Annotated in this window: 55 protein-coding genes, 3 tRNA genes, 1 other RNA gene and 1 pseudogene (1 of these 60 cut by a window edge); 24 read left to right on the forward strand and 36 right to left on the reverse strand. The window is 69.0% G+C overall.

Features of this window, described 5'->3' with window-relative positions; all coding sequences use genetic code 11:
* A protein-coding gene (locus tag ACWEFJ_RS16905) for a protein kinase domain-containing protein (RefSeq protein ID WP_449714275.1) crosses the window boundary here: on the forward strand, positions 1–306 show its 3' portion. The gene continues 1,191 nt to the left of window position 1, outside the view; the window shows 306 of its 1,497 coding nt (coding positions 1,192–1,497); the start codon falls outside the window, past its left edge; it ends in the stop codon at positions 304–306.
* A 41-nt stretch (positions 307–347) separates the two neighbouring features.
* Here the strand turns inward: ACWEFJ_RS16905 and ACWEFJ_RS16910 are convergent, their stop codons facing one another.
* The 3 genes from ACWEFJ_RS16910 to ACWEFJ_RS16920 are packed head-to-tail and all read right to left on the reverse strand — an operon-like array spanning position 348 to position 2,354.
* Positions 348–650: a hypothetical protein gene (locus tag ACWEFJ_RS16910; protein ID WP_449714276.1), complete on the reverse strand. Its 303-nt coding sequence runs from the start codon at positions 648–650 to the stop codon at positions 348–350.
* Positions 647–1,114: an NUDIX domain-containing protein gene (locus tag ACWEFJ_RS16915; RefSeq protein ID WP_449714277.1), complete on the reverse strand. Its 468-nt coding sequence runs from the start codon at positions 1,112–1,114 to the stop codon at positions 647–649. The genes ACWEFJ_RS16910 and ACWEFJ_RS16915 overlap by 4 nt, the downstream gene beginning before the upstream one ends.
* Positions 1,115–1,148: 34 nt before the next feature.
* Positions 1,149–2,354, reverse strand: a complete 1,206-nt coding sequence (locus ACWEFJ_RS16920) for a helix-turn-helix domain-containing protein (protein ID WP_449714278.1) — start codon at positions 2,352–2,354, stop codon at positions 1,149–1,151.
* Between the two features lie 142 nt (positions 2,355–2,496).
* On the opposite strand from ACWEFJ_RS16920, the gene ACWEFJ_RS16925 reads away from it, so the two are divergent.
* The 4 genes from ACWEFJ_RS16925 to ACWEFJ_RS16940 are packed head-to-tail and all read left to right on the forward strand — an operon-like array spanning position 2,497 to position 4,859.
* A complete protein-coding gene (locus ACWEFJ_RS16925; RefSeq protein WP_449714279.1) occupies positions 2,497–3,348 on the forward strand; it encodes a helix-turn-helix domain-containing protein in 852 nt (283 codons plus the stop codon).
* A complete protein-coding gene (locus tag ACWEFJ_RS16930) occupies positions 3,348–3,623 on the forward strand; it encodes a zinc finger protein (protein WP_449714280.1) in 276 nt (91 codons plus the stop codon). The genes ACWEFJ_RS16925 and ACWEFJ_RS16930 overlap by 1 nt, the downstream gene beginning before the upstream one ends.
* Positions 3,624–3,630: 7 nt before the next feature.
* Positions 3,631–3,876 carry a transcriptional regulator gene (locus tag ACWEFJ_RS16935; protein WP_449714281.1) on the forward strand — a complete coding sequence of 82 codons (246 nt, stop codon included), beginning with the start codon at positions 3,631–3,633 and terminating at the stop codon, positions 3,874–3,876.
* Positions 3,873–4,859, forward strand: coding sequence for a hypothetical protein (locus tag ACWEFJ_RS16940; protein WP_449714282.1), 987 nt, complete (start codon positions 3,873–3,875; stop codon positions 4,857–4,859). The genes ACWEFJ_RS16935 and ACWEFJ_RS16940 overlap by 4 nt, the downstream gene beginning before the upstream one ends.
* Positions 4,860–4,900: 41 nt before the next feature.
* Here the strand turns inward: ACWEFJ_RS16940 and ACWEFJ_RS16945 are convergent, their stop codons facing one another.
* The 3 genes from ACWEFJ_RS16945 to ACWEFJ_RS16955 form a co-directional block, all read right to left on the reverse strand.
* Positions 4,901–6,232, reverse strand: a complete 1,332-nt coding sequence (locus ACWEFJ_RS16945) for a hypothetical protein (RefSeq protein ID WP_449714283.1) — start codon at positions 6,230–6,232, stop codon at positions 4,901–4,903.
* A 170-nt stretch (positions 6,233–6,402) separates the two neighbouring features.
* Positions 6,403–6,741, reverse strand: a complete 339-nt coding sequence (locus tag ACWEFJ_RS16950) for a helix-turn-helix domain-containing protein (protein WP_449714284.1) — start codon at positions 6,739–6,741, stop codon at positions 6,403–6,405.
* A gap of 5 nt (positions 6,742–6,746) precedes the next feature.
* The gene (locus ACWEFJ_RS16955) at positions 6,747–7,880 is read right to left on the reverse strand and encodes a tyrosine-type recombinase/integrase (protein ID WP_449714285.1); all 1,134 of its coding nucleotides are present in this window, start codon (positions 7,878–7,880) and stop codon (positions 6,747–6,749) included.
* Positions 7,881–8,657: 777 nt separating this feature from the next.
* Between ACWEFJ_RS16955 and ACWEFJ_RS16960 the strand changes: the two genes are divergently transcribed.
* From ACWEFJ_RS16960 to ACWEFJ_RS16980, 5 genes are all read left to right on the forward strand, one after another.
* Entirely contained in the window at positions 8,658–9,014 is a 357-nt protein-coding gene (locus ACWEFJ_RS16960; protein WP_449714316.1) for a helix-turn-helix domain-containing protein, read from the forward strand.
* Between the two features lie 11 nt (positions 9,015–9,025).
* Positions 9,026–10,303, forward strand: a complete 1,278-nt coding sequence (locus ACWEFJ_RS16965; protein WP_449714286.1) for a tyrosine-type recombinase/integrase — start codon at positions 9,026–9,028, stop codon at positions 10,301–10,303.
* A gap of 652 nt (positions 10,304–10,955) precedes the next feature.
* Positions 10,956–12,134 (forward strand): hypothetical protein, encoded by a 1,179-nt coding sequence (locus ACWEFJ_RS16970; RefSeq protein WP_449714287.1) that lies wholly within the window; start codon positions 10,956–10,958, stop codon positions 12,132–12,134.
* Positions 12,135–12,253: 119 nt separating this feature from the next.
* Positions 12,254–14,374, forward strand: a complete 2,121-nt coding sequence (locus ACWEFJ_RS16975) for an AIPR family protein (RefSeq protein ID WP_449714288.1) — start codon at positions 12,254–12,256, stop codon at positions 14,372–14,374.
* Between the two features lie 526 nt (positions 14,375–14,900).
* Positions 14,901–15,389, forward strand: a complete 489-nt coding sequence (locus tag ACWEFJ_RS16980) for an Imm1 family immunity protein (RefSeq protein ID WP_449714289.1) — start codon at positions 14,901–14,903, stop codon at positions 15,387–15,389.
* 200 nt (positions 15,390–15,589) lie between these two features.
* Here ACWEFJ_RS16980 and ACWEFJ_RS16985 read toward each other — a convergent pair whose 3' ends face one another.
* The 8 genes from ACWEFJ_RS16985 to ACWEFJ_RS17020 all read right to left on the reverse strand — a co-directional run bounded on the left by ACWEFJ_RS16985 (position 15,590) and on the right by ACWEFJ_RS17020 (position 22,038).
* Complete coding sequence (locus ACWEFJ_RS16985) at positions 15,590–15,931, reverse strand: hypothetical protein (protein ID WP_449714290.1); 342 nt, start codon at positions 15,929–15,931, stop codon at positions 15,590–15,592.
* Positions 15,918–16,364, reverse strand: a complete 447-nt coding sequence (locus ACWEFJ_RS16990) for a hypothetical protein (RefSeq protein ID WP_449714291.1) — start codon at positions 16,362–16,364, stop codon at positions 15,918–15,920. Before ACWEFJ_RS16990 ends, ACWEFJ_RS16985 begins: the two co-directional genes overlap by 14 nt.
* A 55-nt stretch (positions 16,365–16,419) precedes the next feature.
* Positions 16,420–17,241, reverse strand: a complete 822-nt coding sequence (locus tag ACWEFJ_RS16995; protein ID WP_449714292.1) for a DNA-3-methyladenine glycosylase family protein — start codon at positions 17,239–17,241, stop codon at positions 16,420–16,422.
* Between the two features lie 474 nt (positions 17,242–17,715).
* Positions 17,716–17,788 (reverse strand) — tRNA-Ala (locus ACWEFJ_RS17000).
* Positions 17,789–17,915: 127 nt separating this feature from the next.
* Complete coding sequence (locus tag ACWEFJ_RS17005; RefSeq protein WP_449714293.1) at positions 17,916–18,671, reverse strand: DsbA family protein; 756 nt, start codon at positions 18,669–18,671, stop codon at positions 17,916–17,918.
* A gap of 65 nt (positions 18,672–18,736) precedes the next feature.
* Complete coding sequence (locus tag ACWEFJ_RS17010; RefSeq protein ID WP_449714294.1) at positions 18,737–20,059, reverse strand: MFS transporter; 1,323 nt, start codon at positions 20,057–20,059, stop codon at positions 18,737–18,739.
* Between the two features lie 61 nt (positions 20,060–20,120).
* A complete protein-coding gene (locus ACWEFJ_RS17015) occupies positions 20,121–20,933 on the reverse strand; it encodes a GNAT family N-acetyltransferase (RefSeq protein ID WP_378094194.1) in 813 nt (270 codons plus the stop codon).
* A 4-nt stretch (positions 20,934–20,937) separates the two neighbouring features.
* Entirely contained in the window at positions 20,938–22,038 is a 1,101-nt protein-coding gene (locus ACWEFJ_RS17020) for a glycosyltransferase (RefSeq protein WP_449714295.1), read from the reverse strand.
* Between ACWEFJ_RS17020 and hrpB the strand changes: the two genes are divergently transcribed.
* Positions 22,037–24,385, forward strand: coding sequence for an ATP-dependent helicase HrpB (gene hrpB / locus ACWEFJ_RS17025; RefSeq protein WP_449714296.1), 2,349 nt, complete (start codon positions 22,037–22,039; stop codon positions 24,383–24,385). The genes ACWEFJ_RS17020 and hrpB overlap by 2 nt on opposite strands.
* Positions 24,386–24,948: 563 nt before the next feature.
* Here the strand turns inward: hrpB and ACWEFJ_RS17030 are convergent.
* Positions 24,949–25,671, reverse strand: a complete 723-nt coding sequence (locus ACWEFJ_RS17030) for a 5-formyltetrahydrofolate cyclo-ligase (RefSeq protein WP_449714297.1) — start codon at positions 25,669–25,671, stop codon at positions 24,949–24,951.
* A gap of 10 nt (positions 25,672–25,681) precedes the next feature.
* Positions 25,682–26,842, reverse strand: coding sequence for a helix-turn-helix transcriptional regulator (locus ACWEFJ_RS17035; protein WP_449714298.1), 1,161 nt, complete (start codon positions 26,840–26,842; stop codon positions 25,682–25,684).
* 603 nt (positions 26,843–27,445) lie between these two features.
* Between ACWEFJ_RS17035 and ACWEFJ_RS17040 the strand changes: the two genes are divergently transcribed.
* The gene (locus ACWEFJ_RS17040; RefSeq protein ID WP_449714299.1) at positions 27,446–28,024 is read left to right on the forward strand and encodes a bifunctional DNA primase/polymerase; all 579 of its coding nucleotides are present in this window, start codon (positions 27,446–27,448) and stop codon (positions 28,022–28,024) included.
* Positions 28,021–28,362, forward strand: coding sequence for a hypothetical protein (locus ACWEFJ_RS17045; RefSeq protein ID WP_449714300.1), 342 nt, complete (start codon positions 28,021–28,023; stop codon positions 28,360–28,362). Before ACWEFJ_RS17040 ends, ACWEFJ_RS17045 begins: the two co-directional genes overlap by 4 nt.
* An 83-nt stretch (positions 28,363–28,445) precedes the next feature.
* Here the strand turns inward: ACWEFJ_RS17045 and ACWEFJ_RS17050 are convergent, their stop codons facing one another.
* The 3 genes from ACWEFJ_RS17050 to ssrA all read right to left on the reverse strand — a co-directional run bounded on the left by ACWEFJ_RS17050 (position 28,446) and on the right by ssrA (position 29,500).
* Positions 28,446–28,790 carry a hypothetical protein gene (locus ACWEFJ_RS17050; RefSeq protein WP_449714301.1) on the reverse strand — a complete coding sequence of 115 codons (345 nt, stop codon included), beginning with the start codon at positions 28,788–28,790 and terminating at the stop codon, positions 28,446–28,448.
* Positions 28,791–28,817: 27 nt separating this feature from the next.
* Positions 28,818–28,970, reverse strand: a complete 153-nt coding sequence (locus ACWEFJ_RS17055) for a hypothetical protein (RefSeq protein WP_449714302.1) — start codon at positions 28,968–28,970, stop codon at positions 28,818–28,820.
* 157 nt (positions 28,971–29,127) lie between these two features.
* Positions 29,128–29,500, reverse strand: a transfer-messenger RNA (tmRNA) gene (gene ssrA, locus ACWEFJ_RS17060).
* Between the two features lie 168 nt (positions 29,501–29,668).
* On the opposite strand from ssrA, the gene ACWEFJ_RS17065 reads away from it, so the two are divergent.
* Both ACWEFJ_RS17065 and ACWEFJ_RS17070 read left to right on the forward strand, forming a co-directional pair.
* On the forward strand, positions 29,669–30,916 hold the full coding sequence (locus ACWEFJ_RS17065; protein ID WP_449714303.1) for a sensor histidine kinase: 1,248 nt from the start codon (positions 29,669–29,671) through the stop codon (positions 30,914–30,916).
* A complete protein-coding gene (locus ACWEFJ_RS17070) occupies positions 30,904–31,548 on the forward strand; it encodes a response regulator transcription factor (RefSeq protein WP_378094175.1) in 645 nt (214 codons plus the stop codon). Before ACWEFJ_RS17065 ends, ACWEFJ_RS17070 begins: the two co-directional genes overlap by 13 nt.
* Here ACWEFJ_RS17070 and ACWEFJ_RS17075 read toward each other — a convergent pair.
* The 6 genes from ACWEFJ_RS17075 to ACWEFJ_RS17100 form a co-directional block, all read right to left on the reverse strand.
* Positions 31,535–32,407: an amidohydrolase family protein gene (locus ACWEFJ_RS17075; protein WP_449714304.1), complete on the reverse strand. Its 873-nt coding sequence runs from the start codon at positions 32,405–32,407 to the stop codon at positions 31,535–31,537. The genes ACWEFJ_RS17070 and ACWEFJ_RS17075 overlap by 14 nt on opposite strands.
* On the reverse strand, positions 32,404–32,880 hold the full coding sequence (smpB, locus tag ACWEFJ_RS17080) for an SsrA-binding protein SmpB (protein ID WP_378094171.1): 477 nt from the start codon (positions 32,878–32,880) through the stop codon (positions 32,404–32,406). The genes ACWEFJ_RS17075 and smpB overlap by 4 nt, the downstream gene beginning before the upstream one ends.
* A gap of 45 nt (positions 32,881–32,925) precedes the next feature.
* On the reverse strand, positions 32,926–33,828 hold the full coding sequence (gene ftsX, locus ACWEFJ_RS17085) for a permease-like cell division protein FtsX (protein WP_378094169.1): 903 nt from the start codon (positions 33,826–33,828) through the stop codon (positions 32,926–32,928).
* A 46-nt stretch (positions 33,829–33,874) separates the two neighbouring features.
* Entirely contained in the window at positions 33,875–34,564 is a 690-nt protein-coding gene (ftsE, locus tag ACWEFJ_RS17090) for a cell division ATP-binding protein FtsE (RefSeq protein ID WP_378094167.1), read from the reverse strand.
* Positions 34,565–34,631: 67 nt separating this feature from the next.
* Positions 34,632–35,732, reverse strand: a complete 1,101-nt coding sequence (gene prfB / locus ACWEFJ_RS17095; RefSeq protein ID WP_378094164.1) for a peptide chain release factor 2 — start codon at positions 35,730–35,732, stop codon at positions 34,632–34,634.
* 51 nt (positions 35,733–35,783) lie between these two features.
* A complete protein-coding gene (locus tag ACWEFJ_RS17100; RefSeq protein ID WP_378094162.1) occupies positions 35,784–36,284 on the reverse strand; it encodes a PadR family transcriptional regulator in 501 nt (166 codons plus the stop codon).
* Positions 36,285–36,679: 395 nt separating this feature from the next.
* Here ACWEFJ_RS17100 and ACWEFJ_RS17105 point away from each other — a divergent pair, with 395 nt between their 5' ends.
* On the forward strand, positions 36,680–36,877 hold the full coding sequence (locus ACWEFJ_RS17105; protein WP_378094160.1) for a hypothetical protein: 198 nt from the start codon (positions 36,680–36,682) through the stop codon (positions 36,875–36,877).
* 55 nt (positions 36,878–36,932) lie between these two features.
* Here ACWEFJ_RS17105 and ACWEFJ_RS17110 read toward each other — a convergent pair.
* The 3 genes from ACWEFJ_RS17110 to ACWEFJ_RS17120 all read right to left on the reverse strand — a co-directional run bounded on the left by ACWEFJ_RS17110 (position 36,933) and on the right by ACWEFJ_RS17120 (position 40,315).
* Positions 36,933–37,009: transfer RNA gene (locus ACWEFJ_RS17110), tRNA-Met, on the reverse strand.
* Between the two features lie 147 nt (positions 37,010–37,156).
* Positions 37,157–37,233, reverse strand: a tRNA-Met gene (locus ACWEFJ_RS17115).
* A 94-nt stretch (positions 37,234–37,327) separates the two neighbouring features.
* Positions 37,328–40,315 carry a UPF0182 family protein gene (locus tag ACWEFJ_RS17120; RefSeq protein WP_378094839.1) on the reverse strand — a complete coding sequence of 996 codons (2,988 nt, stop codon included), beginning with the start codon at positions 40,313–40,315 and terminating at the stop codon, positions 37,328–37,330.
* Positions 40,316–40,445: 130 nt separating this feature from the next.
* On the opposite strand from ACWEFJ_RS17120, the gene ACWEFJ_RS17125 reads away from it, so the two are divergent.
* Positions 40,446–40,988 (forward strand): PPA1309 family protein, encoded by a 543-nt coding sequence (locus tag ACWEFJ_RS17125; protein ID WP_378094837.1) that lies wholly within the window; start codon positions 40,446–40,448, stop codon positions 40,986–40,988.
* Here the strand turns inward: ACWEFJ_RS17125 and ACWEFJ_RS17130 are convergent.
* Complete coding sequence (locus tag ACWEFJ_RS17130) at positions 40,985–42,070, reverse strand: YlbL family protein (RefSeq protein ID WP_378094835.1); 1,086 nt, start codon at positions 42,068–42,070, stop codon at positions 40,985–40,987. The two genes, ACWEFJ_RS17125 and ACWEFJ_RS17130, sit on opposite strands and share 4 nt — an antisense overlap.
* Before the next feature lie 81 nt (positions 42,071–42,151).
* Here ACWEFJ_RS17130 and ACWEFJ_RS17135 point away from each other — a divergent pair, with 81 nt between their 5' ends.
* A complete protein-coding gene (locus ACWEFJ_RS17135) occupies positions 42,152–43,474 on the forward strand; it encodes a zinc-dependent metalloprotease (RefSeq protein ID WP_449714305.1) in 1,323 nt (440 codons plus the stop codon).
* Between the two features lie 15 nt (positions 43,475–43,489).
* Here ACWEFJ_RS17135 and ACWEFJ_RS17140 read toward each other — a convergent pair whose 3' ends face one another.
* Positions 43,490–44,017 (reverse strand): M48 metallopeptidase family protein, encoded by a 528-nt coding sequence (locus ACWEFJ_RS17140; RefSeq protein ID WP_378094831.1) that lies wholly within the window; start codon positions 44,015–44,017, stop codon positions 43,490–43,492.
* 203 nt (positions 44,018–44,220) lie between these two features.
* Between ACWEFJ_RS17140 and ACWEFJ_RS17145 the strand changes: the two genes are divergently transcribed.
* The 4 genes from ACWEFJ_RS17145 (at position 44,221) to ACWEFJ_RS17160 (ending at position 47,549) form a co-directional block, all read left to right on the forward strand.
* Positions 44,221–44,376, forward strand: a complete 156-nt coding sequence (locus ACWEFJ_RS17145; RefSeq protein WP_015098458.1) for a DUF5679 domain-containing protein — start codon at positions 44,221–44,223, stop codon at positions 44,374–44,376.
* Between the two features lie 129 nt (positions 44,377–44,505).
* On the forward strand, positions 44,506–45,516 hold the full coding sequence (locus ACWEFJ_RS17150) for a ThiF family adenylyltransferase (protein WP_449714306.1): 1,011 nt from the start codon (positions 44,506–44,508) through the stop codon (positions 45,514–45,516).
* 86 nt (positions 45,517–45,602) lie between these two features.
* Positions 45,603–46,913: an ABC1 kinase family protein gene (locus ACWEFJ_RS17155; protein ID WP_449714307.1), complete on the forward strand. Its 1,311-nt coding sequence runs from the start codon at positions 45,603–45,605 to the stop codon at positions 46,911–46,913.
* Between the two features lie 81 nt (positions 46,914–46,994).
* Positions 46,995–47,549 carry a hypothetical protein gene (locus ACWEFJ_RS17160; RefSeq protein WP_449714308.1) on the forward strand — a complete coding sequence of 185 codons (555 nt, stop codon included), beginning with the start codon at positions 46,995–46,997 and terminating at the stop codon, positions 47,547–47,549.
* A gap of 440 nt (positions 47,550–47,989) precedes the next feature.
* Here ACWEFJ_RS17160 and ACWEFJ_RS17165 read toward each other — a convergent pair.
* From ACWEFJ_RS17165 to ACWEFJ_RS17185, 5 genes and pseudogenes are all read right to left on the reverse strand, one after another.
* Positions 47,990–48,266, reverse strand: a pseudogene (locus tag ACWEFJ_RS17165) (DEAD/DEAH box helicase); the annotation flags it as partial.
* 136 nt (positions 48,267–48,402) lie between these two features.
* On the reverse strand, positions 48,403–48,540 hold the full coding sequence (locus tag ACWEFJ_RS17170) for a hypothetical protein (RefSeq protein ID WP_378094824.1): 138 nt from the start codon (positions 48,538–48,540) through the stop codon (positions 48,403–48,405).
* A gap of 38 nt (positions 48,541–48,578) precedes the next feature.
* Complete coding sequence (locus ACWEFJ_RS17175) at positions 48,579–49,496, reverse strand: class I SAM-dependent methyltransferase (RefSeq protein ID WP_449714309.1); 918 nt, start codon at positions 49,494–49,496, stop codon at positions 48,579–48,581.
* A gap of 764 nt (positions 49,497–50,260) precedes the next feature.
* On the reverse strand, positions 50,261–50,659 hold the full coding sequence (locus ACWEFJ_RS17180) for a WhiB family transcriptional regulator (RefSeq protein WP_449714310.1): 399 nt from the start codon (positions 50,657–50,659) through the stop codon (positions 50,261–50,263).
* A 964-nt stretch (positions 50,660–51,623) separates the two neighbouring features.
* On the reverse strand, positions 51,624–53,687 hold the full coding sequence (locus tag ACWEFJ_RS17185; RefSeq protein WP_449714311.1) for an ATP-dependent DNA helicase UvrD2: 2,064 nt from the start codon (positions 53,685–53,687) through the stop codon (positions 51,624–51,626).
* Between the two features lie 63 nt (positions 53,688–53,750).
* Here ACWEFJ_RS17185 and ACWEFJ_RS17190 point away from each other — a divergent pair, with 63 nt between their 5' ends.
* A complete protein-coding gene (locus ACWEFJ_RS17190; RefSeq protein WP_378094817.1) occupies positions 53,751–54,491 on the forward strand; it encodes a DUF4191 domain-containing protein in 741 nt (246 codons plus the stop codon).
* A gap of 90 nt (positions 54,492–54,581) precedes the next feature.
* Here ACWEFJ_RS17190 and ACWEFJ_RS17195 read toward each other — a convergent pair whose 3' ends face one another.
* Positions 54,582–55,055 (reverse strand): RDD family protein, encoded by a 474-nt coding sequence (locus ACWEFJ_RS17195; RefSeq protein ID WP_449714312.1) that lies wholly within the window; start codon positions 55,053–55,055, stop codon positions 54,582–54,584.
* Positions 55,056–55,249: 194 nt separating this feature from the next.
* On the opposite strand from ACWEFJ_RS17195, the gene glnA reads away from it, so the two are divergent.
* Entirely contained in the window at positions 55,250–56,674 is a 1,425-nt protein-coding gene (glnA, locus tag ACWEFJ_RS17200; protein WP_378094814.1) for a type I glutamate--ammonia ligase, read from the forward strand.
* Positions 56,675–56,799: the final 125 nt, after the last annotated feature.

A 56,799-nucleotide genomic window follows, 5' to 3' on the forward strand; every position in this document is an offset into this window, starting at 1 on the left:
GAACGGGCCGCCGACGACGCGGACATCCTGTACTGGCGGCTGCAGATCGCGGTCTGCCACGCCGCGCTCGGTGACGCGTCCGAGGCCCTCATACATCTGGCACCGGTGCTGGAGGTGCGGCAACGGCAACTCGGCCCCACGCACGACGAGGTCGTCGAACTGCGTCGGGAGGCGGCCAGGTTGCAGGCATCGGCAGGAGACGCACGGGGTGCCGCGGCACGGGTTCGCGCACTCCTCGAAGACCTTGGATCTTCACATCCGCGGAGAAACGAACTACGCGCGATGCTGGGGCGGCTCACGGGTTGACTCGGCTGCTTGACGATCCACACCGTTTCACCGATGAACCTTCACCGTCCTGCGGCGCCGTGCTTCCACTCCTCCAGCACCAGCCAGAACTCTCGCGGCCAGGAGATGGACAGCGGATCGAAGGAGTAGCCCTTCTCCGCCGTGTGTCGCCACAGGGTTTCAGCGCGTTCGGCTTCGTCCGTCAGGAGGCGGGCCGTTGCCAGGTGGTGTCGAGCGGCGACGTAGTCCCGCTCTTCCATCGCGTTCGTGAAGGCCGGCCAGATTAATTGTGATTGAGCGCGCTCCGGTGATGACGATGCCCGGATCACATGAGAGCGGCTTTTCGGGATGCCGCTGACGGTCATCGACCAGGTGGTTGCCCGTACTCCAAATAGACCGAATCTCCATGAACATATGCACGATGAGCTTGGGTTAGCCTGCGGACAAGCCGGGGAATGACGTAGTCGTCGATCTTGCTCATCGGAGCCCATTCCCAGCGATCCAATTCTGAGTCATCCAGGATGATCCGCTGTTCGTCGTCGCCGAGCGTTCCGCAGTCGAACAGCCAGAGCACCTTGTCACCTTCGCCATCGTTGGGCGCCCAGTCCACGACGAGTAGGCGTTGCGGCTCGCGGTCGAGGTCGAGTTCCTCCCGTAGTTCTCGTCGGCAGGCCGCTGCTGGCGACTCTCCGATGTCTACGTAGCCACCAGGGATGTCCCAGCCGTTGCTGTAGGTCTTGTGCACCAGCAGGATTCGGTCCTGGTCGTCGACGAACAAAGCTCCGGCGGCCATGCGGGGCGTTGCGAAGCGGTCGGCGTCTGTAGCCATGCGTTGAGCCTACGGAGGTCGTCGGACGGCTGCGCTACTCCAGGTTCAGGCGTTGGGCCAGGCTGGCAAGGGTGTGGCAGGGCTTGGTGCGTTGTCGGCGCATCCACGTCAGCACCAGTTGGCGGCTGAGGTAGTGGTGTTGGACCTGTTCGCGTGCGCGCTGTTCGGCGTCGAGCATGACCGTGAGCGCTTCCTCGGTCTTGTTCCATGCGCTCAGTGCGCGGGCTACTTCCAAGGAGTGTCGTACTTGGCGCTCGACGGGAAGGCCCGACGTGTCGACCGTGGGGCCGAGGTCTACAGCTATCTGGACGTCTCCGAGTTCCATCGCTGTGGCGACTTGATGGATCTTGACGTTTGTCGGGCCGAAGGCGGTCCACATGTGGTTAGCGTCGGTGCCCAGGCGTTGTGCCGTGTCGTTCGCTTCGCGCAGGAAGTCCTGGGTGCACGTGCGGTTATTGGCGCGCGCTGCCGCCATCGCCCCGGCGAGGAACAAGCTGCCGTAGATCGAGAGCATGGTGCGGTTAGCACGAGGCAGCCCGGGGTGGAGCACCGCAGCTGCTGCTTCGGTGAGCTGCATGGCTGGTGCGTAGCGGCCGGTTGAGAGCAGGGCGTGTACGACTGAGCGGAACAGTGAGCCGAGGATGACGAGGTCGCCTGTCTGCTGGGCGGCCGCAAGGCCGCGTTCGGCGGCGATCCAGGCGAGGTCCGCTTCTCCGAGCTTGGTGAGCAGTGACGTCGCGGCCTGGTAGCTGAGGGCCAGGAGTCGTTGAGCTTGGACGCCGTGGGTCTGCACCGCTTGGACGGCGTCGGCGAGCAGGAGTGGGACTCGATTAGCGACGAACCCGTACTTGGAGGCTTGGTAGGCGTTGAAGACCGCTTCCACTTCGCGACGCAGGCCATCGAGGTCGATAGGGCCAGCGTCACCGTTGGTCGTCGCCAGTAGTGGACTGAGTTGCCGGTAGTCCATGAGCGTGGCTCGGAGTGCGCAGACGCTCGCCATGCCGCCCTCAGGACTCCAGTCGAGCAGTGTCGGTTCGCCGATCAGGTCGCCGACCGAGATGCCCAGAGCGTCCGCGAGGCTGCGTATGACAGAGAGGCGGTCGAGGTCGATCCGGTTGTTCTCCACCTTGCTCAACCAGTCGGTGGTGCGGCCAACCCTCCCAGCCAGTACTTCCTGCGACACGCCTCGGCGGCGGCGGTACCAGGCGACGCGCTCCCCGATGGTCAGGCCGTTCGTCATTCCGCGCACCGCTTCATCCTCTCGGGTGATCGTCGATTTGACCCGGAAGATTTTTCCGGGGTGTGTTCCCCGATTTGATTGACGCTACCGACATTGCCCGCATTGGCATATTGCCGGGCGGTCAGTGGTGTCGCAAGCAGGCGTGGAGGCCATCGTCGAGGAGAAGCAGCCGGTGAGGTTGAGTTCGGCTCGTACTCGGGAGCTGGGAGAGGAGTTGCGCCGGGTGCGGCATCGGGCGCGGATGTCGTCGGCGTTGCTGGCTGAGGCGTTGGGCTGGTCGTTGGGCAAGTTGAGCAAGCTGGAGACCGGTAGCCGCGGTACGAGTGCGTGGGAGATCGGCACGCTGTTGGGGCGCTGCGGTGCGGACAAGGCGACGCGGGAGCGGGTCATGGCCGTCGCCAACGAGCCTGACACCGGGAGCTTCTTGCGGCTGCACGGTGGCGCTCCAGACTCGCTGTTGGCGCTGTCCCTGCACGAGCAGCTGGCGTTGAGCGTCGCTGTCTACGAGCCGTTGACCATCCCTAGCTTGGCACAGACGGAGGAGTACGCCTGTGCGCTGAGCGGCAAGGAGGTGGTGGAGGCACGTCTCTCGCGTCAGGAGGTGTTGCGACGACTGGGCGGACCGGATGCGGTCCTCTACATCCACGAGGCGGCGATCCGGCTAGTGGTTGGTGGCCCGGAGGTCATGCGCGACCAGATGCTTCGCCTGACGATGATGTGCGGCTGGGAGCGTATGAGTGTTCGTCTCGTGCCGTTCTCGGCTGTGGCAGGTGCTGCCCTGCGAGGGGCGGCTGGGCTGTTGACCTTCGCCGAGCCGGTCAAGCCGGTGGCTTACGCCGAGACCGAGGCGGCCACCGTCTTCCATGACGATCCGCTCGTCATCGGCGCCTACGAGGCCAAGATGCGGCGGTTGAAGCGGTTGGCCTTGAGCGTTGAGCAGTCACGAGCGGTCTTCGCGCGGTGGGCTGACGTCTACGACCGGAACGCACGCTGATGGCACTGCGTCCGTTCCGTTGGCTTCCCCATGACGGTCGACGCCACGCCGTCGACGCGGCCTTGGTGGCTCGCGACCAGGCCGCCACGCTGTGCGGCGAGGAGCTGGTCATTCCGGCTGCCCCGCCGACGAAGAGCGAGTGGTGTTGGCCTACCTGTCCGGACTGCGATGCGGCGTGGCGAGCTGCTGAGGGCATCTTGCCGTTCCCTCGTCAGGGAGGCGCTGCCTCCGGTCGCCGACGTGCCCGTTCAGTGGCGCTCCAGGATCAGGTGTAGATCGTCGATGCCGCACACCATCAAGCTTCGTGCGTTCGAGTTCGTGCAGGCTGCGCGTTCGGCACGCTTGCACTCCGACTACGCCCTGGCGCGGGCGATGGGCGTCAACCGCTCCACCGTGACCCGTGTGCTCAAAGGCGAACTCCAGCCGGGCCCGGCGTTCATCGGTGGTGCCTTGACCGCGCTGCGTGGGCAGTTCGAAGACCTTTTCGAGATCGTCCACGTCGTTCGGCCGACCAAGGGCCGGTCGTGATCGCCGACCCTGCCGAGTTGCCCGACCTGCGGCTGCGGATGCGTGAGTGGGTGATGACCTCGGAGTGCGGTCACGAGGTTGCCCGCCGCCTCAACGCGGGCAAGAGCGCGATCACGCCTCGGCTGTTCGGTCCGCCGGAGATCCAGCGAGCGAGCGCTGTTATCGGCGCACTGCTCATGGCTCGTTGTGAGGCGCGCCGTCTGAGTGAAGCGCAGCTTTACTGGGTCGATCGCGACATGACTGCGCTGACGCTTGCTGCCGCGGACCATCCGCCTCGAGAGCCGGTTATCGCGCGTCGGTTGCCTGCCGAGGCGGGTCTGATGGTGTTCAGCGAGTCGATCGATGTTGATGGCGGTGAGCAGGTGGTGGCCGTGTCTTGGTCCCACTGGATGCCACAGCACCTTGATCTCGACGACGGGTCTGGCTTGATCGTGTGGAGTCTGAACACGCCCGGTGGTGCGGTGCCGCTGCACCCGGAGTTCGATGGTGTCTGGCTGACCTACTGGACACCGCAGCTCGTCCCGCTCGCGGAGTCGGTGTTGCCGTTCGGACAGCCGTTGGTACCTCCGCGGTCAGTGGTTGGTAAGAGGTGGGCGTACGTCGTCTACACCGCCTGGCAGCTCATGACGCAGCGCGGTAGCGCTCGGCTCAGCGAACTTGAGGAACTTCCTCGTTCCCGGCATGGGCGCAAACGGGATCAACGTGCAGGTGTCGAGGATGCAGGTACTGTCCGGTTGGTTCGTGTCCATGCCCGCCACCGGGACGCTGCTTCAGGCGAACGCGAGGTGCCACGGTGGAGTAGCCGGTGGCCGGTCCGCGCTTACCGGCGCAACACCTGCCTCAACTCCAGGCTTCACGCCGACGGTGGCTGCGAGCACGAGGAGCAGATCGTGCCCGCCCACATCAAGGGGCCGGTCGACAAGCCGCTCAATGCCAGCACGAGAGTCCACATCTGGGACGCCCCGCCACCCTCCGAGCCTTGATCAGGTCTCCGTACGGTCACTTTCCTGGTGAGCTCATGTTTTCAACTGTCATGGATTCCCGCGTTGCGAGAGCCGTTTCGGGCGTGGTGGGAGCTGGCGTAGCGGCTCCATGTGATGCCTTGTTCGGCTGCTATTCGAGCGGTGGTGTCGGGGTGGATTCCGAGCATGGAGGCGACCACAGGGCTCGGTGTGGTGTGCAGGAGTTCCCGCAAGGCGGTGGTTCGACCGAGCTGGATCGGTATTCCGAGTGTGGAGAAGCGGTTGTTGAGCGTTCTTGGGTGGATAGGCTGCTCGGGGCGTTTGCCTGGGAAGAGCCAGTCGGTGTTGGCGTTCGGGCCCCGGTAGGTGTTGCGGTGTTCGAGGAGTTGGCGGGTCAGGTCGTCCAGTGGTGGTGGCAGCGGGGCGGGTGGGTCGCCGAGCCTGATGAAGACGTCGGGGCCGATGATCGTGATGTCGGTGCGCCGCAGGCGGGTGATCCGGCTGAGAGGCTGGGCGTAGAGCAGTGCCAGCAGCGCGATGAGGCGTTCGCGCAGTGGCCAGTCGTCGGCGGTGACCAACGTGTTGATCAGTGCGTGCTGCTGTCGGCGTGGCTGGATGGTGGCTGCGGGCAGTGGTGTTCTGGTGAGGCGTCGTCGGGGCGTGACCGCTGTCTGACCCGCCCAGCGCAGGAACGCCGTAGCGGGCTTTCGGGTCTGGGGGTTGGCCGCGAGCCAGCTGTCCAGGTCGGATTGCGGGCAGGTGGTCAGGGTGTGGCCGCTGCTGTCGAGCCAGGCCAGCAGCGCGGCGGCTTGGCGGACGCGTTCGCGGGAGACGCGGATGGTGGCCGGGGTCAACGGTGCCTGCTCGGCCTTGTTGCGCAGACGCCGCAGCTCGTTCCAGGTGGCGAAGCGCTGTACCAGAGCTCGGTGTTCGGCGTCGGCGATGCTGGCGAGCTGGGTGGTGAGCCAGCGTTGGAAGAGCATGAGCTGTTTGTCGATCGGCGCCAGGATGCCGCAGGTGATCAGCAGCTCGCGCAGGTAGGTGGCTTTGCGCCAGGCCGGGTGGGCGGCCAGGGCGTCGTGGCTGATCGCGATAGTGCCGCTGGCCAGTGCGGTGAGCAGCTCGGTGGTGCCGGGTTTGGCCAGCCAGGTCAGGCCGTTGTGCGGGTTGTCGTTGAGCCGCAGCTTCTCCAGCAGCGGCAGCAGTTCCGCGCGAGGCCGGCCGGTGCCGTCGTCGAGCACCGTGGTGAGGCGGTCGGTGAGGGTGCAGCGTTCGCAGAGCTTGTCGCCGACCAGCAGTCCTTCATGACCGCAGCGACGGCAGAAGAACGAGCGCGCGATGCCCGCGCAGTCGCGGCAGATCGCAAGGCCGGTGCCGTCGCGTCCGGGCAGCAACCGGTGGTCGCCGCACTTCGGGCAGCAGCCCCGGTCACGGGTCGCGCGTTTGATGCACGGGCGGCACACCGGTCCCTCCCAACGGACAGCGGGCCGGGAGAAGCGGTCGCAGCGCACGCACTTGCTGTCGGCGAGCCGTGTGTCGCCCCACTGCATTCGCGTTCGAGAGGTCACTGCGGACGGATGCGAGCGCGAGTGGGCCGCAGCGCCCCGGCTCCGGCGGCCGGCGGTGTGGCCGTTCCCGCCGATCCGGTGGCGGTGCGACGGGTGACGTTGGCGGCGTCGGTGTGGATCAGCTCGGCGGGGCTGCACTCGAAGATGTCGCACAACGCGGCCAGCACTGTGAGCGAGAGCCGCTCCGGGGTGCCGGTGACCAGCCGGTGGACCTGCGAGACCGACAACTCGACCCCACGATCGCGCAGCAGCGGGACGAGTTCGGTGGTGGAGAACATGCCGTGATCGGCCATCAGGTCCCGCAGCCGCCAGTCGTAGCCGACTCGCCGTTTCATCGCGTTCATCGCGCGCTCCCGCCGTCGGTGGTCGGTGTCAGTGCCGAGGCAAGGGTGTCGTCGAGGCTGCGGCGCAGGGTGCGGGTGCGGAAGTCCGACGAGACGCAGGTGTAGATGGAGGTGGTGGACGCGTGTTCGTGACCGACCTGCTGCTGGACGAAGAACGGGTCCCAGCCGGCCTCGATCAGGTGCGTGACGTAGGAGCGGCGCAGCGAGTGGAAGTCCAGGCCGGGCTCCAGGCCGAGTGCGTCGCGGTAGGTGGCGAAGCGGGCGTTGAGCGCAGCGACGCTGATGCGCGCCGACTGCTCCGAGGGCCACAACGCAGGACTGTTCGCGTGTGCCATGCGCGGCCGAATCTCGGTGATCCACTCGTCCAGCACCTCCGCCGACCAGTCCCACACGGTCAGCACGCTGCGCCGCTTGGGCGGACTGCCGGGCTTGGCCTTGCCGAACCGCACGTGCAGCACCCCGTACTCGCCGAACTCCCGGGCATGCGGATTGGTCGCGAGGTCGGCGGTGTCCAGCATCCGCGTCTCCGTGCGCCGCAGGCCGAAGGCGTAGGCGACCTTGAACAGGGTGGCGTCGCGGAACGCCGCCAGCCAGCCCTTGCGGCCGGAGTCCCGCACCCGCGGCACCGCGTCGTCGGCGTAGTCGAAGAACGCCCGGATCTCGTCCAGGGTGAACGCCCGTTTGGCCGGCTCGGACTCGTTGTCCTGCACGTGCACCGCGGTGTTCCACTCATGGCACACCTGCACCGGATGCGTGCCGAACCGCCGCTCGCATTCACCGGCCCACCCGTATGCGGGATCGGTCAGGTAGTGGCAGAACAGCCGCAGAGCCTGCTGATAGGTCCGCAAGCTCGACCGGCTCACGCCTTTGAGCCCGCGCAGGTCGGCGCACCATTCGTCGACCATCGCCGCGCTCCACTGCCACGGGAAGGCGTTGACGTGCTCGACGAAACCACGCACCCGCTTGCCCCGGTTCGCGATCGTCGACGCGGCCAGGTTCCGCGCGGACTGCTGACGCTCCCACCCGGTCAGCATCGCCTCGAAAACCTGTTCCTCGGGCCGCAGGAACACCAGCCCGTCGACCAGCTGCAGCGCCGTTGCGCCCGCCGTCGGTTGCTCTCCCTCGCCCACCAGCCGCCTTCCGCCGCTCGCACCAGATGCGACATCTTCGCATCAGATGCGATAATCGGCGCAAACACGCAGATAGATGGCAGTCACGTCGATCATCGGCGTGCGTGTCGACCAGAAGCCGTCAGCCTTGGCGGCAGCTTGCCCCACACCTCTTACCGCCCAGGTAGAGCACCTTCTGCGGCGACGATCGCCACGACCGTTCCCACACCGACTTGGGATCGCATCAGATGCGATCCTGCGCACATCCGTTGGGGGCTCATATGGGGAATCACATTGGGGATCAACTTGGGGTTCCTGTTAGAACGCCACCCCCTACGGCGGATGTAAGCGCAGGTCAAAGGGCCTGTAAGGGGTTCCGCTGGTATCCCAGACTCGCTTGGGCGCAAGCACATGAGCAACATCGGGGCTGGCGGCAGCGCGGGAAGTCAGAGGATGCGTCTCCCCCAGGGGTGACCTCGGAGTTCAGAGCGAGTCCAGGGCCTCATCGGTGTGGCCCTGGAGCACTCGATAGCTCGTGTATTGGTCCCACCGGATGTTGTGTTGGCCGCTGACGGTGTCGCTGCGGCGTGTTCCGGCCGTCACTGGGTATCGCTGCCAGGCGGACGTGCTACAGGCGACACGCACGTAGCCGGAGGCTCGGGTGATCGAAACATGACCCGCGCCGGCCCGAGGCGCCGTTACCGAACATCTCCTGCCTCACCGAACCCCTGAGCAGCGGTTATAGGGTGCGGTAGTAGCTGGGGTAATCGGTTGGTGCCTCCGTCGCCCGGCCTGGGCATGTCGCCCGTCCAGTGGAAGCCTTCAAAGGATTCGGTCGGCACGTGTCCCCTGGCGGCCCTTATTTCGGAGTTCTGGAGTGTCCACCGCACTCGTCCGCCTCCGGAGGGCTCCGTGTCCCGTCCTGATCTCGATAACTCCCGCCTGCTGCACACTCCCGCTGAAGCGGCGGCGCTGCTGGCCGTCCGCGAGTCGTGGCTTCGCCGCAAAGCCGGACGCCGGGAGATCCCGTGCACCTTCCTTGGCAAGCACCTGCGCTTCTCCCCTGACGACCTGGCCTCGATCGCCCACGCCGGTGCTCGCCCGGCACGCTCCACGCGACCGCCAGCCAGGCGCCACAGGTCCTTTCGGGACTGACAAAAGTTCTTGTGCCGCAACGCTTGCATTGCTCGGCTACTGGAGCGTTCATCCTCCTGTCACGCCGTGACCATCACACCGCCGACGACGAAAGGGCAGCACACATGGCTTGGGTGGAACAGTCGGGAAGCAACCACTGGCGCGTCCGGTTCCGCCGCGACGACAGCACAATCGGATCCATCCCCGGCTTCAGAAGCGAGAAAACCGCTCAGGACCACGCCGACGACCTCGAATCGGACCAACGCCGCGGCACCTGGCTCGACCCCACCGGCGGACGCACGACTCTGGAGGAGTGGCTCACCGACTGGTGGGACGCCCTCGACGTCGACACCCGCACCGAGGACAACTACCGCAGCATCGTCCGCAACCACATCCTGCCGCGCTGGGGCGACACCGCCCTGGCCGACATTACCAATCTCATGGTCCAGGCCTGGGCCAAGCAGCTGCGCGCCGGACACCTGTCACCGGTCACCGTCGCCGGGTTCGTCAAGCTGTTCTCCCAGATCCTCACCGACGCCGCCGAGGACAAGCTCATCATCGCCAACCCCATCCGACCCCGACGACGCGGACGCCGCAACCACGTCGCCCGCATCCCCGAGAAGGTTTGGGCCCAACCCGCCGAGGTGCTGCGGGTGGCGGACCAGGTCGCCGCGTTCTACGGACCGGTCGGAGCCGTGCTCGTGGTCACCGCGGGTTGGACCGGCGCCCGCTGGGGCGAACTGACCGGCCTGCAACGCCACAACCTGCACCTGTTCGACGACGACACCGGCTTCCTCATCATCGACCCGCAGAACGGCGCCCTGCACGAATCCGCCGGCGGCAGGCTCTGGCTCGGCCCGCCCAAGACCGACACCTCAGCCCGCACCATCACCCTCAACCCCTCACTCGTCCGACTCCTGCGGGCACACCTCGACCACCACGTTCACCCGCACGTCTTCACCACCCCCGAGGGCGCGCTCCAACGCCGCAGCAACTTCAGCAAACGCGCCATGCGCCCCGCCGCCGACGGCAACCTCGACCAGCCCCGCGCCGTGCTGCGTCTTCAGCCGGTCAAGCTCGGCTTGACCTTCCACGGCCTGCGCCATAGCCACAAGACGTGGATGATCGCCGACACCATCCCCGAGATCGCCCAGTCACTCCGACTCGGCCACATCCTCGAAAACCCGGTCCAGCGCACCTACTCCCACGTCGCCCCCGAAGTCACCACCCGCCTGCTCCAATGCCTCCAAGACCGCTGGGACAAGGCCGTCGTCGACGTCGGTGACAGCACCTGGCGCAGGATGGCGTAGCCAATGTGGGGGTGTCTGCAGCAACCACCTCGACATGCACACCCTTCACGACCTTGACGGGCCCTGGGCTGCATCGGTATGGGCGTCCTCGTGCCCGCCGACTCGGTGAGCATGGTGAACGAGCGCCCTGTTAAACCACTTGGCGACGAGGTCGTCAAAGCTCGACGAGTTACCTGTGTCATCTGCGGGAGCGGCGGCACGCGAAATCGTCGCGGCTCTGTGTGGTCCCGCTGGGCTCCCCTGCCGCGCGGCATGCGCTCGCCGACGACCCCCGTCGAAGCTGTGGACATGGCTGGACGTCGCGCTGTGATGGACCACGCAACCGACGTTGCAAGAGTGAGTAGACACCCTACAGCGAGCAAGGCTCATCGGTGATTCTGTCGAACATACCAGGGATGAACTCGACCAAGCTCTCAAGATGATCGACGCTCTACTTACGGTAGGTGTGCGACTTGCTGCGACTGGTGCCAGGCATGTCATCGGTGTCCGCACGGCCGACCTCGGACCGACCTCCCAACGAACGTCGAACTCCGGTCAGTTACCGTGACATGGTGACGGAGAACTGAAGCACTAGCGTCCGTACATCGCAAGAGAGAGGAAGGCCTTGTCAACAATAACAGTTTTCGAGGTCGCTGGCCAGATCCAACAGGCCATGCAGCAAAAAGCCTTTCAACAAGATGGCACTATCCCCTTAGATGCGCACCCATACCGCACATTGAAGCGAAGCAAGCAAAGCTTAGCCGTTTTCGTCGAAAAAGCCGCCGACTCAATCACAATAGTTGCGTTCGGACGAGTCGTGCCCGGCGATTTATCTGGCACATCGAACAGGAATCTAGAGTTTGATTCCTGCCGCATGGTGACACCCGGCGTTTCCGCGTCACCGAACACCAGATTGCACTCCATCCTAACCAGAGCACTAGAAAATCGCGCAACGCTGACCCCCGGTCAGGGCGACGAGTTAGCATCTCTGATTTCTCAATTCAGCAAGCATGCTGCAAATAAAATAAAATCTCTGAGAAAACAGATGGAACTTAAAACAGTTACAGGCAACGCCGGGTTCCTGTTGGCCTGCGAGCAAGATGCTGTAGCACTATCGCTAAAAGCAGCCAATTTACATACCCAGTTGTCAAAGCTGTCAACTTGGTCGAGCGACTCACCAGGCATGCCGTTCATCACAGGCCTAAAGGAGGCTCATAATCCTGTAGAATTTTGGTCATGCCCCGATCATCAGGTGTTGCGGTTACAGCAAGATGAAACTCCACCCTTCGGCTGGATGCGCTTGACGCGAGATAAACGCGGCTCCGGACAAGGTGTCACATTGGTCAACATTAGACCCATTGGCGACTATGAACCGGCCGGCGCGGATCTCATCTATCTCCATCCGAAGTTCGGTGCTCTCGCGTTGCTTCACTACAGCCCGAATAGAAATTTCCCTGATTATGTGGATAAAATAGATAGTATGTATGCGGACAAGGGAAGCCTCGGAGATTTACGCCTTGCGCCCAGGCCAGGGTTCATCAAATTTACGGAGAACAGAAAATTCGAGGCTACAAGGGAACGGCTGCTGAGCGGTACCATCCACGTTGCAGAGCATCTCCGAAACGTGGGCCGACAGCACGACGGCAGATTTCAGTCTCAAAGGCACCTAAGCAACAGCACATTCGCAGCACTGCTGGGTAGCGGATGGCTCGGAGCACGCGAGGCGAGTTATGAGAAAGCCCGCGAAGTCGTCAAAATGACACTTGGAGCAAATCGTGCAGCGGTTATTGCCGTGCATAGCGAATGGGAATTCATAGAGCAACAGTCACGCTCGGATCAAACGCTTTTCTGACGACATTAGGCCGACAGGAATAACTTTGATCCCTAAGGCGATCACCACTGGCACTGCATACAGCTAAGCAAGCTCGCTGCCATTATAGTCAACTGATCTTTGAATAGGGAACCGGACGTATGACTGATGATAGAGAAGCGCGACGTCACGCGCGTCAAGTTCGAGCAGCACTGGAGCGCGACTACGTTAGCCACATTTACGCGGGCGATCTTCAGCAGTATGGCACGGCGGACGCGGAGCAACGACTGCTTTCACGGGCGCTGACCGCACTGGCCGTGCGGATCGTTACTGGAGTAGACCCAGTCAAGGCCGGCGATTTCGTCATCGACGGCATAGCCGATCAAGGTATTGATGCAATAGCACTGCGCAAGGAACCGCCGCATGTCTACCTCGTGCAAGCGAAGTGGAGCGACACGGGTACGGCGAAGATCGGTCGAGAGGCCGCGAGGGAACTGGTCAGCGGCCTAGACTATCTCGATCGCGAACGGTTCAGTGATTTCAACGCACGCGGTGAGGCCCTCGGGGAGGCAGCGTCTTTTTTAATGGTCGAGGAGAATGCGCCTATTACCCTTGTCATAGCACTGATGGGCACAGCAACCCCCGGTCCGAATCCAATACGGGTACTCAACGATGCAGTGGCACGTTTCAATCAAAACGGACCCCGACTGGACTATCGATTCTTACATGCTCAGGATTTTATCCAACAGATTCGCCAAGACCGTGAACCCGAGCCGATAAATCTAGATGTAACGCTGAGCCCGTGGCATCAACATGACGGATTGCATACTTCCTTTCAAGGCTCAGTACGGGTCGAGGATGTCGCGGCGTGGTCAACTCAGTATGGCGCCGGCCTGTTCCGTTCAAATATCCGCGATCCACTCGGTTCGACTCGTACGAATAGCGGGATCGTACAGTCTCTAATCACTGAGCCGGGTAACTTTTGGTACCGAAACAACGGCATCACTGTACTATGTGAAAGCATCAAAGCCCGGCCTGGCTCGATGCAATTTCCACATAACCTGCCGATGCAGTTGACCGCCTTGAACGCAAGCGTTGTCAATGGCGCTCAAACTGTCACCGCGATCGCCGAAGCGATGCGTACTCACCCAGAAATCGCCGCACAGGCGAAGGTTGGTGTCCGGGTCATAGCAACTAACGGGGCCGCTGGGTTCGCCGAAGATGTCACCAAAGCAACCAACCTGCAGAACAGTGTGGAGGCTCGTGACTTTATTGCGCTTGACCCCGTTCAGAGCGAGATCCGCGAAGACTTCGCCGTTGACCTGAATAAGCAGTACACGATCAAGCGCGGTGCCCCTGATCCGTCGCCTGAATCAGGCTGCTCGATTGTGGAAGCCGCTGCCGCACTTGCCTGCCTGCATCCGGTCGCCGATTATTCTGCGCGCCTCGCCCGCTCACTCGATCCACTTTGGGAACGCGGCGAACGCGGCGCATACGAGGTGCTTTTCAACCCACGCCCTTCTGCCTTACAGATCTGGAGAGCTGTCATTACGGTGCGGGCTGTACGCGAAAACCTACACGCGACGCGCTCGGAGCGAGAGGGCAGAGCCGCCGTTGTGGCACAACACGGTGAATATTTGATTGCCCATCTAGTATTGAAACACTTAGGCGTGTCGCAGATCGATGAGTACGGATACCCATGGGAGGCCGAGATACTGCCACGCGTCACGAATGCAGTTGCCGCACTCGTACCATGGCTCATTCACCACACTGACGCCGAATACGGTGCCGATACACAGATACGCACTATCCTCGCGAATCCCGAACAGACACGACGTCTAAGTTTCCTCGCCTTAAGCTCTGCGGAAACGGGAGAGAATCCCCCACCTCTGCCGGCTGAGTACACGCGAGCTAAGCCTGAGCGCAAGCCACGCCGCCCGAACACCGTTCCCTACCTAGTTGACGCGCACGCGATCGCTGAGGGAACTCCGCTGGTTTACAACAGCCCCGTCACCACTGAGAATTTGGCGCTCGCCGGATGGCTCGCCGAGGACGAACGCCGCAGCCGGGCGACTTGGGTTAACAGTCGTACGAAGCCGATCCTTTGGGAAGCTGATCAGCAGCAATATTCCCCTTCTGGTCTGATTCGGAAGATGTGGCAGCTCGCCGATTGGAAGAGACAACCCGTCGCGAATCAGGGAACCACACGGTGGCTAGTTAACGGTAGCGAGAGCTTGTGGGCGCTGGCTCTACGCCTACAGGATGAGGCTCCCCCCGAGTAGCGGAAATTCAGCCAACAGGAACATAGATTATATTGGGAGCACGTTCTCATGCCTTTGCTCGAAGGTCTGTCTTATACAGAAAAGCGCCAAACCGAGAGCGTGAAAGTTATTTAGGTTCGCACACCAGGCGGGCTGCACTCCTAACTGTCAGAAATATAAATCACAACGAGGAGACAGGTCAGGCGGACGCGACATTCATACGAGAATTTTCCATTTCTTCAGGCGGATGATGACCCACACGGCGGTCCACCTGAAGTAGTTGTCCTGCGGTTCTGCATCTACGGCCGGAGAAACCTAGGCTGAACAACAGCTAAAGTATATTACCTGCCAGATCTATGTGGTCCATGATGACAACACTGAGGTTGCTTTGAGTAGTCAAGTCGACGGCACGCGTCAGCAGGTCGTCGACTATCTACGCAGTTACGGCTTTTCATAGCCATCATAGGATATATCACGGTGTGAGTACGCCGGTGACGACGTGACGTGGTGACAGGGCAGTGAAGTGGATACATGGAAGGAACCCGCCGTGACGCCGCTCGACATCTCTTACTTCAGCGACGACAACCGCGCCGACGAGCCGGTCACCGTCGACTCCGAAGCCGCCCTCGACGACGTCCTGACCGACATCCTGGCCAACCCGCAGCCGCATCCGACCGTGGTGTATGCCCAGAACCGGCCAACGGTCGGTCCGGCCGAGTTGCCTGACCACCAACTGAAGTTCGACTTCGACACCCAGCACCACGTCGCCGCCGTTCACCTGTTCGGGCCGACAGACTTCCTGCCGGACGAGGCAATGAGTGGCGCGGAAGACACCGCAGCATGGATTGCCCTACCTCGGCAGACCGACACTCGGGTTCCTAACGGAGTGACGCTCTACATCGACAAGGACACGCGTACCGCGTTTCCCAAAGAAGCCGCTCTTCCGCTGAACCTGCTCCGCGAACTCCTGCACGAGTTCATGCGAACCGGCAAACGCCCTACATGCGTCGACTGGCAGCAGACCGACATCTTCTAGGGTACTGACCGGCGTAGTTCCTCGCCAAGCTCACGGTTGTGGAGCGACGGACGAACATTCCAACACGACCGAACCGACCGGTGCCTGACTCGCCCATGCGATCCGCCGCCGACGCGCCCAAGCCTGCCTCGGATGAACCGGCGGTCGTGGGGCTTCACTAGAGATGACACGTCGACTCTTGGTGCCGTTGCGCGTGCTGGTCAGAGCGACCCTGCTTTGGACGTTCGGATCCGCACCCAGGCGGCGGGGGCGGAGGTGAACCGGACGTCGGTGCCCTTCCCCATCACCGTGACCGACACCCGGTCCCCCACCGGCACCTGCGCCACCCTGCCCGGCAGTCGGTAGCTCCAGCCGCGCACCTCCACGTCGGCGACCGCGGCGAACCTGAGGTCGAACCGCACCCAGTCGTGCTCAGGCGGCGCCTCCCAGCTCCGACGGGTGGCTTCGTCCAGCGGTCCTTCGAAGGACGCGGTGATCGCCTGGTCGCGTTCGTCCCAGTGCAGGGCGTAGAGCTCGAACGCCGACAGGTCAGATGTGCTCATGGAAGGTGTCGATCTCCGGTCCGGGGACCGCCGTGTACAGCCGCTGGTCCAGCCTGCTCGTGAACTTGTGCGGCCCGTCGTCCACCGCATCCGGGGACGAGTTGTGGGCGCTGATCTTGCCGAAGCGAAACTGCTCGGCGCACGTCAGCGTCAGGCGCAGCGACTCGCCTGTCACGGATACGGCCAGCCTCGCCCTCGGCCGTTGCGTGAACTCGACCGACACGGTGGCCGGGAGCACCGCGCCGCCGGAGAGCCGGACGTCGTCGACCGCCAGGAACCCCAGGTGTGCCTGCACGTAGCGGTATCCGGGCACGTCCGAGACGACCGGCAGGTCGACGCGCAGCGTGCAGCCCGGGCCGCGGCGCTCGAACCGGATCGACCGCAACACCAGGCCGGTGAAGTCCGGGCCCTGCGGGTAGAACCGGGCCAGCAACTTCTGGTCATTGGGCAGGAGTCGTTCTGCGCCGGTGATCAGTGCTGCGGATGGGTCAGACGGCGACGGCTCCTGAGGTGTTGGCATGACGTACTCCCCATGCGAGTGTGAGCAGCGTCCAGGCTGACAGGTCCTCACCCGCCAACCGTGCCCAGAGGCGGGCGAACTCCGGTTCGGTTTCGGGCCAGGTCCTCCTGGTCGAAAGGCGCCCCGCCCAGGTGCGCACCGCCAGATCGGCGTACGGGTACAGCGCGTAGTCGTTGGTGAGATCGGCGACGGTCGCCCCCGCAGTCCATGGGCCGATGCGCGGCACGCTCTGCAGCTCGTCCCGTAGGATGGCCGGGTCGAGTTCGCCCCACTTCGGGCCGAACTCCAGCACTGCCTCGGCGGCGGCTTTCAGGGGACGGCGCTTGAAGGCCATCCCCAAGGCGGTGAACTCGTCGTCCGGGAGTGCCAGGACGGCTTCCGGTGTCGGAAACAGCCACGCTGGCCCGTGAGGCGTGAGGACTTCCTCTCCGTGCGTCTGGCAGAACGCCCGGTAGAGCTTGCGCGCCTGACCCGCTCGAATCACCTGCCGGATGATCGACGTCGCCAGGGCGTCCCACAGGTCCGGGTTGCGCCAACGTCCTACCGTGCCGGCCGCGCGCAGCACGTCCACCACCTCATCGGTGCCGGTCAGCCCATCCGGGTCGACGACATCGAGCACGGGAGCGCCCCCCTCGTCCCGCACCCGGTGTGCCTTCGTCCGGTTGCCACCAGTCTCTGTAGGTGTGCAGGTCAGCACCCAGGTGGAGCTGCCGGAACGGACGGCGCGATAGGCGGTTTCGCCTACCGACAGCCAGGAGGGATGGTCGGTCATCACCGAGGACACGATCACAGCGAGCTCCCTGGGGCGGGTTGGCAACCGCCCATGATGCCGATACCACTCCGTCGTCTCGGGAGATCGGCCAGCGTGGCGGATTCACGAACGAGTTGTCGGAGAGTCCGCCGCCTAGGCTCAGCCACATCGTCATGCGCAGCGACCACCACCGTCCCCCGCGACCAACAGAAAGACCAACCGCGGGTTCGGGCACTAGACCCCCGCTGACGGCCGCACCGACCATCCTGGGGTCATGGCACCGGCGCCGAAAACTGACGACGGCTACGGCCACCGAAAAGTCCCCGGGCAGATCCACCCAGCTGGGTTAGTGAGAGCTGGAGCACACAGCTGACAACATTTCGTCCAGAGCGACCGCCTGCTCCAGATTTGCTCCAGCTCGGCCACCGCAGTCCACAATGGACGGAAAAGCAAGATCGCCCGCCACCTGCATTACCGCAGGTCAGCGGGCGAATCAGACGAACCATTTACTTGTGGAGCTGAGGGGACTCGAACCCCTGACCCTCACACTGCCAGTGTGATGCGCTACCAGCTGCGCCACAGCCCCTTGCCTGCACGTTTCCCGGCGGTTGGGGCCGCCGTTCTCGTGTGGCAATACCGTACAACACCGCCCCCGCCCCGACGAAATCGGGGGGTACCCCCAACGCGTTTGCCCTGGTGGGCGCGGTGTCGGGCTACTTCAGCAGGGTGGTCAGCCAGTCGCGGTCGTCCCAGTCGACGACCTGGCCGTCCTTCATCACCGTCGGCGTGCCAGCGAAGTTCCCGGTCGCCTTCACGGCGTCCAGCCCGGCCTGCGCGTCCTGCTCGTGGGCACCGCCGTCCACGCACTGCTGGAACGCGTCACCGGTGATCCCGAGGTCCGCGCCGAGCTTCGCCAGCTCCGCCTTGGTGTACCCCGGCCCGCCCTCCTCAGGCTGCCGCAGGAACAGCGTCTCGTGGTACTCCCAGAACTTGCCGGCGTCGGCCGCGCACAGGGCCGCGTTGGCCGAGTCGCGGGAGTACCCCTCGGGGTCCGAGTAGCGGTTCAGGAACGGCAGGACGTGGTAGCGCACGCGGAGCTTGCCGGCTTCGATCTCCTGCTTGATCTGCTCGCCGTAGGTCTTCTTGAAGTTGCCGCACGCGGGGCACAGGAAGTCCTCGTAGAGGTCCAGGGTGACCTTCGCGTCGTCCCGGCCGACCACGACCGCGCCGCCGTCGCGCTCGATCGGCGCGGACACGCCGGTGACCGGCGGCAGGTCGGCCAACGACGGCTTGGCGTCGGAACGGCTCCAGAGCACGCCGCCGACCACCACGGCGGCCAGCACGACGACGACCACGACGCCGATGACGATCCGGTTGCGGTCGTTCGACGTGCCACGCGCCGTCGCGACCGACTTGGCCGCCAACTGCTGCTGCTTCTTCTTCCGAGCGTTGCGCTCCGCGCCACCCACCGCACTGCCCTCCCGGTCACACCCGCCCGCAGGCTACCGAGCGATGCTGAGCGGAACCTGAGTGGTCAGGCGTCCGGTTGGCGGGGCCGGCCCGCCAGGCGCTCGCCGACGGGCACCTCCGGCCCCTCGTCCAGCCGGCCGGACTCGCCGGCCACGTCCGCCGCCACGTGGGTCTCGTCGGCCTTGGGCAGCGTCTCGGGCGCGAACAGCCAGAACACCAGCGCCAGCGCGGCCATCGCGCCGGTCACGGCGAACGCCGCGCCGTAGGAGAACCGGTCCGCCAGCACGCCGGCCAGCAGCGGTCCGACGATGGCGCCGCAGTCGGCGACCATCTGGAACGCCGCCAGCACCGGCCCGCCCTTGGCCTTCGCCCCGATCACGTCGGCCACGACGGCGTTCTGCGGCGGGTTGAGCAGTCCCGCTCCGACGCCCGCGACGAGGGACGCGACCATGAACATGGGCACGTTCCCGCTGTACCCGAGCCACACCGTGCCGATCGCGGACACCGCGAGCCCCGCGATGGCCACCGGCTTGCGGCCGATGCTGTCGGCCAGCTTGCCCGAGATCATGAGCACCGCGGCGTTGCCCGCGGCGAACACCGACAGCGAGATGCCCGCGACGGCGGGCGTGCTGCGCAGCGCCTCCACCACGAACAGCGGCACCAGCGAGATCCGCACGCCGAACACCGCCCAGCCGTTGGCGAACCCCGAGGCCAGCGCCGCCCGGTAGGCCGACCGCCGCACGGCCGTGCGCACGGACATCGTGACCTGCTCGGTCGAGTTGTCCAGCGCGGCGAGCGTGGACCGGCGCAGGAACCACCAGACCACGAGCGCGGCCACCACCAGCGCCGCCGCGTAGGTCACGAACGGCACCTGGATGGAGATCTCGACCAGCAGCGCGCCGACGATCGGGCCGCCGATGTTGCCCAGCAGGAACCCGGTGGCCCACAGCCCGGACGCCCGGCCGCGCATCGGGGCGGGCGTGATGCGGATCAGCAGGCCGACGGCGGCGACGGTGAACATGGTCGACCCGACGCCCGCGAACGCCCGGAACACGATGAGCTGCCAGTACGCGGTGGCGAAGCCGCACGCGCCGGTGCCGACCGCGACGATGAGGATGCCGACGATGTAGACCCAGGTCTCGCCGAACCGGTTGACGAGCCGGCCGCTCATCGGCGCGAACAGCAGCCTGACCAGCGCGAACGAGCTGACCACGGCGGACACGGCGAACGTGCCGACGTCGAAGCTCTTGGCGTACGCGGGCAGGACCGGCGCGACGATCCCGAACCCGAGGGCGATGATGAAGCTCGCCACGACGAGGACCCACACCTCGCCGGGTAGCCGGGGCTTGGCCGTCTTCTCCGAGCCTCGCCCGTCGGTCCCCAGCACCGCACGCCCCTTCCGCTCACCGTTAGCTGTGCTAAGGATATGCGGTGCGGCAACTAAATACTCAATCGAGCAGTTCGTCGACCCTGCGCGCGTACGCGGTCACGGGGTAGCAGACGTCGAACCCGCACGCCTCCACGAACCGCTCCCCCGCGCCGCCCTCGGCCACGTGCCCGGCCACCAGCAACGCCCCTGCCTCCCGCAACGCCGCCACCGCATCCCGCACCAAAGCCCGACCCAGCCCCCGCCGACGACGCGCCGGCCGCACGACCGCGTGCTCCACCAGCCCCACCCGGCGCTCGGTGAACCCGGACGCGAATCCCCCGATCCGGTCACCGTCGTCCACCACGACGAACACGCACCGCGGGTCGTCCAGGCGCTGACCGAGGTGCCGCAGCAGCCGCGGCCCGTCCACGCCCAGGTCGTCGGCCAGCAGCTCGGCGATGCCCGGCAGGTCGGTGTCCCGCGCCGGCCGCACCAGCGACGACCGCGCCACCTCGCCCCGGTGCACGACGGCCAACGCCTCCTCCACCGCGTGCCACCCGGTGTCGTCGGCGATGCCCTCGATCTCGGCCACCGTGGTCGGCGACGCGTACAGCACCGCCTCGGCCCGCCCCACGTCGGCGAACGTCTGCTCCAACCGCATGAGCGTGCCCGCGACCTCGGCCGACGACCCGTACACCGCGCACGCGTGGTTGCCGCCGGGCAGCGGGTTGTCGCGGTTCACCACGACCTGCGCCACCCCGACCCGGCCGACCTTGCCGTACCGGACGGCGCCGGCGGCCAGCCGGGCGGCCTCCACCAGCCCGGCCAGCTCACGGGCCCGGTACGGGTCGAGCAGGTCGGGGTCGTCGGGATCACGCAGCGGGTCGACCACGACCTCAGCCTCGCACGTCCCGGCCCTTCCACGTCGTCGTGCCGCGCAACGCCCGCCACGCCGACTCCAGCGACAGCGCTCCGAACGTGACGTAGGCCGCGGGCGCGAGCACGGCCGCGGCCCGCGGCTGCCGGGCCCGCTCCAGGAACGCGTACTCGGCCGCCGACTGAGCCAGCCACGCCAGCAGCCCCGGCTTCGACCCGCGCAACGCCGCCACCACCGGCACGGCCCCGTACGCGATGTGCGCGAGCCCGGTGGACGCGAGCGACAGGAACGCGCTCGCGGGCCCTTTCGCGTACAGCGACGTGCCGGCGACCATGCTCTTGCGCATCGACGCCCACGTGGCGCCGAACGTGTCCAACCCTGACGTGGTCAGCGAGTCCGCGCCGTCCACGTACCGCGTGCGACCGCCGGAGTCGCGGACCAGGGTGGCGAAGCCCACGTCGTCCGCGCGCGACCCGGCGATCGCCGCCCAACCGCCCGCCCGTTCGCACGCCGCCCGGCGGACCAGGATGCAGTGGCCGACCGCCAACGCCATGCCGCGCCGCCCGTCGACCGTGGTCGTCTCGAACAGCAGCTGGTTCACCGGCGCCAGCAGCAGCCACCACCCGGCGCTCGGCCGGGTGCCCCGCCCGGACGTCGACACGAGGTCGAGGTCGTCCCGCCGCGCGCCCGCGACGAGCCTGCCGACCAGGTCGGGCGCGGCCTCGGTGTCGGCGTCCACGAACAGCAGCCAGTCGGTGTCGGCGTCCGCCGTGCCGACGTGCAGCGCGTGCACCTTGCCCGCCCAGCCGGACGGCGGCCCCGGGCTCGTGATTAGCCGCACGCGCGGGTCCTGGTCGGCGTGCCGCCGCACGACCTCGGCGGTGCGGTCGGTCGACGCGTCGTCCACGACCACGATCCGCAGGTCCCCGTAGTCCTGCTTCCGCAGGCCGGCCAGGCACCGGTCGATCGTGCGCTCCTCGTTGCGCGCGGGCACCACCACGGTGACCGAGCCGCCGTCGACCGGGCGCGTGGGCAGCCGTTCGACCTCCCGCCACACCTTGATCGTCACGGCCGCGCGGGCCAGGGCCACCGCCGCGCCGAGCACACCCCATTTCCCCATGCGCCCAGGTTGGCACACTGGCGGCGTGGAGTTGCCGAACCTGCCGATCCGACCGCTGCTCGGCGAGATCACGGGCACGTTGACCGCGCACGGCTCGGCGGTGCTGGTGGCGCCACCCGGCACGGGCAAGACCACGCTGGTGCCGCTGGCGCTGGAGGGCCGCGTGGTGGTGGCCGAGCCGCGCCGGCTGGCCGCCCGTGCCGCCGCCGCCCGGATGGCGAGCCTGCTGGGCGAGCCGGTGGGGCGGACCGTGGGCTACTCGGTGCGCGGCGACCGCAGGACCTCGAAGGACACCCGGGTCGAGGTCGTCACGTCCGGCCTGCTGGTGCGGCGGTTGCAGCACGACCCGGAGCTGGCGGGCGTCGGCACGGTGCTGCTGGACGAGTGCCACGAGCGGCACCTGGACGCGGACCTGCTGCTGGCGCTGCTCCTCGACGCCCGCGCCGGGCTGCGGCCGGACCTGCGGCTGCTGGCGACCTCCGCGACCGTGGCGGCCGACCGCCTGGCGCACCTGCTGGGCGACGCGCCGGTGATCCGGGTGGAGGCGCGGACGTTCCCGGTGGACGTCGAGCACGTCGCGCCGGCCCGCGGCGAGCGCGTGGAGGCCACCGTCGCCCGCGCCGTGCGCCGGGCCTTGTCCGAAGTGGACGGCGACGTGCTGGCGTTCCTGCCCGGCGTGGCGGAGATCCGCCGGTGCGCGGCGCTGATCGGCGACGACGTGGACGTGCTGCCGCTGCACGGCCGCCTCGCCACGTCCGCGCAGGACGACGCCCTGCGGCCCGGCTCCCGGCGTCGGGTGGTGTTGGCGACCGCGATCGCCGAGTCGAGCCTGACCGTGCCGGGCGTGCGGGCCGTGGTGGACTCGGGGCTGGCGCGCGTGCCGCGGGTGGACCACCGGCGCGGGCTGTCGGGGCTGGCCACGGTCCGGGTCAGCGCGGCGGTCGCCGACCAGCGCGCGGGACGGGCCGGCCGGGAGGCGCCGGGGCGCGTCTACCGGTGCTGGCCCGCGCACGAGCACAGCACGCTGCCGCGCTACCCGGAGCCGGAGATCCGCACCGCCGACCTGACCCGGCTCGCGTTGGAGCTGGCCTGCTGGGGCGTGCCGGACGGTGAAGGGCTGGGGTGGTGGGACGCGCCGCCGCGGGGCGCGCTCGACGCCGGCCGCTCGGTGCTGCGCGCCCTCGGCGCGTTGGACGGGCACGGCGCCACGGAGCGGGGCCGCCGGATGGCCGACCTCGGCCTGCACCCCCGCCTGGCGCGGGCGCTGCTGGACGGCGCGGCGGCCGTGGGCGCGCGCACGGCCGCCGAGGTGGTGGCCCTGCTGGACGACGACCGCGCGAACCCCGGGATCGAGCTGTCCACCCGGGACGCCGACCCGCGCGAGGTCCGCCGGCTGGCCGCGATGGTCGAGGGCGACGGTCGCGGCGACCCGGCGCTGGTGGTCGCCCTCGCCTACCCCGAACGGCTGGCGCGACGGCGTGCGGCCGGGTCGCCGGTGTACCTGATGGCCGGCGGCACGGCGGTGGAGCTGCCGCCGGGCAGCGGGCTGGCCGACGCCGAGTGGCTCGCGGTGGCGGTCGCCGACCGCGAGGCGGGCCGGGCCCACGGTCGCGTCCGGCTGGCCGCGCGGGCCGACGAGGAGCTGGCGGTCACGGCGGCGTCGTCGCTGCTGTCCGTCGAGGACGACGTGCGGTGGGACGGCGACGTGGTGGCGAACCGGCTGCGCAAGCTGGGCGCGATCACGTTGTCCGCCAAGCCGCTGCACGACCGCGACGCGATCCGCCGGGCGCTGCTGGCCGGGCTGCGCGCGGAAGGCGTGAGCCTGCTGCGGTGGGACGCGGACGGGCTGCGCACCCGCGAGCGGATGGCGTTCCTGCACCGGGTGCTCGGCGACCCGTGGCCCGCGGTGGACGACGAGGCGCTGCTCGCCGTGGTCGACGTGGGCGACTCCCGGCGGCGGGCCGACCTGGCGCGCATCAGCGGCGAGGAGGTCGTGCGGCGGCTGCTGCCGTGGCCCGCGGCCGTCCGGTTCGACGACCTCGCGCCGGACCGGCTGAAGGTCCCTTCGGGTTCACGCATCCGGGTGGACTACTCGGGACCGGAGCCGGTGCTGCCGGTGAAGGTGCAGGAGGTGTTCGGCTGGACCGAGACGCCGCGCCTGGCCGACGGCCGGGTGCCGGTCGTGCTGCACCTGCTGTCCCCCGCGGGCCGGCCGACCGCCGTGACCGGCGACCTCGCGTCCTTCTGGCGGACCGGATACCCGCGGGTCCGGTCCGAGCTGCGCGGGCGCTACCCCAAGCACCGCTGGCCGGAGGACCCGCTGACCGCCCCGCCGGCCCGCCGTTGAACGACGACGGCCCCTCCCCGGGGTGGGGAGGGGTCGTCTCGGTGGTGGAGCTTCTCCGCCGATATTCAAACCGCCCACCAGAATATGTTTGCTTCTCGCCTAACGTGGGAGCACCGAAGATGACGCCGCGCGGTGCAAGGATATATTCGCCGACACCGCTATCGAACAGATCCGACTGCGAGTGCACAGTTATACAGTCATAAGCGGTAATACTGCCGACCATTTGACCGACGCGCCCGTACAGAGTTAGCGGTTCATGCTTTTCAGGGGAGTCGATTACTTCGAAGACCGAGTTCTGCTCATCTTGATTCACTGCAACGTAACTCGGCCCCGGGCGCAAGTCTTCGAATAGCTGTATCCGGATACCGTCCACCGTTCGATACAAGCGACCCGGTGTGCGCTTCTCCTCTTCGCCGGCTTTCCAGAACTGCCCAAATAGATCGAATGGTTGATTGACACCAAGCTGGGACATATCGCTTTGTACCACTGTCGAGGACAGAGCGTAGAAGCGACGCACCGAGAGGCTCTCAAATAGCCCTACGAGCACAACCGCCTACGGTTCGTTACCTACGTGATCTCTGACGTGCCGCCAACACCGGGATCGCCGCGACCTTCTCCGCCGATAGCTCATCCCACAGCAGTCCCCGCGGTCGCCGTGGCTCCGGGCAGCGGATCGCCGTCTCTGGTGTCACGATCACGTCGACGCTGAAGTCGTGTGCGGTCTCGGGCAGCTCGTCGTCCACCACCTGGAGCGCGTGCACTGTCGTCACGATCGTGGTGTCTGACCCAATGAGACCAGCTTCCTGAAGCAGTGCCACCTCGATGTCCGAGTACCCAGCGCCCTTGCCGAGGCGGACCCCGCGCCGGTTCACCGCCACGCTGCCGCAGATGATCAGGTCGACGGAACTCATGGCATCAACATCCACGTGGTGACCGACTTGGGCAGCGGTATGCCGCACAGCCGCTTCCTCCGGCGTGATGTCGAGCTTCTTCGGGTCGAGCACGATGAAGGGTCGTTCACCGGCGAGCTTGGGAACCGCCATGTAGACAAGCTTGCCTTCACGCAGCGCTCTGGCGCGCACCGGTTGCTGAGCAGTATCCGGTACCGCCTTGATCACCCGTGCAGCCTTCCACTCGGGTAGCTCCGCCAGGCGGTCGGCGGCCTCCTCGGCACCGTAGAAGGAGGGGATGCGGCCGTGGACGCCAGGCGGAACGGCATGTTCGCGTTCCAGCAGTACCCATACGCGTTCGCGGGCAGCCTGCTTCGCCTGATCGACGTCCGCCACGTCGGCCCTCCTACTTCGTTGCCATCAGCGTCATCACCCGGTCGTAGACATCTTGCACTTCGGGCTCCTGACGCCACGGCTGCATCTCGCGGCAGGCATCGAACAGGATGTTGAGCCCGCCCCCGCCCCAGGTCAGTTCGATCACGTCCATCGCCTCGTGCAGCGTCCCGGCGGCCTCGTCCACCTGGCCTTGGCGCAGACGGGCCAGGCTGAGGTTGCCGAGCACGATGGCCGCAGACTTCGAGCGCTCGCGGAGTTCGGCAGCCGTGGCGTCGAGGATGCGTGCGGCTCTCTCTGCCTGGCCGAGGAAGAGGTAGCACGACCCAGTCAGTCGCCCGCGGTGGGTCGGGGAGAACAGATCGAACGCCACATCGTCGGCGTCGACCTGTTCAAGGCGACGATCAGCCTCTCCGAGCATCCGCTCGCAGTCGGTCAACTGTCCCATCATGGCGTGGGCCTCGGCGGCGTGGAGCGCGGCAAGACCGCTGAGCACCTGGCTCGTCTCCGCAGTGGTCTCGGCTGCCCGCAGAGTCAGCGCCAACCCAGTAGAGGGATCGTTCTCGCCGTAGAGCGCCACGTAGCTCTTGCGCAACCAGGCCAAGCCTTCGGTCGCAGGGTCGCGGACTCGTTTGGCGGCTGTGACGGCTCGGTCGAAGTAGCGGTGAGCGGTGCGATGGTCACGACGCTGCGAGGCGTCCCAGACGAGCTGCCCCATCAAGATCGCACTCTCAGCCTCGACCGCGCTCAACTCTCGGCGGACACGGTGTGCTTTGGCGTGTGCTGAGAGAAAGGTGATCTGCCCCAACGCCTGGCCTGTTTCCGCGAGGAGCGAGGTCGAGGGCGCCCGGTCGTAGCGTTCATCGAGGTTGTGAACATGCTGCCGCAGCTGTGCCACAGTAATGAGGTCTACGGAGCCGGACTGCTCCAAGGAGTGGGCGAGGCGATCACGTGGCTCGCCATGCCCACCAGCCGCGAGTACCTGATCAAGTCTGTCGAGTGACATCCTCAGCAGGCGGGCCAGCTTCGGGCGCTGGTACGGAAGAGGCTCTCTTTCACCAGCTTCCCAACGCACCACCGTGGAACGGTCGACGTGCATGGCCTCAGCGAACGACTCTTGGGTAAACCCGGCCGCTTTCCGTGCCCGCGCAAGACCGATTCGCCGTACCGCCATCGGATGACCTCACTGGCATTGTCTTGCCGGTGATCCGGTTGGTGTTTCGCCTGGTCAAGGGTACCCCTGCGCCACTGTGGCCCCACCTGGGCGTGGGTTTGTCCCTGTTGGCCGCCCCTGCGGGATTCCACTCTTGATCTCGGCCCCAGCGCCAGGCGATGCACCTGGAAGGGCACACCGGCGGATTGCCCCGACCAACATCATCTGCCGGTATGTCGCGCGCTGATCCCTGGCGTTGGGTGCCCCGCCAACGAAGACCTCTCCGCAAGGAAGCGCCCCAGCAATGACATCCAAACGTACTCCCAAATCCACATAGGGGGAAACGGCGAAGCCAGGCCACCATGCCGCACACCATCCGCAGGCGTACCGATGTCTTCACCAAGGCCGCACGACTCGCAGGCTTCCACTCGGACTACGCGCTCGCCAAAGCCATGGACGTCAACCGCTCCACGGTCGCACGGGTGTTGAGCGGTGAGCTGCGTCCCAGTCCGGCATTCATCGGCGGGGCATTGGTCGCCCTCACGCCCATGCAGTATGACGACCTGTTCGAGGTCGTCCCTGCCTCCACTCCAACGGAAGATCACTCAGCAGAAAGGCAAGGCAGTGCCGACCAGCACGCCGGACAACCCACCACCCACGACCTTGCAAGCCGCCCTGAGCTACGCCGAACTCGGCTGGCCCGTCCTCCCGGGAGCCGTCTGGAAGGGCGGACACTTCGCTGACCCGGCTACCGAGCAGCCGGTCACCAGTCCCTGTCTCCGCCCGATCGAGGAAGCGACCACCGACGCCGAGCTGGTGGCGGAGTGGTGGTCGACGCCGGGGCTGCACGAGCCCAACGTCTTCACGGTGACTGGTCCGGAGGTGGGGGCGTTCGCGGTGGCTGACTCGCTGGTCATGGCGCTCGCGGATGACCCCTGGTTCTCGAAGCTGCCGACGCCGGTGCTGGCCTTCCCGAACATGCCCATCGCCTACTTCCTCGTCCGGCCGCCACTGCCCTCGGTGCTCCTGAGCGACGAGGCGCGGGTCATGGAGGCCGGGATGCCGATGCCCCTGCCGCCGAGCGCACTGGAGACCACCCCGGTGACCTGGCTCGTCACCCCCGAGCAGGCGGGCAACCGCCTGATGCCCGGCGACGTGCTGGCCGGCCTGGTTCAGAGCTTCGAGAAGAGGAAGAGCGCGTGACCGAGCTGGCCAAGCAGGCACTACTGACCATCCCGAACAGGCCGTGGACCAGGGAGGGGTTCACCAGGCTCATGCGCGAGTTGGCCGTCGCCGAAGCACCCCGGCTGTTCGCCATCGTGGAGGAGTACGGCGAGGCCGAGGACGCCCGCGTGGCGGGCTACGGCCTGGCCTACGAAGACCGCGCCGACGTCAACTCAGTCGAAGGTGACTTCCAATTGCACTCCCAGAGCGCGGACAGCGCCCGGACGCTCTTCGAGATCAGCTCCCGATCGGCGGGAGTGCGACAGGTGCACGTGGTGTGGCTCGATGAAGCCGCGGTGACCGCCCAGCAGCACTGAAGGCGGACCACTCGACAAGCACGGCAAGACGGAAGCCGCAGGAGGTGGCCAGGGTGATCGAGGGCCACCTCCTGCGCTTGTCTCTAGAAGATCGAGAAGTCCATGTCTTCGCGTCCGATCAAGCCTCTGGATCCTCTTGACGGGCGCTGTGCGGCCAGCAGTTCCAAGACATCGAGGCCGCCGTCGACAGGCACCTCGGCACCGTGCGCCTCAGCGGCAGCTTCCAGTCCACCGTCCGTCGCCAGCTCGACCAAGCCCTCCTCGGAGAGCAAGCCGTCATGAGCAACCTCAAGAAGCGACTCGGTGCCCGCTTGGACGAGCTGGACACGCGAGAGGATCGGTTGCTCGACCTCGGCGACCCCGACTGGCCCCGCGCCAAGCTCAAGAAGAAGCTGGCGGACATCGAACGCGAGCGGACTGAGATCCAAGGCCAGCTCACCGACACAGCGAGCAAGCTAGATCAGGATCGGGAGTTCTTCGCCGCCGCCCTCACGCTCCTGTCCAACCCACAGGGCTTCTACCGTCGAGGCAGCGATGCCGTGAAGCGGGCCGTCGTCAAGGTCATCTTCTCCAAGCTGCACGTCGATGCCGAGAACATCGCCGGGCATGACCTGACCGACGGCATCGCCGGACTGGTCGAGGCTGGAGCCTCCCTCTACGCCAAGAGCGGCCCCCTCCCGAAGGAGGAGGCCGCTCTTGATCTTGCTACCGACGCCGACCTACTCGGCGTGGTCCTTGCGGACCACGGTCCGAGTAGGGCCGCGGTGGTGGAGGTGCCGGGAATCGAACCCGGGTCCTCTGCCGCCTCATCAAGGCTTCTCCGTGCGCAGTCCGCTACATCTCTACTCGGCCCCGGTGATCACGCGGACAAGTCACCGTGATGAGCCCAGCCACTGTGGGTGTCCCGACCGTTCCCCGTGGCCGGGAACGGTGGTGAGCCTCCTGGCTGATGCCGGCGACCGGAGCGGAGGCTTCCCCGGGCCGACAGCGTCGCTCCTGGCCTCAGGCGGCGAGGGCGAACGCGCGCTGGTCGTTAGACTCGGCGCTTATTGGTTTGCGATGACGCTTGCGGTGGTCTCTCGCCTGCACCGGCACGCTTCCCTTGAATCAACGCACAAAGTCGAAACCGTTCACCCCCGTGTCGTGTGGGTCTTGCTCCGCACAGCATAACGCCCCGCGCCGACGTGTCATTCCCATTAGCCGGGTAGGGCTGTCCCCACCCCGCGCCGACCGGCCTACCTGATGGTCCCGGGCCACACGATCGGGCGATGCTGGTCCGGTACACCGGGGAGTGAGAGTGGGGAACATGGTGACGAGGGTCAACCCCGACATCGGCCGGATCAGCGGGTACTTCCTGCTCAACCTGGTCACGGGCATCTTCTGGTCCGTCCTGCTGGTGACGCTGGGGTCGGTGAGCATCGGCACCGCCGTCATCTGGGTCGGCCTGCCGCTGGGCGTGCTGACCCTGGTCCTGGCGCGCGGCGCGGCGACGGCCGAGCGGGCCTGGCTGCGGGCGACCCTGGGCGTGGACATCCCCCGTCCGTACCGGCCGCTGCCCGACGGCACCGTCCCGCGGGCGAAGGCCCTCGTGAAGGACCCGGCGACGTGGCGCGACTACGCCTACTGGATGCTCATGCTGCCGCTGGGGGCGTTCGAGTTCTCCGTCACCGTGGCGCTGTGGTCGGTCGTGCTGGGCACCGTGCTCCTGCCGTTCTACCTGCACTGGCTCCCGGCGACCTGGGAGGTCACGTTCAGCGACGGCACCGTCTGGCTGATCGACTCGTTCGCCAAGGCCCTCCCGGTGAGCGCGCTCGGCCTGGTCCTCGGCGTCCTGGCGTACCGCCTGCTCAAGGCCCTCGCCCGGGGCCACGCGGCGCTCGCCCGCGCCCTGCTCGGCCCGACCCGCTACGGCGAGCTGTCGGCCAAGGCGGAGCAGCTGTCCGCCAGCCGGGCCCGCGGCGTGGAGGCGGCCGAGGCGGAGCGCCGGCGCATCGAGCGCGACCTGCACGACGGCGCGCAGCAGCGGCTGGTGGCGGTGGCCATGGGCCTCGGCCGGGCGCGCAGCAAGATGGAGTCCGACCCGGACGCGGCCCGCGACCTCATCGCCGAGGCGCACGCCGACGCCAAGCTCGCCATCTCCGAGCTGCGCGACCTCGCCCGCGGCATCTACCCGTCGGTGCTCGGCGACCGGGGCCTGGACGCGGCGCTGTCGTCGCTGGCCGCGCGCTCGCCGATCCCGGTCGACGTGGAGGTGGACGTCGAGCCGCGCCCGCCCACGGCCGTGGAGAGCGCCGCCTACTTCACCGTCGCCGAGACGCTGACGAACATCGCCAAGCACTCCGGCGCGACGCAGGCCCACGTGAAGGTCCACCGCACCGAGAACTCCGTGGTCGTGGAGGTCACCGACAACGGCCGCGGCGGCGCGGAGGTGCGGCCGGGTGGTGGCCTCGCGGGCCTCGCGGACCGGGCTGCGACCATTGACGGCGTGGTCGTCGTGGTGAGCCCGGTCGGCGGGCCGACCGTGATCCGGACGGAGCTGCCGTGCGCGTGGTGATCGCGGAGGACTCCGTCCTCCTCCGGATGGGCGTGCAGCGCCTGCTGGCCGACGAGGGCATCGAGACGGTCGCGGCGGTGGAGGACGGCGACGCCCTGCTCGCCGCGATCGAGGAGCACCGCCCCGACCTGGCCCTGGTGGACGTGCGGATGCCCCCGACGTTCACCGACGAGGGCCTGCGGGCCGCGATCGAGGCCCGCAGGCGCGTGCCCGACCTGCCGGTGCTGGTGCTCTCGCAGTACGTCGAGGAGCGGTACGCGGTCGAACTGCTCGCGGGCGGCGCGAACGGCGTCGGCTACCTGCTCAAGGAACGGGTGGCGGACGTGTCGGAGTTCGTGGCCGCGCTGCGCCGGGTCGCCGGGGGCGGCACGAGCATCGACCACGAGGTCATCACGCAGCTCATGGTCCGGTCCCGGCGCAACCCGGTCGACTCGCTCACGCAGCGCGAGCGCGAGGTCCTCGGCCTGATGGCGGAGGGCCTGTCGAACGCCGCCATCGCCGCGGCGCTGGTCGTCTCCGACGGCGCGGTGGAGAAGCACGTGGGCAACATCTTCGCCAAGCTCGGCCTGGAGCCGAGCACCAGCGAGCACCGCCGCGTCCGGGCCGTCCTCGCCTACCTCAACCTGGGCTGACGGCCGGGGCGAGGCCGAGCAGCCGGGCCCCGTTGTCGTGCAGCACGGCCCGCAGGAACGGCTCGCCCAGCCGGTCGTCGGCGGCGGCCCACCCCTCGATCGCGGCCAACTGCACCGAGTAGTCGTACGGGATGTTCGGGAAGTCCGACCCGAGCACGACCCGGTCGGCGAGGTCGACCAGCCGGGCCGCCCAGTCCCGCGGCAGCGCCGCCCGCGCCTCGGTGAACGGCACGCCCACCATCGTGGTGTCCAGGTGCACCCCGGCGTACCGGCCGGCCAGGTCCAGCGCTTCCCGGTACTCGGGCATCCCGGCGTGCGCCAGCACCGCCACCAGCGACGGGTGCCGGCGCAGCACGTCCTCGAACACGTCCAGCCCGGTGTGCGCGCCCGGCAGCGGCCCGTGCCCGCAGTGCACGACCACGGGCACCCCGGCCTCGGCCAGCAGGCCCCACGCGCCGTCGAGCGCCCGCGGGTCGTACCCGCCGACCTGCACGTGCGCCTTGAAGCACCGCGCGCCGGCCGCCAGCGCCCGCGCCACGTACGCCTCGACGCCCGGCTCCGGGTACAGGGTCGCGGTGGGCACCGCGCCGTCGACGCGGGCCCCGAAGTCCAGCGCCCAGTCGGTCAGCCACTCGCCCATGCCCGGCTTGTGCGGGTACACCAGCGGCGCGAACCCGACCACGCCGAACGACCGGAGCACGGCCAGCCGCTCGTCCTCGGGGAGCCGGTACCGGATGCCCCACTCGACGCCGTAGTGCCGTGACGCCTGGTCGAAGAACGCCCACACCTTGTCCAGCACGCGCTGCGGCATGAAGTGCACGTGCACGTCGACCAGGCCGGGCAGCCCTTCGGGCGTCAATACCGGCCCTTCAGCGCCCGGCCGTGCGCCTTCTGGATCTCCCGCTGCGCGTCCCGCTTGGCCAGGTCCTGGCGCTTGTCGTAGGACTTCTTGCCGCGCGCGAGCGCCAGCTCGACCTTGACGTAGCCGTCCTTGAAGTACATCGACAAGGGGATGAGCGACAGGCCGCTCTCCTTGGTCTTGCCGATCAGCCGCTCGATCTCGCTGCGGTGCAGCAGCAGCTTGCGCTTGCGCCGCACCTCGTGGTTGGTCCAGGTGCCCGCCACGTACTCCGGGATGTGGAGCGCGTGCAGCCAGATCTCGCCGTCGTCCACCTGGGCGAAGGCGTCCACAAGGGATGCCCGGCCCATGCGCAGGCTCTTCACCTCGGTGCCGACGAGCACGACACCCGCTTCGTAGGTGTCGAGGATGGTGTAGTCGTGCCGAGCCTTGCGGTTCGACGCGATCACCTTCTGACCGCGTTCCTTGACCATGACCGAAACCTTACGTGAGCGCGCCAGCCATTATGGGCGCACCGGTCATAGGCGCACGTACAGGCGCAGCGTGACGTAGCCGGTGAGCGCCGAGATCACGATCGCCACACCCAGCAGGATCGGCGAGATGACCAGGATGTCCAACATGCCGACCGGCGGCAGGATTCCCGAGCTGAACAGGTCGCCGAACACCCGGTCCAGCGCCACCGCCTTGAACCCGACCAGGCACAGCACGCCCGCGATGGCGCCGATGATGCCGGCCACCACCGCCTCGATGAGGAACGGCAGCTGCGTGTACCAGCGGGTCGCCCCCACCAGGCGCATGATGCCGACCTCCGTGCGTCTGGTGAACGCGGAGACCTGGATGGTGTTCGAGATCAGCAGCAACGCGGCCAGCGCCTGGAACGCGGCGAGGCCGAGCGCGCCGTCCCGCGCGCCGTTGAGCACGTCGAACAGCCTGGCCAGGAACTCGCCCTGGTCGTTCACCGCCTTGACGCCCGCCTTGCCGGTGAACGCCTGCACGATCACGTCGGCGCGTTCGGGCTCCTCCAGGCTCACCCGGAACGTGGCCGGGATGGCCTCCGGGCGGGCCAGCTTCACCAGCTCCGGCTGGGCCTCGAAGATCCGCTTGAACCGCTCGAAGCCCTTCTCGCGGTTCTCGTAGACGACCGTCTTGACCCCGGACGTGGTCTCCAGCTGGGTGCGCAGACCGGCGCACGGCTGCTGCGCGCAGTCCTTGTCGTTCGCGCTGACGTCGTTGGTCAGCAGGACCGCGACTTCCAGTTTGCCCTGGTAGTTGTCCTGCATCTTGTCGACCATGCGGACGACGAGCAGGCCGAGGCCGAGCAGGAAGAGCGAGATCGCGGTCGTGAGGATCATCGCGATGGTCATCGTGACGTTCCGGCGCAGGCCGGTCACGACCTCGCTGAACACGAAGCTGGTACGCATCGGGGGGAACGTTCCTCAGGGTCGGGGGTTGAGGGGGTCCGGGGGCTCAGCGGCCCACGCCGTAGACACCCCGCGCGTCGTCGCGGATGATCCGGCCGTGGTCCAGCTCGACCACGCGCCGGCGCATGGAGTCGACGATGGAGTGGTCGTGGGTGGCCATCAGCACCGTCGTGCCGGTGCGGTTGATCCGCTCCAGCAGCAGCATGATGTCCTGGCTCGTGTCCGGGTCCAGGTTCCCGGTCGGCTCGTCGGCGAGCAGCACCAGCGGCCGGTTGACGAACGCGCGGGCGATGGCCACCCGCTGCTGCTCGCCGCCGGACAGCTCGTGCGGCATCCGGTCCGCCTTGCCGTCGAGGCCGACGAGCTGCAGCACCTCGGGCACCACCTTGACGATGGTGTTGCGCGGCTTGCCGATGACCTCGAGCGCGAACGCGACGTTCTCCGCCACGGTCTTGTTCGTCAGCAGGCGGAAGTCCTGGAACACGCAGCCGATGGACTGGCGCAGGCGGGGGACCCTGCGCCGGGACATCTTGGCCACGTCGAAGTTCGACACGTACACGCGGCCCTTGCTGGGCACTTCCTCCCGCAGCAGCAGCCGCAGGAACGTGGACTTCCCGGAACCGGAAGGCCCGATGAGGAACACGAACTCGCCCTTGCCCATCTCGACCGAGACGTTGTCGAGCGCGGGGCGGGCGGAGCTCTTGTAGACCTTGGACACGTGTTCGAGGCGAATCACGAGGCGCGAGTCTACTCGCGGCCGGGGTGAAGCCCTCGTGTCGCCCGCCGGATGGCGGCTTGACCGATCAGGACTGCTGCTGCTTGCGCCACCGGATGCCGGCCTCGAGGAAGTCGTCGATCTCGCCGTCGAGCACCGCGGAGGGGTTGCCGACCTCGTGCTCGGTGCGGAGGTCCTTGACCATCTGGTAGGGGTGCAGCACGTAGGACCGCATCTGGTTGCCCCAGCTCGACCCGGTGTCCTTGAGGGCGTCCATCCTGGCCTGCTCCTCCTGCCGCTGCCGCTCCAGCAGCTTGGCCTGGAGCACGGCCATCGCGGTGGCCTTGTTCTGCAGCTGCGAGCGCTCGTTCTGGCAGGAGACGACGATGCCGGTCGGGATGTGCGTGATGCGCACCGCCGAGTCGGTCGTGTTCACGCCCTGGCCGCCGGGGCCGGACGAGCGGTACACGTCGACCCGCAGGTCCTTCTCGTCGATGTCGACGTGGTCGGACTGCTCGACCACGGGCACCACCTCGACGCCCGCGAACGACGTCTGCCGGCGGCCCTGGTTGTCGAACGGCGAGATGCGCACCAGGCGGTGCGTGCCCTGCTCGACGCTCAGCGTGCCGTAGGCGTACGGGGCCGTGACGCGGAACGTCGCCGACTTGATGCCCGCCTCCTCGGCGTAGGAGGTGTCGAAGACGTCCACGCCGTAGCCGTGCCGCTCGGCCCAGCGCGAGTACATCCGCAGCAGCATCTCGGCGAAGTCGGCCGCGTCCACGCCGCCCGCCTCGGCCCGGATCGTGACCAGCGCGTTGCGCTCGTCGTACTCGCCGGACAGCAGCGTGCGGACCTCCAGCGAGGAGATCTCCTCGCGGAGCTTCGCCCGCTCGGCGTCGGCCTCGGCCAGGCTGCCCGCGTCGCCCTCGTCCTCGGCCAGCTCGTAGAGCACCGAGAGGTCGTCCAGCCGCTCGCGCAGCGTCGTCACCCGGCGCAGCTCGCCCTGCTTGTGGGAGAGCTGGCTGGTGACCTGCTGCGCCTTCTCCTGGTCGTCCCAGAGGTCCGGCCGGGCCGCCGCCTGCTCCAGCTCGGCGACCTGGGCGCGCAGCGCGTCGAGGTCCATCACCGCCTCGATGCTCGACAGCGTGGCGGAGAGGTCCTTGATGTCTGCTTCGACGTCGGGATTCACGGCCCAAGATTACGCCGGCACCGGCCGCGGAGTGCGACCGGTGGGCGCGCCTCAGCCCATGGGGATGGCGTCGAGCAGCTTGAGCACGGCCTTGGCGTGGGCCAGGCCGAACTCGGCGACCGCCTTGGCGTAGGCGTCCTCGGCGGTCTTGACCGCGGTCCGGGCCGCCTCCTGCTCGGCGCCGTAGCTCGCCCGGGCCGAGTCCACGAGGGCTTGCCGCTGTTTGGCGGTCAACGAGCCCGCGTGCACCAGCCGCAGGATGAGCGGGCTGCGGAGGTGGTCCGGTCCCGGCTCGGAGAGCAGCCAGTTCTTGAACGCCTTCTTGCCCGCCGCGGTCAGCACGTACTGCTGGCTGGAGCGCGGGCCCTGCTTGCCGAGGCGAAGCAGGCCGGCGTCCGCCAGCGCGGGCAGCTCGCGGTAGACCTGGCTCCGGGTGACGCTGAAGAACGCGCCGAAGCGCTCTCCGGCCTCAGCCACGAGCTGGCCACCGGTCTTGGGTCCGTCGTGCAGCAGCCCGAGCAGGGCAGCCGCCGTCGCATTCAGGTCCGACACACCACCAACGGTGCCACGCTCACCGGCCGCTGTCCACAATGGTCAGCCGTTCTGTCCACTGTGGCTGATCACGGGCTAGTGGAGTTGGGCCAAGCGGAGCAACGCAAAGCATCGCTGCGTAACCGCCCGCTGATCAACGCCACGCGTTCGGCCGCTTGACCCGGAATGTCCACCCGACGTGGAAATCCGTTGAGGCGCAAGGGAAACCGCACTTTTGCGTTCACCCTAACGGCAGCGTGGCGTCACGCGCCGCGTCCGACCCGGCGGGCCCGCCCCATCGGGCGATAGCACAACCCGGTGATGTCGCGCGCTCGACGTGGCAAACACGTCGCGTGGTGAGACCATTACCACGGGTGTTGTCCCCGAACCGTGCTCGTTCGACTGGGAGGTCAGCGGTGGGCATCAAATGGACGGCGGGAACGAAGGTGGTCCGCGGCGCCCGTGCCTGGGCGTCCGGCACGATCCCGGACCAGGCGGGCAAGGACGAGTGCATGGTGTGCGGCAAGCAGATCCGCAGGCACCGCACGGTCAGCGGCGAAGGCCGGGTCTGCTCGCTCACCTGCGCCCAGTACTGGGCCGAGAACATGACGTGAGCTCCGGCGACAGGCGAAAGGCCCCCGGAGTCGGAACTCCGGAGGCCTTTCGACGTGGTAGCGGGGACAGGATTTGAACCTGCGACCTCTGGGTTATGAGCCCAGCGAGCTACCGAGCTGCTCCACCCCGCGCTGCAAGAACAACTATACACGCTCCCGGAACCGCTTTTCACCGGGGTGCCCGAACCGGCATCGGCGCACGTCAGACGGCCTGGGACGGGCGAAATACCGGAAAAATCGAAAGGCCCCCGGAGTCGGAACTCCGGGGGCCTTTCGGCGTGGTAGCGGGGACAGGATTTGAACCTGCGACCTCTGGGTTATGAGCCCAGCGAGCTACCGAGCTGCTCCACCCCGCGCTGTGTGGATAACAGTACGCCCTGGGTTAACCGGAACGCAAATCGGGTGGCCCGGAACGTGTCCGAGGCCACCCGATCCGCCCGTCCGCGCAGGTCAGCCCGTCGGCGTCGGCGACGGCTGGACCGACGACGGCGACTGCGTGGCCGCCGCGCCGACCGATTCGAACCGCTTGGTCGCCTCGTCCAGCGCCTTGTAGGCGTTGCCCAGCTCGGCGAAGTCGCCGCTCGCCTGGGCGGCCTGGACGCGGTCGATGGCCGCCTGGATGTCCCGCACGGCCTGCTGCAGCTCCGTGGTGCCGCCCTGCTGCCCGTCACCCGGAGGCGTGGTGGGCGTCGTGGACGGCGGGGTGGTCGGCGTCTGGCCGTTGTTGTCCGGCGTCGGCACCTGGGACGACGAGCCGGTCAGCACCTGCTCCATCGCCTCGCTCAGCGTGGGCGCGTAGCCCACCTTGTCGCCGAAGCTCACCAGCACCTTGTAGAGCTGCGGGAACTGGGTGTTCTGGCTCGCCCGTTCGATGTAGATGGGCTCCACGTAGAGCAGGCCGCCGCCCACCGGGAGGGTGAGCAGGTTGCCGTAGACGACCTTCGTCTGGCGCTGCGTGAGCAGGTTCAGCTCACCGCTGACGTCGCCGTTGGTGAGGAAGGTGGTCTGGATCTGCTGCGGACCCTTGGCCTCGTTGTTCAGCGTCAGCACGCTGATCTTGCCGTAGTTGTCCGGGTCCGACCGCACGGTCACGTACGACGCCATGAACTCGCGGTTCAGCCGCACCAGCGCGCTCGTCAGCTGGAAGCTGACCGCGTTCGGGTCGCCGGTCGGGTCGCCCGCCAGCACGTAGAACGGCGGCTGCCGGTCCCGCTGCTGCTGCACGCCCTGCTGCTGCGCCTCGACCGTCGTCGCGTTGTCGATGGTGGGGTCGGACGGCACGTCCCAGAACGAGACGCCGGAGTAGAAGTCCCGCGGGTTGTCCACGTGGTACTCCGACAGCATCTCCCGCTGCACCTTGAACAGGTCCTCGGGGTAGCGCAGGTGCTCCCTCAGCGACTGCGACATCTCGCTGTTGGGCTTCACCGTCCCCGGGAAGACGCCCATCCACGCCTTGAGCACCGGGTCCTTCGCGTCCATCTCGTACAGCGTCACCGTGCCGTCGTAGGCGTCCACAGTGGCCTTGACGGAGTTGCGGATGTAGCTGATCTCCCGGTTCGGCTGCTGCGCGACGCCCGGCAGCGAGTCGTTCGTGGCGTCGCCCAGGGCCGTGCGGCGCGCGTACGGGTACTTCTCGAGCGTGGTGTAGCCGTCCACGATCCACGTGATGCGGCCGTCCACCACCGCCGGGTACGGGTCGCCGTCCACGGTCAGCCACGGCGCCACGGCCTCCACGCGGTCGCGCGGGTGGCGGTTGAAGATGATCCGCGAGTCGTCGCCGATGGCCGAGTTGAACAGGATGTTCCGCTCGCCGTAGGCGGCGGCGAAGACCATCTTGTTGAACAGGCCGCCGATGCGGACGCCGCCCTTGCCGGTGTAGGTGTACGACGAGCCGTCGGTGTCGTACTCGCCGGGCGCGCCCTCGTCCCGGCCGCCGACGATGGCGTAGTCGGCGCGGCTGCCCAGCTCGCCGAAGTAGGTCCGCGGCTGCTGCACGCCGAACGGGCCGGGCTGGACCTTGCCGTCCTGGCCGACCTGCGCCACCTCGAACACCGGGTAGCCGCCGTTGCCGCCCTCGTCCGCGGGCGAGTTCACCTTGCTGGCCTCGGCGAACACCATGCCGTTGCCGTGGGTGTAGATGAGGTGCTGGTTGATCCAGTCGCGCTGGCCCTGCGGGATGCCCGCGGTGTTCAGCTCGCGGACCGCGACGATGTAGTCCTGGAGCTCGTCGCCCTTCTTGTACCGGTCGACGTCCAGCTTCTCCGGGAACGCGTAGAACGGCCGGAGCTGCTGGAACTGGGTGAACGTCTTGGAGATGACGGCCGGGTCGAGCAGCCGCACGTTGCCGACCGTCGCCTGGTCGTTCTTCAGCTCGTCCAGCGAGACGTTCTGCTTGCCCGCGTACGACTTGCTCTCGACCTTGTCCTCGGTCAGGCCGAACGCCTGGCGGGTGGCGGCGATGTTGCGCTCGATGGGCACGGCCTCCTTCTCGATGGCGTTCGGGCGCACCGAGAACTGCTCCAGCACCGCGGGCCAGGCCGCGCCGACCAGGATGGAGGACAGCACCAGCAGCACCGTCGCGATCGCCGGGAGCTGGAGGTTGCGCAGCACCGCGCCCGCGAAGAACGCGATCGCGCAGAAGACCGCGATGAACAGCAGGATCAGCTTGGCGGGCAGCACCGCGTTCAGGTCGGTGTAGCTCGCGCCGTCGAACTTGCTGTTGTCGGAGAACAGCAGCGTGTACCGGTCGAAGAAGTACGCGACCGCCTTGAGCAGGATGAACACGCCGGCGACGATCGCCAGGTGCGCGCGCGCCGGGCCGGAGAGCTGGCCGCCGCGGCCCGCGAGGCGGATGCCGCCGAACAGGTAGTGCGCCACCACCGCGGCCACGAACGCGACCGCCGTGGCGATGAACAGCCACGACAGGACCCAGGTGTAGAACGGCAGCTCGAAGGCGTAGAAGCCGATGTCGTTGCCGAACTCGGGATCGGTCACGCCGAACGACGTGGCGTTGAAGAACAGCTGGACGACCTGCCAGTCGCTCTGCGCCGAGGTGCCCGCGACGAGGCCGACGAGCACCGGCAGGCCGATGCCGAACAGCTTCATCCGCCGGGTGACGACCGCGCGGTAGCGGGCCACCGGGTCGTCCGGCCCGGACACCGGCACGAAGACCGGCCGGGTGCGGTAGGCGAGGATCAGGTTGATCGCGACGAGACCGCCCACCAGCAGGCCCACGGCGAAGAACAACCCGAAGCGGGTCGCGAGCACCGTGCCGTAGACGCTGCGGAAGCCGACCTCACCGAACCAGAGCCAGTTGACGTAGGTGCCGAGCAGCCTGGAGCCGGTGATCAGACCGACCAGGACGACCGCACCGACGATGAGCAGAATGCGGCTGCGACGGGACAGCCTGGGCAGTCCGACCGGGGGCCGTGTGGCCACGGGGCACGCTCCTGGATCGCGGTAATGGCGTTCGTACGTTCTGTCCAACTCTACGGAGGCCGCCGGAGGTTCCCCGTTCGGTCGGTCCTTCCGTGATCTGATTGTCGGGCCGGCCGCGGCGGGTGCGACCATGGCGGACGTGTCCGACCGTGAAACGCCGCCCGTGGTGCTGCCCGCCGTCGCCCGCGAGGTCGAGGAGTTCGTGTCCACCGGCGGGTGGAACCAGCCGACCCAGCTGTTCGCGCTGGTCCCGACGTCGGAGCTGCTCGCGCAGCAGCCCGAGCTGGCCGGCCAGCTCGACCCCGAGGCGTCGCCGCTGACGCCGATCGCCCAGGACTCGCTGCCCGACGACGAGCTGGACCGGGCGCTGGCCGGCATCGTGTGGCCCGAGGCCGTGCACGGGTGCGCGTTGGCGCAGGAGATCGTCGTGCTGCCGCCCGACGCCGAGGCCCAGCTGACCGAGCGGGAGCTGGACGACGAGCAGGCGCGCAAGTTCGCCGCCGAGCACCCGAAGCGCCGGGAGGCGCGGTTAGTGGCGGCGGTGCTGCGGGACGGCTCGGCCGCGTGCGTGCTGCGCCTGCGGGGCAACGTCGAGGTGCCCGAGGAGGTCGTGGCGCACCCCGAGCTGGCCCCGAACCTGACCCGGGCCCTGCTGGAGACCCTGCGCCCCTAGCAGGAGGGCGCGTCGCCGCCCTTGCTCAGCGACTCCAGGGACTGCACCGCGTCGTCCAGCTTCTGCACCTTGACCAGGCGCAGGCCCTCCGGCGCGTGCTGCTTGGCCTCGTCGCAGTTGCCGGCGGGCACGAGGAACACGGTGGCGCCGCCCTCGCGGGCGGCGACCATCTTGAACCCGATGCCGCCGATGCGGCCGACCTCGCCCTTGTCGTTGATCTCGCCGGTGCCCGCGACCGACTGGCCGCCGTTCAGCTCGCCGGGCGTGAGCTTGTCGACGATCGACAGCGCGAACAGCAGGCCGGCGGACGGGCCGCCGACGTCGGTCAGGCTGATCTTGATGTCGAACGGCACGTCCGCGCGGTCCAGCGGCAGCACGCCCAGGAAGCCGCTCTCGCGCCCCTCGGTGCTGCCCAGGGTCACGGTGGCGGTCCTGCGGTCCGACCCGCGCTCGAAGGTGAGCGTGACCCGGTCCCCCGGCTTGGTGCCCTCCAGCGCCGCCCGCACGTCGTCGGCGGAGGCGATCTGCCTGCCGTTCACCTCGAGCAGCCGGTCGTCGGGCTTGAGCACCTGGTCCGCGGCGCTGCCGTTGGTGATCTCGGCGGCGACGACCTTCATCGGGTAGTCGAGGTAGCGCAGCGCGGCGACCTCGGCGCTGGTCTGCGAGTCCTGGAACGCCTTCACGTTCTGGTCGCGGACCTGCTGCTCGGACTCGCCGGGCCGGAAGAACTCCTCGCGCGGCGCGAGCGCGTACCGGCCCCGCAGCCACAGGCCGAGCGCGCCGAACAGCGACACGTCGTCGGTGAGCGACACGGTGGTCATGGTGAGCCGACCGCCGGTCGGGAACGTCTCGTGGCCTTCGACCGACACCACGTCACCGCCGTTGACCTGGCCCAACGTGTCGTAGGTCGGTCCCGGTCCGAGCGCCACGTAGGGCACGCGGGCGAACCCGCCGAGCAGACCGAGCGCCAGCACGACGAGGAGGCTGAACACCAGGGTCCAGGTCCGCCGGGTCAGGCCGCGCCGTGGCGCGGGCGGTGGGGTCGGTGCCTGGTCCACGGCGGTGTCGGTGCCTTCGGTCACGCCCGACAGGGTACGACCACGGCGTCACGCCGCCGGCGAACCGGTCCCACGCGCGGCTCCCGTGCCGCGTACCGTGGACCCATGAGTGACCTGCCCTTCGGGTTCAGCCCGCAGGACCCCGACGACCGCAACCGCAAACCCGGAGACCAAGGGGAGAACCCCTTCGACTTCAACCAGCTCGGCGCGATGCTGAGCCAGCTCGGTGCGATGTTCAGCAACGCGGGCACGTCGTCCGGGCCGGTCAACTACGACCTGGCGAAGCAGATCGCGCTCCAGCAGCTCGCCGGCAAGGGCGGCACGACGACCGGCTTCGGCCCGGACCAGAACAGCGCGGTGGCCGACGCCGTGCACCTCGCGGAGATGTGGCTCGACCCCGCGACGGCGCTGCCCGCGGGCAGCCGCACGGCGCAGGGCTGGAGCGCGCGGGACTGGGTGGAGCGCACGCTGCCGACGTGGCAGCGGTTGTGCGACCCGGTGGCGCGGCGCGTGTCCGGCGCGTGGGTGGACGCGATGCCCGCCGAGGCGAAGGAGGCCGCGGGTCCGCTGCTGTCGATGCTCGGGCAGATGGGCGGCATGGCGTTCGGCTCGCAGCTGGGCGGCGCGTTGGCGCAGCTCGGCGCGGAGGTGCTCACGTCGACCGACGTCGGGCTGCCGCTCGGGCCGGAGGGCACGGCCGCGCTGCTGCCGGCGAACATCGAGAAGTTCACCGAGGGCCTGGAGCGGCCCGCGAGCGAGGTGCTGGTGTTCCTGGCCGCCCGCGAGGCGGCGCACCAGCGGCTGTTCAGCCACGTGCCGTGGCTGCGGCAGCGGCTGCTGGACACGGTGGAGGAGTTCGCCCGCGGCATCACCGTGGACACCTCGGCGCTGGAGCAGCTCGCCGGCCAGATCGACCCGGCGAACCCGGCGAGCATCGAGGAGGCGATGAAGTCCGGGATGCTCGAACCCCAGACCACGCCCGAGCAGAAGGCCGCGCTGACCCGCCTGGAGACGCTGTTGGCCCTGGTCGAGGGCTGGGTGGACGTGGTGGTGAACGAGGCGGTCGGCGAGCGGCTGCCCGGCGCGGAGGCGCTGCGGGAGACGCTGCGCAGGCGGCGTGCGTCCGGCGGCCCGGCGGAGCAGACGTTCGCCACGCTGGTGGGCCTGGAGCTGCGGCCGCGCCGGCACCGCTCGGCGGCGGCGCTGTGGAAGCTGCTCACCGACCAGCACGGCATCGAGCAGCGCGACAGCGTGTGGGACCACCCCGACCTGGTGCCCACGGCGGAGGACCTGGACGACCCGATGGAGTTCGCGGAGCGGTTCGGTCAGACGCGCAAGGCGCTGGAGGACCCGATCGCGGAGCTGGAGCGCACCCTGCGCGAGCAGGACGACCAGGGGGAGGGCGGTCGGGAGCAGGACGGGGCGTGACCCGACCGGCCCCCGTCAGTCCTCCTCGGTGATGCCCAGGCCCGCGGCGGCCGAGAGCCCTTCCAGGTACCCGATGGCCCGCTCGGCCTTCGGGTACCGGTGCACGAGCAGCCAGAAGTCCTTGCCGTGGCCGGGCACCTCCAGGTGCGCCAGCTCGTGCACCAGCACGTAGTCGAGCACCCACGGGGGCACGTCGCGCAGCCGCTCGCTGATCCGGATCGTGCCCTCGCTGGGCGTGCACGACGCCCACCTCGTGCGCATCGGCGGCACCCAGCGCACGCTGCTCGGCCGCACGCCGTCCAGGTAGCGGTCGGCCAGCTCCTCGCAGCGCGCCAGCAGCGCGGCGTCGGACGTGCGCGTGGGCGAGCGCCGGCGGGTCTCGCTGCGCTGCAGGCGGCTCAGCATCTCCGCCACCCAGTGCTTCTCCTCGCTCTTGCTCATGCGAGCCGGCAGCAGGACGACGACCGTGTCCCCCTCGCGGTACGCGCTCACCATGCGACGGCGCCGGGCGCTGCGCCGCACCTCCACCTGCGGTTCGGGCATGGCGTTCACGGTAAGGCCACGGACCGACAATTCGCGGCGGCCAAGCGGCGGTGTGTGGAGAACCGGACGAGCAGGTTCCACCGAAAGGCGGCTGGACACGCTCGACGCGGCGTGCAGCGGAGGCGCGATCCCGGAGGTAGCGTTCAGCGCAACCCCCGAGTGTGGCGCAGATCGCGCCGCCCTCTCGAAGCGAGGAGGAAGCCGTGGCCGAGACCTACAACGGCTACTGCGTCAAGTGCCGTGAGAAGCGCGACTTCACGGGCGAGGTGCACGAGAGCAACAACCGCAGGATGGCCAAGGGCAAGTGCCCGGTCTGCGGAACCACGGTGACCCGCATCCTCGGCAAGGCGAAGGTCTGATCGCCGACGGGTGGCCGGGTCGTCGCGGTCCCCGGCCGCCCGTCAAGGCCCTTCGTGGCCTCTGTGGACAACCGGCGGGCCTGTGGACAGGCGTTTTGCCGCGCCGGCCGGTCCCGGCAGGCTGCCGGTGTGCAGCTACCCCACCGCCCCAGGGTCCTGCCCGGCCTGCCGCTGCTGCGCCGCCGGGAGGACGTGGTGCAGATCGGCACCGACCCGCGGCACGCCGTGCTGGTCGAGGACGTGCCCGAGCCCATGGCGTCCGTCCTGCTCGGCCTCAACGGCCGTCACACCCTCTCCGACCTGCGCGAACAGCTCTCCGGTCACGGTCGCCAGCCGGCCGAGTTCGTCGGCGTGCTGCACGGCCTGGCCCAGGCCGGGCTGGTCGAGGAGGCCGTGCCCGTGCCGCACCCCCGGCTGGCCGCCGAGGCGACCGGGTGGGCGCTGCGCACCGGCCGCCCCGCCACCGGGCTGCCCGCCGACCGCGCCGCTCGGTCGGTCGTCGTGCACGGGGAGGGGCGGCTGGCGGTGACCGTCGCGGCGCTCCTGGCGGCGTCCGGGGTGGCACACGTTCGGGTGATCGCGCGGGGTCGCGTGGGGCCGGAGGACACCGGGTCGGGGTACGTCGAGGCGGACGTCGGCCGGCCGCGCGCGGAGGCGGCGCTGGACGCCGTGCGGCGGGTGTGCGGGAACGTGCGGCCGGTGGGGAGGGCCGCGGACCTGGTGGTGCTGGCCGACGCGCTGGTGCCCGCCCCGGAGCTGCTGCACCGGCTGGTCTCGGACGGCACGCCGCACCTGGCCGTGCGGGTCCGGGAGGGCCTGGGCGTGGTGGGCCCGCTGGTCGTGCCGGGGCGCAGCAGCTGCCTGAGGTGCGCGGACCGGCACCATGCCGACGCGGACCCGGCGTGGCCGATGATCGCCGCGCAGCTCGTGGACCGCGCCCAGCACGCCGACCTGGCCACGGTCACCGCGACCGCCGGGGTGGCCGTCGGGCAGGCGCTGCTGGCCCTGGACCGCGCGGAGCCGGCCGCGACCAGGCCGCCGACCTGGGACGCGACGCTGGAGGTCGACGCGTTCGCCGGGGTGGTCGAGCACCGGATCGCGCCGGTCCACCCGCGGTGCGAGTGCCGTTCCGCGACGTGACCGACCCTCAGGCGGAGCTGTGTAGGTTTTGTGACAGGGGTGGTGAACCACTGCCACCCCGGGACGGGCCGGAGGAGGATCACCGGGTGAGCGAGATCCCGCGCAAGGCCGTGCAGCGCACCGCCAAGCTGGCCAGCCTCCCGCTCGGGGTGGCGGGCCGGGTGGTGGGCGGCTGGGGCAAGCGCCTGGCAGGCCGCAGCTCCGAGGAGGTCAGCGCCGAGGTGTCGGCGAAGACCGCGGAGCAGGTGTTCGCGGTGCTCGGGCAGCTCAAGGGCGGTGCCATGAAGTTCGGGCAGGCGCTGAGCGTGTTCGAGGCGGCGGTGCCGGACGAGCTGGCCGAGCCGTACCGCGAGGCGCTGACCAAGCTGCAGACGGCCGCGCCGCCGATGCCGGCGCGCACCGTGCACCGGGTGCTGGCCGAGCAGTTGGGCGCGGGGTGGGTGAAGCGGTTCGCGTCGTTCGACGACGCGCCCGCCGCGTCGGCGAGCATCGGGCAGGTGCACCGGGCGGTGTGGCACGACGGCCGCGACGTGGCGGTGAAGGTGCAGTACCCGGGCGCGGACGAGGCGTTGCGCAGCGACCTGGCCACGTTGCTGCGGTTCAGCCGGGTGTTGCAGGCGATCATGCCCGGGGCCGAGGTCAAGCCGCTGCTGGAGGAGCTGCGGGACCGGTACCTGGAGGAGCTGGACTACCGAACGGAGGCGGCCAGCCAGCGGGTCTTCGCCAAGGCGTTCGACGGCGACGACCGCGTCCTCGTGCCGCGGGTGGTGGCCAGCTCGCCGAAGGTGATGGTCACGGAGTGGACCGGCGGCACGCCGCTGTCGGAGATCATCCGCGAGGGTGGGCGCGAGCAACGCGACCTGGCCGGGCAGCTGCTGTCGGAGTTCCACTTCTCCGCGCCGAGCCGGTCGGGGCTGCTGCACGCCGACCCGCACCCCGGCAACTTCATGCTCGGCGCGGACGGCCGGTTGCGCGTGCTGGACTTCGGCGCGGTCGCGCGGCTGCCCGACGGGCTGCCCAAGACGCTCGGGCTGATGACCAGGCTGGCGCTGGACGGCCGGTCGGAGGACCTGGTCGAGCTGCTGCGGTCGGAGCGGTTCATCCGACCGGGGACCGAGCTGCACGCGGAGGACGTGCTGAGCTACCTGGCGCCGTTCGTGGAGCCGCTGCGGACGGAGACGTTCCACTTCACCCGCCGGTGGCTGCAGAAGCAGGCGGAGCGGGTGGGCGACCTCCGGAGCCCCGACTCGCAGACGGGGCGGTCCCTGAACCTGCCCCCGCAGTACCTACTTATCCACAGGGTGACGCTGGGCGCGACGGGCATCCTCTGCCAGCTCGACGCGAACGTGCAGGCCAGGGCCATCGTCGCCCGGTGGCAGCCGGGCTTCGACGACTGAGTTGTCCACAGGCCATCCACTTATCCACAGATCCCGAACCGGCCATGGCCCACTCCCCCGGATCCCCGGAGGATCAACCCCATGACCCACGTGATCAAGACCAAGGACCTGAAGGCCGCCGGCGTCCCCGGCTACGTCATCGACCTCAAGTGCCGCCCGGGCGGGCCGTGGCAGCGCCTCCTGCCGGGCGTGCTGCTGCTCGGCTCCGCCCCGCCGACCAGGGCTGAACGCCTGCGTGCCGCCGTGGCCTACGCCGGCCCGGAGGCCGTGGTCACCGGCGTGGACGCCCTGCACGCCCACGGCCTGCGCGACCTGCCCCCGCCACCCCGCATCCACCTGCTCCAACCGTCCACCACCCGCCGCTCGTGCACCGACCACGTGCTGCTGGAGCGCACCACGAGACCACCCCAGGTCGTGTCCCGCCACGGCCTGCCCCTGGCAGAACCGGCCCGCGCCACCCTGGACGCCGCCCGCCAGGAACGGGACCCCCTGCGCCAACACCACCTGCTGGCCACCGCCATCCGCTCGGGCCTGTGCACCGTCCCCGCCCTGGCCGCGGAACTCGACGCGGGCAGCCAACGGGGCACCGCCACCCCCCGCCGCGCACTCTCCCTCCTGACCGCCCTGCTCCACTGACCAGCGCAGACCAGCGCACACCCGCCGGCCGCGCCTCACCTCAGCGAACACCTCGAACCACGCCTACCCGCCCGCCAGGTCCCGGCCCACCACAGCCAGCGACCCTCACCACAACCGGCAACCGCACGGCATCCGCACCGACGCGCGCCTCGAACAAACACCGGCGACCCCGGCGCACGACCACCGCCACGCCCCACACATCCCACCTGCCGAGGCAACAGCACCACGCACGACAACCAGGGACTCGACCGCTACCAGCGAGCGCTACTCCCACCCCCACGAATGCCACCGCCGGCCCGGCCGATCCGGGCGGCGCGCAGTGGATGCTGCCGCAACCGCGGTCACCGGTCGGGCGCAGGCCGGGTCGTCCGCGAAGCGGAACAGGCGGCAGTTGATCGACGTCGCCGTCGGCATCGACCCGCACCCCCGACATCGGATGCCGCCGGCGAGTAGGTGGTGGCGGCGACCTTGCGCTCCACCTGCTCGGTCTCGGCGAGCAGCCGGTGGTGGCGCTCGCCCCAGCGGGCGTGCTCCTCGCGCTTCTCGCAGGCGTGGCACGGGTGTGCGCGCAACGCCCGACGCAGCGTGGCCAGTTCCGCGTCGTCGTCGGCATTCGACCGACGCCGGCGGGTGGCGGGCGCGACGATGCCGAGTGGCGCGCAGCGACGCGGCCAGGTCGCGCCGGGACTTCGGGGACCGGGTGTCGACCTGCCGGGGCGACGTCGGGTGCGGCCGGCCACGCACCCGCGCGTAACCGCCTCGGCGAACGCCACCGACCACCCGGCCGACCTGGGCGACAGCTCCACCCGACCGCCGGCGGCTCCGTCGTCCTCCGCAACGGCCCGATCGGACCTCAGTCGGCCCAGTAGTCGGACGGCAGCTTGCCCTCGATGTCCCGCACGTGCGCCCGCGCGCACACGTGGCACAACCACTGCTCGACCCCGCGCTCCCGCTCCCGCACCCAGGCCAAGAGCTGGGTCGGGTCGGTCACCGACGACCTCGTCCGACCACAACGGGCGCACGCGGGCGTCACGGCTTGCGCCCCAGGTACACGGTGTTGGCCGTCAACAGGAACACGTCGTCGCGCAACCCGAGGAAGGAGGAGTCCTGTGGATCGAGCAGCCGCCGGACGGTGCGCCGGTCCGCCGGGTGCAGCAGGTCGCCGGCGACCTCCTCGTACCACCTCAACTGGTTCACCGCCCAGTCGCGCACCGCCTGCTTGGGTGGCGCGGGGTGGTCGACCAGGTAGCTGAACGCCGTCACGTCCACCAACCCCGCCTCGGAGAGCGCGAGGTTCCAGCCGCCCGCCATGCGCACGGAACCCGCCGTGTTCTCCCGCATCCGCACGAACCACTGCGCCCGCGCGGCGGCCAGCCGGTCCTGCAACCCCGGTTCGCCGATCCCCAGGTCGAACGGCAGGAACTTGCCGCTCAGCCCACCCTCGGCGAGCGCCAGCCACCCGCCCGAGGCGACCGCCTCGACCAACCCCACCACCGCCGCACGCTGATCAGGGAGGTGATGCACCACGTTCGACGCCCATACCAACTGCGAGGCCCCGACGATCTCCACCGGTCGCTCGGTGGCGACGTCGGCCAGCACGGGCCGGACGCGCACGGTCGCGGTCGTCGTGTCCGCTTCGTAGTTGGCGGCCGACCGGGCGGCGGTCGTGGCGGCGTCCAGCAGCTCGGGCGTGGCGTCGACCAGCACGACGGTGCCGCCGCCGCGAGCGGACAGCGCCTCGACCAGCGCCACGCTCATCCCGCCCGCGCCGCACCCGACGTCCAGCACCGTCGGCTGGTCGGGCAGCTCGCGGACGAGTCTGCGCGCGACCACGCGCCGTGCCTCGGCGTCCAGCTCGTCGGCCTGGCGCAGGAAGCTCAACCGGGACGACCAGTCGATCCCGTCGTGAGTGTGGGAGTGGGCGTGGTGATGGGAGTGAGCTGCCACACGGGCACCGTACTCACGCCGGCCGACCGCTCCCACCCAATACCCGACGCGACGACCGCGCCCACCACACCGCCCGCCGACGCCGCGCACGCCGAAGCAGGCCCCGAGGCCCACTCCTCCACGCCGTGGCGAGACCCGCCCGGTCACCACGGGGAGGCGCGCCCGTTCGCACAGTGCAGGCCCGCCACGACGCGCCTCCGCTCGCGGCGAGACGCGCTCGTCGCTGCGGGGAGGATCGCCCGTCCGCACACGACAGGCCCGCCGTGTCACCACGGCGAGGGCCGCGCCACCGCGCACGGCGAGCCCCGTCGGCCGGAGCACGGCGAGCCCCGCCGGTCGGTGGACGGGACACGAGGGCTCGCGGCCGTCCGCCCCTCCGCGCACGGCGGAACCCGCCGGCCGTGGCGCGGGGACGGGGCGAGGGGATGGGGCTCGCGGGGACGGGGCTCGCGGGGGACGGGGCTCGCGGCCGTCCGCTCCCCCGCGCACGGCGAGGCCCGCCACTCCGCCATGGGGCGGAGGGGCGGGCCGGTGCCTGCATCAGAGCGCGCGGGCGGCCGTCAGCTGGGCCCTGCGCTGGGCCCAACCGGCGAGCCGACGCCACCTGCGGGCGACGACGAGCCGGTGGGCCAGCCGATGCTGTCGCGCGAATATCTCCGCGTCATGCATTCGGGATCTGGCGAGATTTTCTTCGAGCAACATGGGGTTCCCCCGGGGGTTGACGTGGATGAGCATGGCTTCGTCTGCGGTGGATCGGTACGTGGTCACGCGGCGGCCTCCTGGTCGTCAGCCCCCCGGACGGTGGTCGCGGCGGGTGCCGCGGGAACAACGGGTGCCGCGTCCTTGCGCGGGCGTCCACGGGGACGCTTGCGCGCGATCACGGCGCCGCGCTCGAAGATCTCGCCACCCCAGACCCCCCAGGGCTCGTGGCGGGCGAGCGCACCGGCCAGGCACTCGGCGATGACCGGGCAGGTGGCGCAGAACCGCTTCGCCTCCTCCAGCTCCGCCGGCGCGTCGGCGAACCACAGGTCAGGGTTGTTGGTGCGGCAAGGAAGTTCCAAACCGGCGTCGGGCGCGGTGTCGATCAAGGAAGCGACACCCGCTCCGGCGAACTCCGGCTCGGTGGACAACGCCCCGTTTATGGGGACGGTCGCGGACAACATCAGGTGGACTCCTGTCACAGGGTCTTGCATGGGGTTTGACGTGCGAACAGTGTTCGATCGGTGGTGCGGTGAAACGGGTTCGGACAGCACGAAGGCCGCGGATCCGGTTACGGGTCCGCGGCCTTCGTGAGCTAAGGGGCCTGACTACGAGGTGGTCAGGTACTTCGCTCGTGCGCGGACGGCGCAACGTTCTGAGTCGGGACAACGGTCGGCGCGTACGGCGCCGGCACCTGAATCAGCTGAACTCGCTCGCCACCCCGCTTGAGGGCGTGGCGATCGCGGGCAGACTTCTCCCCCGCGACGTGAGTGGCGCCTGCGACCGAAGGCACCCCGGTCATCAGGTAACCGGGCGTCTCGAAGCACATCGGAGTGTTCACGACCGGTCACCTCCTCGGGTGTCCTCAGACTCGACTGCCAACTCTTGATCCCCAGCGGGCGCTCCCGCGCCCGGCCTCAGCAGGTTATGACCCCGCGCACGACGCGTGCAACAGGTTTTTCCAAATACCTGTCGATTGAGTGAAACTCGTGCGTTTGCCCTGCACAGAGCGCCAGCGTGCGACCACTCGGACGGACGGTGCCGCCCGACGGCGGGTCGTGACGACGATCAGCCGACCGGCCGCCGGGCGACCGCCACACAGCCGCCCCGACGACCGCCCCACAGCGACGGCCGACAGCGCACCGGCCGACCACGCCCGCCGCCAACAAGCCCCCGACAACGACCGCCCGACAGTGACCGCCGCGAAAGCGGCCTCCCGACGACGAACGCCCGCCGACCAACGCCCGCTCACGAGCGCCTGACGACGAGCGCCCGCCAACGAGCGCGACCACGACCGGGGCACCCCATCGCGGCGACGGCTGCGCTTGAGACCGCCGGGGCCGAGGGGCGCGAACCTCAAAGGCGCGGACCGTGAGGGTGCGGACCGCGAGGCTCGGGCGGGAAGGGCGCAGATCGGAAGGGGCGCGGTCAGCGACCGCCGCGCACGAGCGCCAGCACGTCGTCGCCGTAGCGGTCCAGCTTGGCCGCGCCGATGCCCGAGATCGACACGAGCCCGGCGACGTCCTCCGGTCGCTGCTCGGCGATCGCGACCAGCGTCGCGTCGGTGAACACCACGTAAGCGGGCACCTTCAGCTCGCGCGCCCGGTCCGCCCGCCACGCCCGCAGCCTGGTCAGCAGCTCCTCGTCCAGGTCGGACGGGCACGAGGCGCACCGGCTGAGCTTGATCGCCCGCGCGTCCACCAGCGCCGACCCGCACACCCGGCACAGCGGCTTCGGCCGCTTCTGCAGCGGCTCGCGCTTGGCCGTGCGCGACGCCGGGTGGTCCTCGGGCACCAACCCGTACAGGAACCGGCTGCGCCGCCGGTACCGACGCCCGCCGGCGGCCCGAGCCAACGCCCACGACAGCCACAGGTGCTCCCGGGCGCGCGTCACGCCCACGTAGAGCAGCCGGCGCTCCTCCTCGACCGCCGCGTCGTCACCGTCGGCGTGCTGGATCGGCAACGTGCCCTCGACCAGGCCGACCAGGAACACCGCGTCCCACTCCAGGCCCTTCGCCGCGTGCAGGGACGCGAGCGTCACGCCCTCCACGGTCGGCGGGTGCTGCGCCTCGGCCCGCAACTCCAGCTCGGCGACGAACTTCGGCAGGTCCGCCCCCTCCACCGCGCCGACCAGCTCCTCGGCCAGCTCGACCAGGGCGAGCAGCGACTCCCACTTCTCCCGGGCCGTCCCGCCGGCGGGCGGCTCGTCGGTCAGGCCGATGCCGGCCAGCACCTCGCGCACCACCTTCGGCAGCTCGCCGGTCGGCTCGTGCGCCGCCGCCGACCGCAGCGCCACCATCGCCTGCCGCACCTCGGCCCGCTGGAAGAACCGCTCGCCACCGCGCACCTGGTAGGGCACGCCGACCTCGGCCAACGCCTGCTCGAACACCTCCGACTGAGCGTTGACCCGGTACAGGATCGCGATCTCGCTGGCCGCCACGCCGTCGTCCAGCAGCGCCTTCACCCGCCGCGCGACCGCCGCCGCCTCCAGCGACTCGTCGTCGAACTCGGTGAACGTCGGCTTCGGCCCGTCCGGGCGCTGGCCGATCAGCCGCAGCCGCGACCCGGCCGGTCGGCCGCGCGCCCACTTGATCACCTCGTTGGCCAGGGCGACGACCTGCGGCGTCGACCGGTAGTCCCGCTCCAGCCGCACCACGACGGCCTCGGGGAACCGGCGCGGGAAGTCCAGCAGCGGCCGCGGCGAGGCGCCCGCGAACGAGTAGATGGTCTGGTTGGCGTCCCCGACCACGGTGAGGTCGTCGCGCGGACCCAGCCACGCGTCCAGCACGCGCTGCTGCAACGGCGTGACGTCCTGGTACTCGTCCACCACGAAGCAGCGGTAGCGGTCGCGGAACTCCTCGGCGACGTCGCCGTGCTCCTCCAGCGCCGCCGCGGTGTGCAGCAGGAGGTCGTCGAAGTCGAGGAGCTGGGCCTGGTTCTTCAGCTCCTCGTAGGTCCGGTAGACCTGCGCGACCTGCTCGGCGGGCGCGGGCGTGTCGCGGCTGGTGCGGCCGGCGGCGTTCGGGTAGTCGTCCGGCGCGACGAGCGACGCCTTGGCCCACTCGATCTCGCCCGCGAGGTCGCGCAGCGAGTCCGACTCGGTGGACAGCCCGGCCCGGTTCGCGGCCTGCGCGACCAGCCGCAGCTTGTTGCGGTCGATGAGCTGCCACTGCTCGCCGCCGACGACCCGCGGCCAGAAGTAGCGGAGCTGGCGCAGCGCGGCGGCGTGGAAGGTGCGGGCCTGCGCGCCGTGCACGCCCAGCGCCCGCAGCCGGGTCCGCATCTCGCCCGCGGCCCGCGCAGTGAACGTGACGGCGAGGACCTGACCTGCGGAGACGTGCCCGCGTTGGACCAGGTGGGCGATGCGGTGCGTGATGGTGCGGGTCTTGCCGGTGCCGGCGCCCGCGAGCACGCACACCGGGCCGCGCGGAGCCTCCACGGCGGCACGCTGTTCCGGGTCCAGTCCCTCCAGCAGCCGGTCCATGCGCTGCATCCTCGCAGAGCACAGCACGTACTCCCGTCATGGGGCGACACGGCGCGCCGTATCCTGGTCGGTATGGCTGGTAAGCAGGACAAGGCGGCTGCCAAGGCGGCCTCCAAGGAAGCGGCGAAGGCGCGGCGCGCGGCATCGAAGGCGAAGCGCAGCCAGATCTTCGAGGCGTTCAAGATGCAGCGCCGCGAGGACAAGGCGCTCGTGCCGCTGATGTTGGCGTGCCTGCTGGGCGCGACGGCCGCGGCGTTCCTGATCGGCCTCATCTGGGACATGCAGTGGGTGCTGCTGCCCATGGGCATCGCGGTGGGCGCGTTGCTCGCGGTCATCGTGTTCGGCCGCCGGGTGCAGCGCACCGTCTACGCGAAGGCCGACGGCCAGCCCGGCGCGGCGGCGTGGGCGCTGGACAACCTGCGCGGCAAGTGGCGGGTCACCAAGACGGTGGCGGGCACGACGAGCGGCGACATGGTGCACCGGGTGCTCGGCAGGCCCGGTGTCGTGCTGGTCGCCGAGGGCGCGCCGCACCGGGTGAAGAACCTGCTCGCGCAGGAGAAGAAGCGGGTGGCGCGGGTCATCGGCGAGACGCCGATCTACGACGTCATCGTGGGCGGCGAGGAGGGCCAAGTGCCGCTGCGCAAGCTCCAGAGCCACCTCATGAAGCTGCCCCGCAACATCTCGACCGCTCAGGTCGACACGATCGACAACCGCCTGGCCGCGCTCGCCAGCCGGGGCGCGGCGCTGCCGAAGGGCCCGATGCCCCAGGGTGCCAAGATGCGCAACGTGCAGCGCGCCATGCGTCGCCGCTGACGCGAACGTCTCCGCAGGTCAGGCCCGTTCCGGCGCACGTCCGGGGCGGGCCTGCCGCAGTTGTGCGCGCCGGTGGGCCGCCGGTCCGGGTCAGCGGACCCGGATGACCACCGTGCCCGCCGCCTTGTCGTGCAGGCCCCTGCCGTCGGCGTCCCACACCACGGCCGGGATGACGGGGAAGATCAGCGCCGTGCGCAGCGCGGCGCGCGGCAGACCGACCGTGCCCGCGCCGTCCAGCCGGGCGACCCGCAGGCCGAACAGCGCGTGACCAGGGGTGAAGCCGAAGAAGCCGACCGCGATGACGGTGATGGCGAACCAGGCGAGCAGGCTCCAGTTCCGCGGCAGCTCGGGCATGGTGAACAGGCCCGCCACGCCGCCGGAGAGGGCGAAGTCCACCAGGATGGCGATCGCGCGGCGGCCCGTGGACGCGACCGAGCCGGGACCGGACCGGGGCAGGCCGAGGCGTTCACCCCGCCACCGCTGACCGGTACCGTCGCCGGAGTCGGCGCCGGGCTCCAGCGCCGAGCGGGGTCCTGACAGCCACGAACCGGTCCACTTGCTCACCCCACCAGAGTAAGGCCGTGCTCAGCGGGTGAGGAGCGGCGGTCGGGTTGCCCTACCTGAGCCGCCCGTTAACACTGGCGAAACACGCGGGTGATGGCTGGGCAACACCGCGGTCTTAGTTTCGCCACGATGGCAGGCCGCACCACGCAGCGGCGTACAACCACGCCCCCACCGCAGCAGAGGAGTCGACGAGGGTGTTCAAGAATCCCGACGAGGTCCTGAAGTTCATCTCCGACGAGGGCGTGAAGTTCATCGACGTCCGCTTCAGCGACCTGCCCGGCGTGATGCAGCACTTCACGCTCCCCGCCTCCGCGTTCGACGCCGACGCGATCGCCGAGGGCCTCGCGTTCGACGGCTCCTCGGTCCGGGGTTTCCAGTCGATCCACGAGTCGGACATGCTGCTGCTGCCCGACCTCTACACCGCGCGCCTCGACCCGTTCCGGATCGAGAAGACGCTGATCGTCAACTTCTTCGTGCACGACCCGTTCACGCGTGAGGCGTACAGCCGCGACCCGCGCAACATCGCGCGCAAGGCCGAGCAGTACATCACCGAGTCGGGCATCGCGGACACCGCGTACTTCGGCGCCGAGGCGGAGTTCTACATCTTCGACTCCGTGCGCTTCGACACCACCGCGAACGCCTCCTTCCACGAGATCGACGCGATCTCCGGCTGGTGGAACACCGGCCGCGAGGAAGAGGGCGGCAACCGCGGCTACAAGGTCAAGTACAAGGGCGGCTACTTCCCCGTCACGCCGACCGACCACTACGCCGACCTGCGCGACAAGATGGTCCTCAACATGGAGGCCAACGGCTTCACGGTCGAGCGCGCGCACCACGAGGTGGGCACCGGCGGCCAGGCCGAGATCAACTACAAGTTCAACACGCTGCTGCACGCCGCGGACGACCTGATGCTGTTCAAGTACATCATCAAGAACACCGCGTGGCAGGCCGGCAAGACCGTGACCTTCATGCCGAAGCCGCTGTTCGGCGACAACGGCTCGGGCATGCACACCCACCAGTCGCTGTGGAAGGACGGCCAGCCGCTGTTCCACGACGAGTCCGGCTACGCGGGCCTGTCGGACACGGCGCGCCACTACATCGGCGGCATCCTGCACCACGCGCCGTCGCTGCTGGCGTTCACCAACCCGACGGTGAACTCCTACCACCGCCTGGTGCCGGGCTACGAGGCCCCGGTGTCGCTGGTCTACTCCCAGCGCAACCGCTCGGCGTGCGTGCGCATCCCGATCACCGGCAACAACCCGAAGGCCAAGCGCATCGAGTTCCGCTGCCCCGACTCGTCGGGCAACCCGTACCTGGCGTTCTCGGCCATGGTGATGGCCGGCCTGGACGGCGTGAAGAACAAGATCGAGCCGCCGGCCCCGATCGACAAGGACCTCTACGAGCTGCCGCCCGAGGAGGCCCGCGACGTCAAGCAGGTGCCGGCGTCCCTGGACGCGGTGCTGGACAACCTCGAGGCGGACCACGAGTTCCTGCTGGAGGGCGGCGTCTTCACGCCGGACGTCATCGACACCTGGATCTCGTTCAAGCGTGAGCAGGAAATCGACCCGCTGCGCCTGCGCCCGAACCCCTACGAGTTCGCGCTGTACTACGACGTGTGATCGGCGCGGGGCTCCCGGCGGAGCCCCACCGAGCCTCCACAGGCCGAGGGCCGGGTGACTGCCACAGTCACCCCGCCCCCCGCCCACCCGAAAATAACGCCCCCCCAAATGGCCCCGCCGGGGAC

The organism is Actinosynnema sp. NPDC004786 (assembly GCF_053601135.1).

Bases quoted from the DNA above. Each gene is read 5' to 3' on its own strand.
- ACWEFJ_RS16910 (WP_449714276.1), bottom strand. From the start codon at position 650: ATGACCGTCAGCGGCATCCCGAAAAGCCGCTCTCATGTGATCCGGGCA.
- ACWEFJ_RS16915 (WP_449714277.1), bottom strand. From the start codon at position 1,114: ATGGCTACAGACGCCGACCGCTTCGCAACGCCCCGCATGGCCGCCGGA.
- ACWEFJ_RS16920 (WP_449714278.1), bottom strand. From the start codon at position 2,354: ATGACGAACGGCCTGACCATCGGGGAGCGCGTCGCCTGGTACCGCCGC.
- ACWEFJ_RS16930 (WP_449714280.1), top strand. From the start codon at position 3,348: ATGGCACTGCGTCCGTTCCGTTGGCTTCCCCATGACGGTCGACGCCAC.
- ACWEFJ_RS16935 (WP_449714281.1), top strand. From the start codon at position 3,631: ATGCCGCACACCATCAAGCTTCGTGCGTTCGAGTTCGTGCAGGCTGCG.
- ACWEFJ_RS16950 (WP_449714284.1), bottom strand. From the start codon at position 6,741: ATGAAACGGCGAGTCGGCTACGACTGGCGGCTGCGGGACCTGATGGCC.
- ACWEFJ_RS16960 (WP_449714316.1), top strand. From the start codon at position 8,658: ATGTCGCCCGTCCAGTGGAAGCCTTCAAAGGATTCGGTCGGCACGTGT.
- ACWEFJ_RS16970 (WP_449714287.1), top strand. From the start codon at position 10,956: ATGCAGCAAAAAGCCTTTCAACAAGATGGCACTATCCCCTTAGATGCG.
- ACWEFJ_RS16975 (WP_449714288.1), top strand. From the start codon at position 12,254: ATGACTGATGATAGAGAAGCGCGACGTCACGCGCGTCAAGTTCGAGCA.
- ACWEFJ_RS16985 (WP_449714290.1), bottom strand. From the start codon at position 15,931: ATGAGCACATCTGACCTGTCGGCGTTCGAGCTCTACGCCCTGCACTGG.
- hrpB (WP_449714296.1), top strand. From the start codon at position 22,037: ATGCGCCCAGGTTGGCACACTGGCGGCGTGGAGTTGCCGAACCTGCCG.
- ACWEFJ_RS17020 (WP_449714295.1), bottom strand. From the start codon at position 22,038: ATGGGGAAATGGGGTGTGCTCGGCGCGGCGGTGGCCCTGGCCCGCGCG.
- ACWEFJ_RS17035 (WP_449714298.1), bottom strand. From the start codon at position 26,842: ATGGCGGTACGGCGAATCGGTCTTGCGCGGGCACGGAAAGCGGCCGGG.
- ACWEFJ_RS17055 (WP_449714302.1), bottom strand. From the start codon at position 28,970: ATGCCCGGCGATGTTCTCGGCATCGACGTGCAGCTTGGAGAAGATGAC.
- ACWEFJ_RS17065 (WP_449714303.1), top strand. From the start codon at position 29,669: ATGGTGACGAGGGTCAACCCCGACATCGGCCGGATCAGCGGGTACTTC.
- smpB (WP_378094171.1), bottom strand. From the start codon at position 32,880: ATGGTCAAGGAACGCGGTCAGAAGGTGATCGCGTCGAACCGCAAGGCT.
- ftsX (WP_378094169.1), bottom strand. From the start codon at position 33,828: ATGCGTACCAGCTTCGTGTTCAGCGAGGTCGTGACCGGCCTGCGCCGG.
- ACWEFJ_RS17125 (WP_378094837.1), top strand. From the start codon at position 40,446: ATGGCGGACGTGTCCGACCGTGAAACGCCGCCCGTGGTGCTGCCCGCC.
- ACWEFJ_RS17135 (WP_449714305.1), top strand. From the start codon at position 42,152: ATGAGTGACCTGCCCTTCGGGTTCAGCCCGCAGGACCCCGACGACCGC.
- ACWEFJ_RS17140 (WP_378094831.1), bottom strand. From the start codon at position 44,017: ATGCCCGAACCGCAGGTGGAGGTGCGGCGCAGCGCCCGGCGCCGTCGC.
- ACWEFJ_RS17160 (WP_449714308.1), top strand. From the start codon at position 46,995: ATGACCCACGTGATCAAGACCAAGGACCTGAAGGCCGCCGGCGTCCCC.
- ACWEFJ_RS17180 (WP_449714310.1), bottom strand. From the start codon at position 50,659: ATGTTGTCCGCGACCGTCCCCATAAACGGGGCGTTGTCCACCGAGCCG.
- ACWEFJ_RS17185 (WP_449714311.1), bottom strand. From the start codon at position 53,687: ATGCAGCGCATGGACCGGCTGCTGGAGGGACTGGACCCGGAACAGCGT.
- ACWEFJ_RS17190 (WP_378094817.1), top strand. From the start codon at position 53,751: ATGGCTGGTAAGCAGGACAAGGCGGCTGCCAAGGCGGCCTCCAAGGAA.